The sequence below is a fragment of the Azorhizobium doebereinerae UFLA1-100 genome (assembly GCF_000473085.1).
Lineage (GTDB): Bacteria > Pseudomonadota > Alphaproteobacteria > Rhizobiales > Xanthobacteraceae > Azorhizobium > Azorhizobium doebereinerae.
This window is the reverse complement of record NZ_AXBA01000001.1, coordinates 515,677-573,347: the sequence shown is the minus strand read 5'-3', so window position 1 is coordinate 573,347 and position 57,671 is coordinate 515,677. Positions and strand designations below refer to the sequence as shown.

Genomic DNA, 57,671 nt, shown 5'->3' with positions numbered 1-57,671 from the left:
CAGCTGCCGATGCCGGTCTCCGGATCGGGCGAGATGTTGGTGGCGTAGAGCGTGCCGAACGGCATTTCGAAGGCCCGCCCGCCGGCCCAGGGCGCGCCGCCCGGCGCCGTGTGGCAGGCGACGCAGTCCGCCGCCGCCGCCAGATAGCGCCCCTTGGGCGCCAGCGCGGCGATGCGCTCGGCGCTCAGCGGCGTCTTGACCGCCTCGGACACAACCGACCGCTCGAACAGGCCGAGAAGCACCGCCAGCGCGCCCGCGCCGACGAGGACGATGAGAATGGCGAGGGCCAGAAGGGCTTTGCGCAGCATGGCCGCCTATCCCGCCAGCAGGCCGGGCGTGTCCAGGATCACCTGGCGCACCGCCTCGTAATAGCGGACATAGCCGGTACATCGGCAGATATGCGGGGCGAGCGCGGCCTCGATCACGCGCTCCAGATCGTCCCTGCGCACCGGCGTGCGCTTCAGCCGGTCAAGCAGCACGGTCGCAGCGGTCACGAAGCCGGGCGTGCAGTAGCCGCATTGGAAGGCGAAATGCGAGATGAAGGCCTGCTGCACCGGCGACAGGGCCGTGACGGTGCCCTGTCCATCGCGGCTGGCCCAGCCTTCGACCGTATGCACTGAACGGCCGGCGAAGAAGTGGGCCCCGGTGATGCAGGTGCGCATTTCCATCAGCGCGCCGCCGGGTTGGTCCATGGCGATGGTGCAGGCATGGCAGATGCCCTGGCCGCAGCCCATGCGCGAGCCGGTCAGGTTGAGATATTCGTGCAGGAAATCGAGCATCATCATGTCTTCGGGCACGTCGATGGGGCCGACGGCCTCGCCGTTCACGATGAGCGAAAGCGGCTTGGTCTTGAGGGTCACGCCAGCGCCTCCAGGATTTTGTCAGCGGTCACCGGCGTTTCCCGGAAGCGCGTGCCGATGGCGTGGGTGATGCCGTTGAGGATGGCGGGCACGATGGCAATCATCACCACCTCGGCCATGCCTTTCGGCGGATCGGTCTCGGACAGAGGCGGCAGCACCTCGGCGGTCTGCGTCCACACCGCGACATCCTCCGCATGGGGCAGGAGGTAGCGGTTCCAGTTCCACGTGCCGTTTCCGGGGCCGTCCTCATAGAGCGGCAGGTGCTCCAGCAAGGCGTGGCCGATGCCCATGGCGAGGCCGCCCTGGATCTGTCCGGATACCAGTTCGGGGACGATCTGGTTGCCGCATTCGAGCACGGAATGGTGCGACAGCACGCGCACCTTGCCCGATGCGGTGTCGACCGCGACTTCCGCCAGCGTCGCCATGCCCGAATAATAGGTGACGGCCGCATTGTTGCGCTGGACCGGGGGGTAGGTGACCGCGTTGCGCGCGATGAAATGGAAGCCGCCGTCCGTCATCAGGGCGCGGCGCTCCGGCGGCGCGCCGTCGCCGTAGCGCACCGACAGCGCATCGACGGGGAAGGTGGTCATCCCGACCGTCGGCACATCGAACGTGGCCTGCGCCCATTGCCAGCGATTGAAGGTATGGACGCTGACGCCGGTGACCAGCCCCAGGCGATGCGCCGCCTCGGCGAGCCGTTCGAAACTCAGCGGCTCCAGCCCGGCAGCGGTGAGCCGCCCCTGGACGATGCGCGCATCCTCGAACGCCACCGCGAGCGAGGCGAACTGTCCGCCCCCGCCGCCCTGCGACCAGATGGCGAGGGCCGCCGGCCAGAGCGAGAGGCGCAGCAGCGCACGGGCGGCGGCGCGGGTGGCGTGCCCGACGAAATAGACGCTGTTGGAGGCGCTCATGGGCGACAGGAACGTCGGGGTCCAATGCGGGTTGCGCGCCAGCTCCGTCTCCTCGGCCTGGGGCATGGTGTAGGGCTGGTCGGCGGTCACCAGCGGCATCTCGGGCCAGGAGGTCACACCATAGGCGGTTTCCTGCGGCAGCCGGCCGATCTCGCGCGCCACCATCACCGGATGGGAGGTGGTCATGCCGGTGCCCATGTCGTTGCCGTTCTGGCGCATGGCCAGGCGGCCCTTCGCGTCGAAGGCGAGGGTGGTGATGGCCGCCTCAGCTCCGGTGCCGAAATCCTTCTGCACCTGGGCGAAGCCCACGCCGTAACGCCAGCCGGGATGGGCGCGCTCGTAGGCGAGCTTGCTGGCGGCGCGTTCCCGCCAGAGTGTGTGGGTGCGGATTTTCTCCAGCAGTTCGTCCGCCCGCACGCTGCCGGCGGGCACGGCGCCCTGGGAGTTCTTCATGCCCGAACGCAGGACATTCTTCAGCCGGAGCTCGATGGGGTCCATCCCCAGCAATTCAGCCGCCTCGTCCACCAGCAGCTCGGTCGCGGTCATGCTCTGGAGCGTGCCGTAACCGCGCGTCGAGCCGGCATCCACGGCGCGGGAGGCGTGGACGGCGACGGAGAAGTCGCTTTTCGGCAGGTAATAGATGCTCTGCCCGGCGGCGGCAGCCACCGTACCGACTTCCGGAGAGAAGTTGCGCCGACCGCCGCCGTCGCTGCGATAGGCGCCCGTCAGGATCTCGAACCGGCCGGAGGCCTTGTCCACCACCAGCGTCAGGTCCGATCGGAAGGCGTGCCGCTTGATGCCCATCTGGAACTGCGCGTAGCGGTCGTTGGCGAGGCGCACCGGGCGCCCCTCGCCATAGAGCCCGGCGACGACGGCGAGGAAGGGATAGATGGAGTGGTCCTTGGTGCCGTAGCCCACGGTATAGCCGATGGAGAGATCGAACTGCTTGAGGGCGAAGCGCGACTTGGCCACCATCTCCGGCGTGACGCTGGCGACCTCGTAGGCGGACTGGGTGGCGATGACCGCACGCATGATGCCGCTCGCCGGATCGTACCAGACGTTGCCGTTGTCGGCTTCCATGGCCGAGGCGTCGGTGGATTGGGACATATAGCTGCGCTTCAGCACCAGCCGGTCGGCACCGGCGGCGGCGATCTCCGCCTCGATCTGTCCGGCCGCCCACATGGCCCGCCCGGCAGCGTCGCCGTCCCGCGCCGGGGGCGGCCACTGCACCGTGTCGCCCTTGAAGCCGGCGTAGACCGTCGTGCCTTCGAGCGGGGAATACGGGTCCGGATCATCCGGCGTGTTGCCGCCGATGCGCACGAAACGGCTGGCGCTGTAGTTGGCCGGGGTGTCCGGGCCGGTCTGCGCGCCCCAGCGCACCACATCGTCGGCGAAGCGCAGGCGTCGGCGCGCGGCATCGAAACGGGCGAAGTCGTGATAGATCAACAGTCCGACCGGCTGCCCGAGGAAGCGCGGGGTGCGTCCGCGCGGCACCAGGAACATGTCGCCGTAGAAGTCCGGGCCGGGAACCATGTCGCCGTCGGGCGGCGCAAGGCCGTCACGTACCAGATCGTCTCCCAGCACCAGCCGGTCAGGTTGCAGGTCCTCGCCGAGGCGGCCGAGGTCGAGGCCAGCGAAGGCATGGTCAGCCCGTGTTCCGCGGATCAGGAAGGCGTGGCTCTGGGCCGCCGGCCAGCCGGGCATGTCGCGGGCGCGATAATCGCGGGAGAAGGACTTGTCGCCGGTGACCTTCGCCACCGCATCGATGCGGAAGCGCGGGTGCCCCTCCGGGGTCGCCCAGGCCGGCTGGCTGTCGCGGGCTTCGGTGATGACGTCCGATCGCGCCGGAGCGCCGATGAAGCCGATGCGCACGGCAATGCCGGAAAACACGCCGACCTTCAGGAAACCTCGGCGCGTCAGACCCGAAACCATGCCCACCCCTCCCGCCGGTTCTGATGGTGCCGGCTGCGCTTGCAAGAGGTATCACGCGGCCTTTAAATTGGAAAGCTGGCCGGGGTTTAATTGTATTTGAGAACAGTGATCTTTGGTGGAGAAATACTTTCGTCTGCATATACAGGCGCGTGTCTTTCTGTCTGCGGGGCGGGGATGCCGCGCATTCGCAACAGTCGGTTCATGTGGCGCCCGGTTTCAGTTCTTGAGACCATCGTTCTTTGAGGCATCGTTCCCGTGCACGCCGGCCGGGGCCGCGTCATAGAGCGGGCTTCGGGCGCGGATGGCCGTTGAGAAATCCACGTCCGGCGACAGGGCTGGATCCTGCCGCGCGAGGATCGCCGCGCGCTTGGTCTCGTCAAGCGGCAGCGAGGTCAAAAGGACATCATGCGCATAGAGGTAATCAGGCAGATAGCCGGACAGCAGGATCCGCCAGTCGGCGGGAATCCCCGGCTCCACCAGCCGCGCCAGCTGGAAGATGACCGTGGTGCAGTTGGTGGTGAGGGTCTGGTAGAACTGCGGCTGCCGGGCCAGCGCGTTGCTCGCCTGAAGATAGGATAGGAACAGCTTGCGGGCCTGTTCGGGCGTGACGCGCAACGGGAAGAGCGAGACCTGTTCGCCGCGGACGTCCGTGCGCAGGCGAATGATGTCGGCTTCGTCGGCGGCGATGATCGCCAGCTCGAACTCCTTGAAGAAGCCACCGATTTCCGAGAAGGATTCATTCCGCTCCCGGCGAATCTCCACCGAGAAGACGACGTGCCGGCCGTCTGAAAAGCCGAAGCTGATAAGGGTGTGGGCGATGGCGGGATTGCCCCAGACGGAGCTGACGAGATCGACGGAGGTGAGCGCGTCCAGCGAATAGCGCCGCGTCTCCCAGCGTGGCGAGAATGCCGTCTCGGTCCGCCAGTCGAAGTTGCGCACGTCATGGATCACGACGGTCGCTCCGTCGATGTCGGCGGTTGCCGTGTGGGCAACGTCGGGGGCCCAGTCGCGGTCGTTGGACGGGCGAATGGTGAGCCACCAGGCCGCCGTTGCCGCCAGCATCAGCGCCAGGAGCAGCCATGCGCTCCGCCGGTGTTTCAGGCCGATATAAAGCACGGCGCCGGACAAGACGGCGACTGCTGCGGCGGCCGGCCAGAACACAGACCGCGGGGTCTGAAAATGCAGCGCGGTGATCGTCCAGGCGACCAGCAGCAGCATGGCGCCGCCGAGAAGCGCGAAGCCGGCGCGGGAATTCCGGCGCCCCGTTGCGCCGGCCGACGGCGATCCCTGCTCAGTCACCTGCGATCGCCCTGCCGACAAGGCCGAACGGCGTCGACAGCGTCGTGCCGACCGCGTCGAAGATGAAGGCGCCGGCGCGCCGCAGCTCATGGCCCGCGCCCGGCTGCGCCCCCTCGGCCAGACGCGGGTAGAGCGCGGCAAGGCTGACGAAGCGGTCGTGGTTGAGTGGATCGGAGGCCTTTAGGGTGGAGATGTCCACGATCTGGATGTTCGCCTTGAGCGCGGCTTCCTGGACCCGGGGATCGTCGATGTCGATGGAGCCGACGCGCGGCCGCTCTCCCGCGATCCGCCCGGAGAGCGACAGCGCCACGTCGTCCCGCGCGACCAGCAGGGTCATCGGCGGCGAAAGCGGCCCGATGACCGCCATCTGGGCGCGAAAGACGTCCACGTCGATGTCCGGTGCCGCGAGCACCACGTCCAGGCGGCTGATGACGGCGTTCCGCCCGGTGAGACGGAGCTGGCGCAGCGCCTCCACCACCAGCCAGCCGCCCATGCTGTGGCCGACCACGGTGATCTCGCCCCTGTCCGGCCGGTGCGCCAAGAGGGTCAGCAGGTCCACCAGCGCATCGCGGGAATAGGTCACCGCTTCCTTGTCGGCGACATAGCCGGTGACTTTCGCCTCGGACGGCCAGGCGAACAGGATGGGCACGCCGCCGATGTCGGCATCCGCCGCCAGTTGCGCGAGGCGGTAGAGCGATTCCTGGAAATTGTAATTGTAGCCGTGGACGAAGACGAGGGTACGCGCCGGCCGGTGAGCCGCGCCACGCGCCGCCGTCTTCTGCGCGAAGGTCGCGCGATTGAGGACGCTCTGCTGGATCGTGGCGAAGCTGGTGGCGGGATCGACCGGCCCATTCGGCCATTCAATCTGTCCCGCCTTGTGGGGCGGCGGGATTGAGATTTCGAACGCCGCATAGGCGGTCTCCCGCCCCCGGGCGCTGGTGAAGACGTTGCTGTCCGGTTTTTCCCGCTGCCGGGTGGTCGCCACGTAGACGGTCACGACCTTGGTGCCGAGGATCGTCAGTGGAGTGGTATCCAGCACTTCCGGTCCCGGCCGGGGCGCGCAGGCTGCGACCAGGACAGCCAGGAGCAGCACAGCGGAGAACCGGACGGAGAGAAGATGCATGCGACCCGTCTTCATGCGCCTTCCGGCCCCCGTCTGCGGCTTGGTCCCAGGTGCCGGGGGCATCCGGTCCCGGCCGGATGGTAGCCCACAGGCCTCCCGCCTTGTACCTGAAAAGTCCCACGGCTTCCGGACGGGCGCCCCCGCGTGGGAGATTGGGGGTGGATATGATGATGGCTTGATCCATCGAAACCGGCCAGCAAGAGGACGGACGGCGCGAGGGACGGGCTCAATCCGGCAGATCAATCAGCTCGTCGGGCTTGGCATAAGCGGACAGCGCCTCGCGGCGCAGGATGTCCACCCGGCTGCCCTTGGTCTGGACGCCATGATCCGCGAGGGTCGCGAAGGCGCGGGACAGATTCTCCGCCGTCATGCCGAGGCGGGCGGCCAATGTCCGTTTTTCGCAAGGCAGTTCGAGCGCGCCGGTCCGCCCCTGCTCGTCCTCGACCCTTAATAGCCAGTTCGCGAGGCGCTCGGAGGCGGTGCGCAGCTTGAGGTTCTTCAGGTCCCTGACCGTGCGGCGGTAATCCCGCGCCAGTTCCATGACCACGGCCCGCATGAAGGCGGCATCCGTCTCCATTGCGCCCCGCACTTTCGCGGCGGGGATCATCNGCACCTGCGATTTCTCCAGTGTGCGGGCTGACTGTAAGTAGACCTGATCGTTGAGTACGGCGGCCAGGATGAAGAGCCCGACGGGCCGCACCAGCTCGATGGTGGTTTCCCGACCGCCGGTGGTGGCGAACATCTCCACCATCCCATCCACGACCACATGCAGGAAATCGGCCCGCTCCCGTTCCTGGATCAGCACCACGCCTGGCGGAAACCGCTGGAGATAGGCGACATCCAGGAGCCCGGCGAACGCCTCGTCCGCCATGCTGCGGAACAGGGCGAGTTCCCGCACCGCCGTGGCATCTTCGAGTCTCATTTCCAAGCCTCCCGCGCCGCTACGCATTCTCGTAGTCAGATTGATAATTATCAATCAAAGTATATTAGAAAGTCAAATGCATAGATTATAAAAGTCAATCTATGCCCGATTAAACAGCAATCGTCTGATAAATTGCTTCCTCTATTTAAGAATTCTGATTCAAATCAAGGTTTGCGAAGGGGGGTAACGAGAGCGTGTGCCGGCGCGGAATGATGCGCATACGGCTTGAGAGCGAACATGCCAGCTATCCATGATGTCGACCGAGGCGAGCAGCGCAGAGCGCTCGCCATGAGCACGGTGGCCTTCACCGTGTGCTTTGCGGTCTGGACCATCTTCTCCATCATCGGCATCTCCATCCGCAAGGAATTGGGGCTGAGCGAGACCCAGTTCGGCCTGCTGGTGGGCACGCCCATCCTCACGGGCTCGCTGATCCGCGTGGTGCTCGGCATCTGGACCGACCGATACGGCGGCCGGGTCGTCTTCACCGCCACCATGCTGGCGGCCGCCGTGGCCACCTTCCTTCTCTCCCACGCCACCACCTATACCCAGATGCTGGTGGCGGCGCTGGGCGTGGGTATCGCCGGCGGCTCGTTCGCGGTGGGCGTCGCCTATGTGTCGCGCTGGTATCCGGCGGGCAAGCAGGGCACGGCGCTCGGAATCTTCGGCGCCGGCAACGTGGGTTCGGCGGTCACCAAGTTCCTTGCCCCCTTCGTGCTGGTCGCCTTCGGCTGGCAGATGGTGGCGCAGGTGTGGGCGGCTGCCCTCGTGGTGATGGCGGCCATCTTCTGGTTCACCACCAGCGACGACCCCATCCATGCCGAGCGGCGCCGCACCGGCGAGCATCCCAAGAGCGCATGGCTCGAGCTCGAGCCGTTGAAGAACGTGCAGGTCTGGCGCTTCGCCATCTATTACTTCTTCGTCTTCGGCGCCTTCGTCGCGCTGGCGCTGTGGCTGCCGCAGTATCTCATCAACGTCTACGGGCTCAACATCAAGACGGCCGGCATGATCGCCGCCTTCTTCTCGGTGCCGGCGAGCCTGTTCCGTGCCTATGGCGGTCATCTCTCCGACGTCTATGGCGCGCGGCGGGTGCTCTACTGGACCTTCCTGGTGGCGATCGGCGCCACCTTCGTCCTGTCCTATCCGCCCACCGACTATGTGGTGCACGGGGTTAACGGCCCCATCGCCTTCCACCTGGAGATGGGGCTCGTCGGCTTCACCGTCACGGTGTTCGTGCTCGGCTTCTTCATGGCGCTGGGCAAGGCGGCGGTCTACAAGCACATCCCGGTCTATTATCCGGACCATGTGGGCTCCGTGGGCGGCCTCGTGGGCATGATCGGCGGCCTCGGCGGCTTCATCCTGCCCATCCTGTTCGGCGTGCTGCTCGACCTGACCGGCCTCTGGACCAGCTGCTTCATGGCGCTGTTCCTGCTGGTGTCCGGCGCCCTCGTGTGGATGCACATCGCGGTCCGGCAGATGGAGCGCGAGGCCGGCGGCGAGACGCTCGCCCGCCTGCCTGAGCTTCCCGAGATGCAGGGCATGCCCGAGCCGGTGGCCACGCCCAAAGCGTCGGGCGCCGTCCTCACCGACTGGCGGCCGGAAGATCCGGAGTTCTGGGCGAAGACCGGGCGTGCCATCGCCCGACGCAACCTGTGGCTCTCCATTCCGGCGCTGCTGCTCTCCTTCGCCATCTGGCAGGTGTGGTCGGTGGTGGTGGCCAAGCTGCCGCTGGTTGGCTTCACCTACACCACGGACCAGCTGTTCTGGCTCGCCGCGCTGCCCGGCATCTCAGGGGCGACGCTGCGCATCTTCTACTCCTTCATGGTGCCCATCTTCGGTGGGAGGCTGTGGACGACGCTGACCACCTGGTCGCTGGTCATCCCGGCGCTCGGCATCGGCTATGCGGTGCAGAACCCGGACACGCCCTATGTGGTGCTGCTGATCCTCGCCCTGCTGTGCGGCTTCGGCGGCGGCAACTTCTCCTCCTCCATGGCCAACATCTCCTTCTTCTTCCCCAAGGCGGAGAAGGGCAACGCGCTGGCCCTCAACGCCGGCCTCGGCAACCTCGGGGTGAGCGTGGTGCAGTTCGTGGTGCCGCTCGTCATCACCGCCGGCGTGTTCGGCTGGCTGGGCGGTGATCCGGCCATGGTGAAGGGGCAAGGCGGAGCCGCGCCGCTGTGGCTGCAGAACGCGGGCTTCGTGTTCGTGCCCTTCATCGTCCTGTCCGCCTTCGCCTCCTGGTTCGGCATGAACGACATCGCCGACGCCAAGGCCTCGTTCGCGGAGCAGGCGGTGATCTTCCGCCGCGCCCACAACTGGATCATGTGCTGGCTCTACACCGGCACGTTCGGCTCCTTCATCGGCTATTCCGCGGGCTTCCCGCTGCTGGCGAAGGCGCTGTTCCCGGATGTGAACGCGCTGCAGTTCGCCTTCCTCGGCCCGCTGGTCGGCGCCCTCTCGCGCTCCGGTTCCGGCTGGCTCGCGGACAAGTACGGCGGCGCCCGCGTCACCATGGTGGCCTTCGTGCTGATGATGGTCGGCGTGTCGGGTGTGCTGTGGTTCATCGGCATCAAGGACCAGTCGGGCGCCTTCTGGGGCTTCTTCGCCTCCTTCCTGCTGCTGTTCTTCGCCACCGGCGTCGGCAATGCCTCCACCTTCCAGATGATCCCCGCGATCATGACCAAGGAGATGACCCGCCTGATGCCGGACGCCGACGCCGAAGCCCGCCGCAGGCAGGCGGAGAAGGAGAGCGCCGCGATCACCGGCTTCACCGCCGCGATCGCAGCCTTCGGCGCCTTCTTCATCCCGAAGGGCTACGGCACCTCCATCACCCTCACGGGCGGTCCCGAGGCGGCGCTCTGGGCCTTCCTGATCTTCTACGTGAGCTGCCTCGTCCTCACCTGGGCCGTCTACACCCGCAAGGGCGGCCTCCTCCACGACGTCGAGCGCGCCAAGCGCGGCGCCGCCATCCATCCGGCCGCGGCCGAATAATCAAGGGCGAGATAGATGTCTCATTTCCTCGATCGCCTCACCTTCTTCAAGAAGACCGTCGATGAGTTTTCCGACGGGCACGGCATCGTCACCAACGAGGACCGTTCCTGGGAGGACGGCTACCGCAAGCGCTGGCAGCACGACAAGATCGTGCGCTCCACCCATGGCGTGAACTGCACCGGCTCGTGTTCGTGGAAGATCTACGTCAAGGGCGGCATCGTCACCTGGGAGACCCAGCAGACGGACTATCCGCGCACCCGGCCGGACCTGCCCAACCACGAGCCCCGCGGCTGCGCCCGCGGCGCCTCCTACAGCTGGTATCTCTACTCCGGCGCGCGGGTGAAGTACCCGATGATCCGCGGTCGCCTGCTCAAGCTCTGGCGCGCCGCGCGGGCCAAGCTGCCGCCGGTGGCCGCCTGGGCGTCCATCGTCGAGGATGCGGACAAGCGGGCGTCCTACATGGGCGTGCGCGGCCATGGCGGACTGGTGCGGGCCACCTGGGACGAGGTCAATGAGCTCATCGCCGCGGCCAATGCCTATACGGTGAAGACCCACGGGCCGGACCGGGTGATCGGCTTCTCGCCGATCCCGGCCATGTCCATGGTTTCCTATGCGGCGGGCTCGCGCTATCTCTCGCTGCTCGGCGGCGTGTGCATGTCGTTCTACGACTGGTATTGCGACCTGCCGCCGGCCTCGCCTCAGACCTGGGGCGAGCAGACCGACGTGCCGGAGAGCGCGGACTGGTACAACGCCGGCTTCATCATCGTCTGGGGCTCCAACGTGCCGCAGACCCGCACGCCGGACGCCCATTTCTACACCGAAGTGCGCTACAAGGGCACGAAGAGCGCGGTGGTGAGCCCGGACTATGCTGAGGCCACCAAGTTCGCCGACATCTGGCTCAATCCCAAGCAGGGCACGGATGCGGCGCTGGCGCTGGCCATGGGCCATGTGATCCTGCGCGAATACCATGTCGACCGGCAGGTGCCCTATTTCGAGGACTATGCCCGCCGCTATTCGGACATGCCCTTCCTGGTGCGCCTGACCGAGAAGGACGGGCGCCTGGTGCCCGAGCGCATGCTGCGCGCCTCCGACCTCGTGGGCGGCCTCGGCGAGGCCAACAATCCCGAATGGAAGACGGTGGCCGTCGACGAGACGAGCGGCGAGCTCGTCGCGCCGCTGGGCTCGGTCGGCTATCGCTGGGGCGAAGGCGCCAAGTGGAACCTGGAGCAGAAGGACGGCTCCGGCCGCGACGTGCGCCTGCGCCTGACCCTGAAGGGCACGGACGCCGACGTGGCGCCCGTCGACTTCCCCTATTTCGGCGGGCGGGCGACGGAGCACTTCGTCTCCACCACGCACGGCGAGATCCTCACCCGCAACGTGCCCGTGCGCACGCTCACCGGCGCGGACGGCCAGCCGATGCGGGTCGCCACCGTGTTCGACCTGATGCTGGCCAACTACGGCCTCGACCGGGGCTTCGGCGGCGGCAACGTGGCCACCAGCTTCGATGACGACGTGCCCTTCACCCCCGCCTGGGCGGAGAAGGTCACCGGGGTGAAGCGGGACGCCATCATCACCGTGGCGCGCGAGTTCGCCACCAATGCGGAGAAGACCAACGGCCGCTCCATGGTGATCCTGGGTGCTGGCCTGAACCACTGGTACCATATGGACATGGCCTACCGGGGGATTATCAACCTCCTGGTGTTCTGCGGCGCAGTCGGGCAGTCCGGCGGCGGCTGGTCGCATTATGTGGGCCAGGAGAAGCTCAGGCCGCAGACCGGCTGGCAGCCGCTGGCCTTCGGCCTCGACTGGAGCCGCCCGCCGCGGCACATGAACTCCACGTCCTTCTTCTATGCCCACACCGACCAGTGGCGCTACGAGACGCTGACCGCGGCGGAAATCCTCTCGCCCACCGCGCCGGAGGGCGACTGGGGCAGCAGCTTCATCGACTACAACGTCAAGGCCGAGCGCATGGGCTGGCTGCCCTCCGCGCCCCAGCTCAAGCAGAACCCGCTGGCCCTCGCCGCGCAGGCGAAGGCGGCCGGGCTCGAGGCCAAGGACTTTGTGGCCCAGGGCCTGAAGTCCGGCGCGCTGGAGATGTCCTGCCGCGATCCCGACGACCCGGCCAACTGGCCGCGCAACATGTTCGTCTGGCGCTCGAACCTGCTCGGCTCGTCGGGCAAGGGGCATGAGTATTTCCTCAAGCACCTGCTCGGCACCACGCACGGGGTGATGGGCAAGGACCTTGGCAACGAGGGCGCGGTGCGCAACCGCGAGGTCGCCTGGCACGACGAGGCGCCGAAGGGCAAGCTCGACCTGCTGGTGACCCTGGACTTCCGCATGTCCACCACCTGCGTCTACTCGGACATCGTGCTGCCCACGGCCACCTGGTACGAGAAGAACGACCTCAACACCTCGGACATGCACCCCTTCATCCATCCGCTCTCCGCGGCGGTGGCCCCGGCTTGGGAGGCACGCACCGACTGGGACATCTACAAGGGGCTGGCCAAGACCTTCTCGGAAGTGGCCGGCGAGGTGCTGGGCGTGGAGGAGGATGTCGTCCTGCTTCCCATCCAGCACGACACGCCCGCCGAAATGGCGCAGGCGCTGGACGTCAAGGACTGGGCCCAGGGCGACGTGGAGCCCATTCCGGGCAAGACCATGCCGTCCGTCACCGTGGTGACGCGCGACTATCCTCACCTCTACGACCGCTTCACCGCCCTCGGCCCGCTGCTCGACAAGCTCGGCAACGGCGGCAAGGGCATCTCGTGGAACACCGGGCATGAGGTGGCGGCGCTCGGTGCGCTGAACGGCGTGCGCGAGAGCGGCGCGGCCGCAGGCCAGCCGAAGATCGAGACCGACATCGACGCCGCCGAGGTCATCCTCATGCTGGCGCCGGAGACCAACGGCGAGGTGGCGGTCAAGGCCTGGGAGGCGCTCTCCAAGGCCACTGGCCGCGAGCACGCCCACCTGGCGCTGCCCAAGGAGGACGAGAAGATCCGCTACCGGGACATCCAGGCCCAGCCGCGCAAGATCATCTCCTCCCCCACCTGGTCCGGCATCGAGAGCGAGAAGGTCTGCTACAACGCAGGCTATACCAATGTGCACGAGCTCATTCCCTGGCGCACGCTCACCGGGCGTCAGCAGCTCTACCAGGATCATCTCTGGATGCGGGCCTTCGGCGAGGGCTTCGTGACTTGGAAGCCGCCGGTGGACCTGAAGACCATTGCCGGCGCCAAGGGCGTGAAGCCCAACGGCAACAAGGAGATCGTGCTCAACTTCCTGACCCCGCACCAGAAGTGGGGCATCCACTCCACCTATACCGACAACCTGCTGATGCTGACGCTCAACAGAGGCGGCCCGGTGGTGTGGATCTCGGAGACCGACGCCAAGGCGGCCGGCATCGTCGATAACGACTGGGTGGAAGTGTTCAACATCAACGGCGCGCTGACCGCCCGCGCCGTGGTCTCCCAGCGCATCCAGGAGGGCATGATGCTGATGTATCACGCCCAGGAAAAGATCGTGAACACGCCGGGGTCCGAGATGACCGGCAACCGCGGCGGTATCCATAATTCGGTGACGCGGGTCGTCCCCAAGCCCACCCACATGATCGGCGGCTACGCCCAGCAGGCCTACGGCTTCAACTATTACGGCACCGTGGGCGCCAACCGCGACGAGTTCATCGTCGTCCGCAAGATGGCCGAGGTCGACTGGCTCGAAGGCCCGCTCGCGCCCGATCAGACCCAGACCAACGCGCCGATGGAGGCTGCAGAATGAAGATCCGTGCCCAGATCGCCATGGTGCTGAACCTCGATAAGTGCATCGGGTGTCACACCTGCTCCGTCACGTGCAAGAACGTGTGGACCAATCGCGAAGGCGTCGAATACGCCTGGTTCAACAATGTCGAGACCAAGCCCGGTGTCGGCTACCCGCGCGAGTGGGAGAACCAGGCCAAGTGGAACGGTGGCTGGCAGCGCAAGAAGAACGGCCGCATCGAGCCCAAGATGGGCGCGAAGTGGCGTATCCTCGCCAATATCTTCGCCAATCCGGACCTGCCGGAGATCGACGATTATTACGAGCCGTTCACCTTCGACTATGAGCACCTGCACACAGCGAAGGAGAGCAAGGCGTTCCCCACCGCCCGCCCGCGCTCGGCCATCTCCGGCGAGCGCATGGAGAAGATCAACTGGGGTCCGAACTGGGAGGAAATCCTCGGCGGCGAGTTCGAGAAGCGTTCGAAGGACGTGAATTTCGAGGCCGTGCAGAAGGAAATGTACGGCCAGTTCGAGAACACCTTCATGATGTACCTGCCGCGCCTGTGCGAGCACTGCCTCAATCCGGCGTGCGCGGCGGTGTGCCCCTCCGGCGCCATCTACAAGCGCGAGGAGGACGGCATCGTCCTGATCGACCAGGACAAGTGCCGCGGCTGGCGCATGTGCGTGTCGGGCTGCCCCTACAAGAAGATCTATTACAACTGGTCTTCGGGAAAGTCCGAGAAGTGCATCTTCTGCTATCCGCGCATCGAGGCGGGACAGCCGACCGTGTGCTCGGAGACCTGCGTCGGCCGCATTCGCTATCTCGGCGTGGTGCTCTACGACGCTGACGGCATCGAAGCCGCGGCCAGCATGCCGGACGAGAAGGACCTCTACGAGGCGCAGCTCAAGCTGTTTCTCGATCCCAAGGATCCGGCGGTGATCGCCCAGGCGCGGGCGGACGGTGTGCCGGAGGCGTGGCTCGACGCAGCCCGCCATTCCCCGGTGTGGAAGATGGCGATGGAGTGGAAGATCGCCTTCCCGCTCCATCCCGAATACCGCACGCTGCCGATGGTCTGGTACGTGCCGCCGCTCTCGCCGATCCAGTCGGCGGCCGCCGCCGGCAAGATGGGCGTCAATGGCGACATGCCGGATGTGCGCTCGCTGCGCATCCCGCTGCGCTACCTCGCCAATCTGCTCACCGCCGGCAATGAGGAGCCGGTGGCCCTGGCGCTCGAACGCATGCTCGCCATGCGCGGCTACATGCGCGCCAAGACCGTGGACGGGCGTCTCGACGAGCGCATCGCCGCCGAGGTCGGTCTCAGCGGAGCGGCCATCGAGGAGATGTACCAGGTGATGGCGATCGCCAATTACGAGGATCGCTTCGTCATCCCCACCGCGCACCGCGAATGGAGCGAGGACGCCTACGACCTGCGCGGCTCGTGCGGCTTCTCCTTCGGCAACGGCTGCTCGGGCGGCTCGTCCGAGACCAACCTGTTCGGCACCCGCCAGACACCCAAGGCGCGCAATCCGATGGAGGTGGCGTGATGGCCGATGCTGTGGAACATCTCACCTTTAAGGCGCTGTCCGCGCTGCTGAGCTATCCGGACGCGCGGCTGGTCGCCGCGGTGCCGGAGATCGAGGCCGCGCTGGCCGCCGACGGGCTGCTGGACCGGCGTGCCTGCGATGCGCTCGGCCCGCTGTTCGACGGGTTGCGGACCCGCGACCTCTACGATCTGCAGGCGGATTACGTCGAGCTGTTCGACCGCTCGCGCAAGCTCTCGCTGCACCTGTTCGAGCATGTGCACGGCGAGAGCCGGGATCGCGGCCAGGCGATGGTGGATCTCGCCGCGCTCTACGAGGCGGGCGGGCTGCTGCTCGCCGCCAACGAACTGCCGGACTATCTGCCGCTGTTCCTGGAATATCTCGCCACCCGGCCGCTCGGGGAGGCGAGGGGGCTGCTGGCCGACACCGACCACATCCTGGCGACGCTCGAGGAGCGGCTCGCCGGCCGCGACACGCCTTACCGCGCCGTGATCGCGGCGGTGCGCATCGCCGGCGGCGCGGCTGCCGCCGACGTTGGGACCCCGGACCTCGATGACGGCGAAACCGCCGCGGACGACCTGCGCGCGCTCGATGCCGCCTGGGAGGAGAGCGCCGTGGTGTTCGGGCCGGGCGAGGCCCTGGGCGGATGCTCCGTCGACCGGCTGCGCACGCAAATACGGGCCGGCGCGCGCGACGCGCGCACCGCCACTGCTTGAGGGAGACGAACCATGTCCTCTGCCATCAATTCAGCGCTCTTCGGCTGGTATCCCTACCTCTGCCTCACGGTCTTCCTGCTGGGCAGTCTGGTGCGGTTCGACCGCGAGCAATACACGTGGAAGACCGGCTCGTCGCAGTTGCTGCGCCGCCGCCAGCTGCGCCTCGGCTCGAACCTGTTCCACGTGGGCATCCTCATCATCTTCGTCGGCCATGCCGCCGGCCTGCTGACGCCCATCTGGGTGTTCGACATGCTGGGCATCAGCCATTCCTTCAAGCAGGGCCTCGCCATCACCGTGGGCGGCCTTGCGGGCGTGGCCTGCTTCATCGGCATCTCGCTGCTGGCTCACCGCCGGCTGTTCGACCCGCGCATCCGCGCCACGTCGAGCTTCGGCGACACTGCCATCCTGCTGCTGCTGTGGCTGCAACTCACCCTCGGCCTCTCCACCATCTTCGTCTCGCTCGGCCATATGGACGGGCATGAGATGGTGAAGTTCATGAACTGGGCCCAGGGCATCCTCACCCTCCAGCCCGCCGCGGCGGCCTATGTGGCCGACGTGAATCCCATCTTCAAGGCGCACCTGCTGCTGGGCATGACCATCTTCCTGGTCTTCCCCTTCACCCGCCTCGTGCATGTGTGGAGCGCGCCGGTCTGGTATCTCGGCCGGCCCGGCTATCAGGTGGTGCGCACGCGGTTCGCCCACGGGGCGCGGCAGGGGATGGGCCACGCCCAGCAACGTCCGGCGTCCGCACCCGCGGTTCGTCCGGCGCCTGCCCTGACCGTTCGCCGGCCTGCGGAGTGAGTGCCATGGTGACCTTTGTCGTCGATCACAATGCCAAGCACGCCGGACAGGACGCGGCCCACCCGCACGAGCACGCGCCGCTGGTGCGTGACACCACGCCCTCGAAGGAGCGCGTGACCATGCCCGCCGTCAGCGTCAACGGCGTGTCCATCTCCCGCAAGGCAATTGCCGCCGAGGTGCAGAACACCCCGGCGCGGACGCCGGCCGAGGGGTGGCGCGCCGCCGCCCGGGCGCTGGTGGTGCGCGAACTGCTGTTGCAGGAGGCCCGGCGGCTGGAGATCCCGGTCGACCAGCAGCTGGACACGGACGGGCGCCGCGAGACCGAGGAGGACGCGCTGATGCGCGCCTTGCTCGAACAGGAGGTGCGCACGCCCGTCGCCGACGAGGAGGCCCTGCGGCGCTTCTATGCCAACAATCTCCGGCGCTTCGTCTCACCCGCTTTGTGGGAGGCGGATCATATCCTGTGCGCCGCCCGCCGCGACGACGTGGCGGCCTTTGCCGCCGCGCGGGAAAAGGCGGCGCATCTCGCCGCCGAACTCGCCGTCGCGCCGGACCGCTTCGATGCGCTCGCGCGGGCCCATTCGGACTGCCCGTCGGCGGCGGTCGGCGGTAGCCTCGGCCAGATCGGGCCGGGCGACACCACGCCCGAATTCCAGGCGGGGCTGGCCGGCCTCGCGGCCGGCGAGATCTCGGCCCCGGTGGAGACGCGCTACGGCGTCCACCTGATCCGCGTTCACCGTCGCATCGAGGGGCGGCAACTGCCGTTCGAGGCGGTGCGGGAACGGATCGCCGCCTATCTGGAAGATCACGTGGCCCGCTCGGCCTATGCCCAGTACGTCTCGCTGCTGGTCGGCCGGGCGGACATCAAGGGCGTGGCGCTCGACGGCGCCGACAGCCCGCTCGTGCAATAGGGGAATGGCATGCTCGGCGCGCTCATCGCCGCGCTCGACGACCCTGAGGTCTCGGCGCGTCTCCTCTCCGCTCTCGATGCGCCGGGTCTCTCCACCCGGCTGAATGCCGCTTCCGCAGCCGACGGCCGCACCCCGCCGGAGATGATGGCCGCGCTGGTGTGGAATTTCCTGGATACGGCCACCGACGATCATTTCGTCCAGCTCATCGGCATCATGAACCGTGCCGAGGATCCCGGCCTTGCCGCGGTGCGGGCCATCCTGGCCGCCGCGCTGCCGGAGGAGGCGGCATGAGCGGCTGCGGTCTCATCGACACGTTCGGGCGGCGGATCACCTATCTCCGGCTTTCGGTCACCGACCGCTGCGACCTGCGTTGCGTCTATTGCATGTCCGACGACATGACCTTTCTGCCGCGCAGCGAACTGCTCACGCTGGAGGAACTGGACCGCCTCGCCTCGGCCTTCGTGGCCCGGGGCGTATCGAAGATCCGCCTCACCGGCGGCGAACCACTGGTGCGCAAGGGCGTGCTCGACCTCGTCGCCGGCCTCTCCCGTCATCTCGCCGGCGGCCGGCTCAGGGACCTGACCCTGACCACCAACGGCAGCCTGCTGGCGCGCGATGCCGAGGCGCTGGCCCGCGCCGGAGTGAAGCGGGTCAACGTCTCGCTGGATACGCTGGATGCGGCGCGCTTTCGCGCCATCACCCGCCGCGGTACGCTGGGGGTGGTGATGGAAGGCCTGCTGGCGGCGGAGGCGGCGGGCCTCAAGGTGAAGATCAACGCCGTGGCCCTGAAGGGCAGCACGGAGGACGAGATACACGATCTCATCGCCTTCGCTCACGGGCGCGGCATGGACCTGACTCTCATCGAAACCATGCCGCTCGGCGACGTGGGCGAGGACCGCACCGACCGATACCTGCCCCTGTCCGACCTGCGCCGGATCATCGAGCGGCGCTGGACCCTCACCGACACGTCCGAGCGCAGCGGCGGCCCGGCGCGCTATGCACGCGTGGGCGAGACCGGCGGTCGCATCGGCTTCATTACGCCGCTGACGCATAGCTTCTGCGAGACCTGCAACCGGGTGCGCGTCAGCGCCAAGGGCGTGCTCTACACCTGCCTCGGGCAGGAGGAACAGGTGGATTTGCGGGCGCCGCTGCGGGCTTCGGAAGGCGATGACGCGCTGCATGCGGCCATCGATGCCGGCATTCGTGGCAAGCCGCGCGGCCACGATTTCGCCATCGCCCGCAACGGCGCACCCGCACTGGCGCGGCATATGTCCGCGCTCGGAGGCTGAGACATGGTGCGCATCGGGATCCTCACCATCTCCGACCGCGCGAGCCGCGGCGACTATGCCGATCTCGCCGGGCCCGCCATCGAGGAGTGGCTCGCCCATGCCATCGCCTCGCGCTGGGATCCGGTCCGGCGGGTCATTCCCGACGGCGTGGAGAGCGTGCGCGCCGTCCTCTCGCACATGGCGGACGTGGAGCAGCTTGACCTCGTCCTCACCTCCGGCGGCACCGGCCCGGCGCCGCGCGACCTCACGCCGGAGGCGATGCGGATGGTGATGGAGAAGGAACTGCCGGGCTTCGGCGAAGTGATGCGGCAGGCGAGCCTCAGGGACGTGCCCACGGCCATCCTGTCGCGCCAGACCGCCGGCGTGCGCGGCACGACGCTGATCATCAACCTGCCGGGCAAGCCGGCGGCCATCGACACCTGCCTCTCGGCGGTGTTTCCCGCCGTGCCCTATGCCCTCGATCTCATCGGCGCCGGACGGATCGAGACCAATCCCGCCGTGATCCAGGCGTTCCGGCCGGGATGAGGATCGACCATCATGGATGATGTTGCCTTCGCCCGTGCGCTGCATGTGATCGCCGTGGTTCACTGGATCGGCGGCCTGTCCTTCGTGACCTTCGTGCTGCTGCCGCTGGCGCGGGCGCTGACCGGGGTCCAGGGCGCGGCGCTGGTGGAACTGGTGGAACGGCGCTTCGTGGCGCAGGTGCGGCTCTCGGTGCCGCTCGCCGGGGCCACGGGCTTCTGGATGGTCTATCGCATGAACCTGTGGAGCCGCTTCCACGAGCCCGCATATTGGTGGATGGGCACCATGGTCGCGTTGTGGGTGGTGTTCATGCTGCTGCTGTTCGTAATGGAGCCGCTGCTGCACCGCATCGTCGAGCGCCGGGCGCGGCGGCAGCCGCAGGTCACGCTGCTGCGCATGAGCCGTCTCCACGAGGCCCTGCTTGCGGGCGCGGCGATCACCATTCTCGGGGCGGTCGCGGGTGCGCACGGCCTGTTCTTCCCATGAAAGGGCGTGCCGCATGAGACAGGCAGCGGAGGCGCGCCGGCCGTTCGGCGGCGCGGACCTGTGGAGCCGCGGCTTCCGGCCGTTCTTTCTGGCCGCCGGGCTCTGGGCGGCGGCGGCGATCGCCGTCTGGCCGCCGTTCTTCTCCGGCGAGATCACCATTCCGACCGCCTTCCCGCCGCTGGACTGGCACGTCCATGAGATGATCTACGGCTTCGGCGCCGCGGTCATCGCCGGCTTCCTGCTGACGGCGGTCCCCAACTGGACCGGGCGCCCGCCTGTGGCCGGGCGCGCCCTCGTCGCGCTCGCCGCACTGTGGCTTGCGGGACGCGGCGCGGTGTTCCTGTCGGCGAAGATCGGCTGGCTCGCGGCGCTCGTCGTCGACTGCGGGTTTCTGCTCGTCCTGGCCTGCGTGATCGGCCGGGAGGTGGTGGCGGGGCGCAACCGGCGCAATGTGAAGGTGGCTGGCCTCGTGCTGCTGCTGGGGCTGGTGAATGCGGTGTTCCATCTGGAGGTGGCCCTGGAGGGGACGGCGGTGGTGTCCGGCCGCGCCGCCGTTGCCCTGCTGATCTTCCTGATCCTGTTGATCGGCGGCCGCGTGGTGCCGAGCTTCACCCACAACTGGCTGGCCGCGCGGGGCATCGCGCAGCGGCCGGTTCCGTTCAACCGGGCCGACGGCATGGTGATGGCGCTGTCGGGCGCCGCCTTGGCACTTTGGGTGGCATTGCCGCATGACCGGCCGACGGGGGCGCTGCTGCTGGCCGCCGGCGGCGCGAATCTTTGGCGGCTGTCGCGCTGGCAGGGCTGGCGCACCGGCTCGGACGGGCTGGTGCTCGTTCTCCACATCGGTTTCCTGTTGGCCGCGGCCGGCTTTCTGGCCGCCGCCGCCCATGCCTTCGCGCCAGGGGCAATCCCGGTCGCTTTCGGCATCCACGTCTGGGCCATCGGTGCCATCGGCACCATGACGCTCGCCATCATGACCCGGGCGACGCTCGGGCACAGCGGACAGGCCCTGAAAGCCTCCCGCGCCACCTTGGCGAGCTACATGCTCGTCGCCGTCGCGCTCGCCCTACGCCTCGCCATGATCTTCGCGACCGGTTGGACCGTCCCGTTGATGTATCTGGCCGCGTCGGCCTGGGTTGCGGCCTTCGTGGTCTTCGCGATCGGCTACGGACCGTATTTCTTCAATCGCAGGGGCTGAGCCGCGCGGCTCCCCGGAAACGAAAAGGCCGGGCGCGAGCCCGGCCTTCTCTTGCCCTGTGCGGGTCGCTCAGTGGCCTTCCGCCACAGCCGGAACGCCGTGGCCCGCGGGCTCGGCGTGCGCGATGGGCTCCACCGTGCCGTGATGGGTCAGCGGCCGGTTGCCGGCGAGGCGCCGCAGCAGCACGTAGAACACCGGCGTCAGGAAGATGCCGAACACGGTCACCCCGATCATGCCCGCGAACACCGCGACACCCATGGCATGGCGCATTTCCGCGCCGGCGCCGGTGGAGGTGACGAGGGGCACCACGCCCATGATGAAGGCGAGCGAGGTCATCAGGATCGGCCGCAGCCGCAGCCGGCTCGCCTCGATCGCCGCCTCCACCGGCTTGAGGCCGGTGAATTCCAGCTCGCGGGCGAATTCCACGATCAGGATGGCGTTCTTCGCCGACAGGCCCACCAGCACGATCAGGCCGATCTGGGTGAAGACGTTGTTGTCCCCGCCCGAGTACCAGACGCCGGTCATGGCGGCGAGCAGGCCCATGGGCACGATCATGATGATGGCAAGCGGCAGGGTGAGGCTCTCATACTGCGCCGCCAGCACCAGGAAGACGAGGAAGATGGAGAGCGGGAACACCCACACCGCCGAATTGCCGGCGATGATGTCCTGGTAGGTCAGTTCGGTCCACTCGAAGCCGAAGCCCTTGGGCAGGGTCTCGGCCGCGATCCGCTCCACCGCCGCCTGCGCCTCGCCCGAGGAGAAGCCGGGCGCGGCGCCGCCGTTCACGTCGGCGGAGAGGAAGCCGTTGTAGCGCATGGCCCGTTCCGGCCCGGCGGACGCCTTCACCTTCAGCAGGGCCGAGAGCGGGATCATCTCGCCGCTGCTGGAGCGCACCTTGAGCTGGCCGATGTCGTCCGCGCGGGCGCGGTACTTCGCGTCCGCCTGGACACGCACCGTGTAGGTGCGGCCGAAGGTGTTGAAGTCGTTCACATAAGACGAGCCGAGATAGATCTGCAGCGTGTTGAAGACGTCGGTCACGGCGACGCCGAGCTGGCGGGCCTTGACCCGGTCGATGTCGGTGTAGAGCTGGGGCACGTTCACTTGGTAGGAGGAGAACAGGCCGGCCAGCTCCGGCGCCTGGGCGGCCTTGGCCATGAACGCCTTCACGGCCTGGTCGAGGGCGGCATAGCCGAAGCCGGCGCGGTCCTCGATCTGGAGCTTGAAGCCGCCGATCGTGCCCAGCCCCTGCACCGGCGGGGGCGGGAACATGGCGATGATGGCTTCCTTGATGCCCGCATACTTGCCGTTGAGCTGCATGGCGATGGCGCCGCCCGACAGCTCCGGCGTGCGCCGCTCCTCGAACGGCTTCAGGCTCACGAACACGATGCCGGAGTTGGAGGAATTGGTGAAGCCGTTGATCGACAGGCCGGGGAAGGCGATGGCCGATTCGATGCCCGGCGTCTTCATGGCGATGTCGCTCATCTGCTGGATCACCTCTTCCGTGCGGTCGAGGGTGGCGCCGTCGGGCAGTTGGGCGAAGCCCACCAGATACTGCTTGTCCTGCCCCGGCACGAAGCCGCCCGGCACCTGCTTGAACACCCCCACGGTGAGCGCCACCAGGCCGAGATAGACCACGAACATCACCCCCTTGCGGGAGATGACGCCCTTCACCCCACGGCTGTAGGCGCGCGAGGAACGGCCGAAGAAGGCGTTGAAGCGGCGGAAGAACCAGCCCAGGCCGGCATCCATGATCCGGGTCAGGCGGTCCTTCGGCGCGTCATGGCCCTTCAGCAGCAAGGCCGCGAGGGCAGGGGACAGGGTCAACGAGTTGAAGGCCGAGATCACCGTCGAGATGGCGATGGTCAGGGCGAACTGCTTGTAGAACTGGCCGGTGAGGCCGGTGATGAAGGCCAGCGGCACGAACACGGCGATCAGCACCAAGGCGATGGCGATGATCGGGCCGGACACTTCCCGCATGGCGCGGTAGGTAGCCTCGCGCGGGGCGAGCCCGGCCTCGATGTTGCGCTCGACGTTCTCCACCACGACGATGGCGTCGTCCACCACGATGCCGATGGCCAGCACCAGGCCGAACAGCGTCAGCGCATTGATGGAGAAGCCGAAGGCGTACATCACCGCGAACGTGCCGACGATGGAGATCGGCACCGCAAGCAGCGGGATGATCGAGGCGCGCCACGTCTGGAGGAACAGGATCACCACCAGCACCACGAGGGCGACGGCTTCCAGCAGGGTGTGCACCACCGCGTCGATCGAGGCGCGCACGAACTGGGTGGTGTCATAGACGATGGAATAATCCACGCCCTCGGGCATGTTCTCCTTGATCTCCGCCATCACCCTGCGGATGTTGTCGGCGATCTCGATGGCGTTTGAGCCGGGCGCCTGGAACACCGGCACCGCCACAGCCTGCTTGTTGTTCAGCAGCGAGCGCAGCGAATAATCCGCCGCACCGAGTTCGATGCGCGCGATATCCCTGAGCCGGGTGATCTCGCCATTGGCGCCGGTCTTCACGACGATGTCGCCGAATTCCTCCTCGCTCTGCAGGCGGCCCTGGGCGTTCACGGTCAGCTGGAGATCGACGCCGGGGATGCCGGGCGAGGAGCCCACCACGCCGGCGGCGGCCTGGACGTTCTGGGCGTTGATCTCATTGACCACATCGCTGGCGGAGAGGCCGCGCTCGGCCACCTTCTGCGGGTCGAGCCAGACGCGCATGGAATAGTCGCCCGAGCCGAACAGCTGCACGTCGCCCACGCCATTGATGCGGGCGAGGCGGTCCTTCACGTTCAGCACCGCGTAATTGCGCAGGTACGCCATATCGTAGCGCCCGTTGGGCGACAGCAGGTGCACCACCAGCATCAGGTCGGGCGAAGACTTCACCGTGGTGATGCCGAGGCGGCGCACGTCCTCCGGCAGGCGCGGCTCGGCCTGGGAGACGCGGTTCTGCACCAGTTGCTGGGCCTTGTCCGGGTCGGTGCCCAGCTTGAAGGTGACGGTCAGTGTCATCAGGCCGTCGGTGGTGGCCTGGCTCGACATGTAGAGCATGCCTTCCACGCCGTTGATCTGCTCCTCGATGGGCGTCGCCACCGTCTCGGCGATCACCTTGGGGCTGGCGCCGGGATAGTTGGCGCGCACCACGATCTGCGGCGGCACCACCTCGGGATATTCGGAAATCGGCATCACCCTGAGCGCCAGCAGGCCGCCGAGGAAGATGAGGACGGAGAGAACGCCCGCGAAGATCGGGCGGTCGATGAAGAATTTGGACAGGTTCATGGCAGCCTCTCGCCCACCAGCGGGGCTCGGATCGGATCAGCGTTGCGCCACGTCCGCCGTGCCCGAAGCGGGGCGGCTGGAGGCGACGGTCATGGGGACGATTTCGGGGGTCACCAGCGCGCCGGGGCGCACCTTTTGCAGGCCGTTGACGATGATGCGGTCGCCATTGGCGAGGCCGGCGGTGACGATGCGCATGCCGTCCAGTGCCGGGCCGAGGGCCACTTCGCGATAGATCGCCTTGTTGTCGGCGCCGACCACGAAGACGAACTTCTTGTTCTGGTCGGTGCCCACCGCCCGCTCGCTCACCAGCAGGGTCGGGGCGGTCTTGGGCTGGCCCATGCGCAGGCGCACAAACTGGCCGGGGATCAGCTCGCCGTCCGGATTGTCGAACACCGCCCGCACCCGGATCGTGCCGCTCTTGGCGTCGATCTGGTTGTCGATGAGCTGCATGTGGCCCCGGCGGAGCACGGCGTCGTCATTGGCGGTGAGCATGTCCACCGGGATGCGCGCCACCTGCGCCTGGGTGCGGGGGCCGCCGCCGATGGCGCGCAGCGCCTTCAGCACCGACTGCTCGTCGGCGGAGAAGCCGGCGTAGATGGGATCGAGCGAGACCAGCGTGGTCAGCAGCGGCCCGGTGCCGCCGGCGGTGACGAGGTTGCCCGCCGTGATCTCGATCTTGCCGACGCGGCCGGAGACCGGGGCGCGGACCTCCGTATAGTCGAGGTTCAGCTGGGCGGCGCGCAGGGCCGCCTGGGCGGCCTTGAGGTTGGCTTCCGCCGAGCGACTGGCGTTCAGGCGCTCGTCGAGATCGCGCTGGGCCACGGTGCGGTTGTCGAACAGACGCTGGCCGCGCTCAAGGTCGCTCTTGGTCAGCGCGACCTGGGCCTCGGCAGCCGCCATCTGGGCCTGGAGGCGGTCCACCTCGGCGGCATAGGGCGCGGGGTCGATGGTGATGAGGGAATCCCCCGCCTTCACCAGCTCGCCCTCGCGGAAATGCACGTTGAGGATGGCGCCGGCGACGCGCGAGCGCACCTCCACCCGCTCGATGGCCTCCAGGCGGCCAGAGAATTCGTCATAGGGGGCCACGTCCTGGGTTTCGACGATGGCCACCGACACCGGCACGCCGGCGGGGGCGGTCGCGGCGACGGCGTCACCGGCCACGGCCTCGGTGCGGGGCAGGCCGGACGTCACCACATAGGCGCCGCCGACCACAGCAAAGGTCATTGCCGCGCCGAGCAAACGGGCGCGGAGAGATGTGCGAGACATGATGTGGCCTCCTCGGCCGGACGATTTAACGAACTGGAACGGGGGGACCGGCCACGGCTGCCGGGGCGAAGGCCGCGGGGTCCGACATGAACGCAGCGAACAGGGTCTGGACGGTGTGCGTCCACCCGGAATGGCGGCCGCGCGCGCCGGGCGCGGTCTCGGGCTCGGCCAGCGCTTCCGGCCATCCCGTGGGGCCCGGCAGGACATGGACGAAAGCGTCGACGCCGGCCTCCTTGAGCCGGGCGACATAGGCCACGGCCTCGTCGCGCATGGGGTCGTCCGCGCTGGTGATGACCAGCGCCGGGGCGATGCCGGCGAGGCGGGACGCCCCGAGCGGCGCCGCATAGGGGTGAGACGCCTTGTCGGCGGTGCCGAGATAGGTGCGCCAGCCGTCCGCCCAGCGGCAGCCCACCGGCCCCGCATCCGCCGCGCGCAGGGACTGGGTGCCGAGCTGCGGGTCCAGCATGGGCGAGAGCAGGATCTGCCCGGCCAGCGGCGGGCGCTGCTGGTCCCGCGCCACCAGGGCGAGCGCCGCCGCCAGGTTGCCGCCGGCTTCCTCGCCGGCGACGAAGACGCGGGACTTCTTCGCCCCCCAGCGGGTGCGGTTGTCATGCACCCAGTTCAGGGCGCCATAGGCCGCCTGAAGCGTATGCGGAAAGGGCTGCTCGCAGGCGAGCGGATATTCCGCCGACACCACCGTCGCCCCGGCCTGGGCCAGCAGGCAGGCGATGGTCACGCCGCAATCCAGCGTCCCGTCCACGAACGTGCCGCCGTGCAGGTGCAGCGCGATGGGCGCGCCCCGGCGGGCGTTGTCGGCGGGATAGATCCGCACGACCATGCCGGCGGCCGGGCCGTCGGCAATGCGCTCTTCGTGACGGGTGGTGTCCATGGACCGGCGCCTTTCGCAACAGTCCCGCCGTCGCTTGCATGCGACACCGAGCCCCTGCGGCCTTTTGCGATGCGGTAGAATTAAGCTGGATCGATCGGGGAATAAAGCCGCTGGATGTGACTTCATTGTTTCTGTATGGGAACAATGAACGTGTTTTCAATTTTGCGGGGTGGTGCCGCATGGACCAGTTTGCTGCGATGCGATCCTTCATCGGCGTGGTGGAGGCGGGGACCTTCAGCCGCGCCTCGGCGGTGCTGCGGGTGCCCAAGCCGACCCTCACCAAGCAGATCCAGACGCTGGAGGCGCACCTGCGCACCAAGCTGCTGAACCGCACCACGCGGCGCGTGACGGTGACGCCCGACGGGGCGGCCTATTACGAGCGGGCGGTGCGCCTCCTGGCCGACCTCGACGAACTGGACAGCTCCATGGCCCTGTCCCAGGCCAAGCCCCAGGGGCGGCTGCGCGTGGATGTCAGCGCGGCGCTCGCCACCATGGTCCTCATCCCCGCCTTGCCGGATTTTCACGCGCGCTATCCCGACATCCATATCGATCTCGGCGTCACCGACCGCTCCGTGGATCTGGTGGCCGAGAATGTGGACTGCGTGATCCGCGCCGGCCATCTGGCGGACCAGTCGCTGGTGGCCCGCAGGATCGGCGAGATGTACCTGATGTATGCGGCGGCCCCGTCCTATCTCGCCCGCTATGGGGCGCCGTCCCATCCCCGCGACCTGGAGAGCACCCATCCGATCGTCGGCTATTTCAACCCGCGCGTCGGGCGGCTGATGCCGCTGTCCTTCACCGCCAATGGCGAGGAACCGCTGGAGATCACCGGCCGCTACGTCCTCGCCGTCAATGACAGCAACGCCTTCATCACGGCGGCGCTGAACGGGTTCGGCGTGGTGCAGATGCCCACCTTCATGGCCCAGCCGCATCTGGAGAGCGGCGCCCTGGTGCCGGTGCTGGAGGCCTGGCGCGTGGAGCCGAAGCCCCTCTATGTAGTGTTTCCCCCGACGCGGCACCTGAGCAACCGGCTGCGGGTGTTCGTGGACTGGATCTCGGAGATCGTCGCCACCGATTTCGCCGCCCGCCCGCCACGCTAGACGTCCGCAGCCTGCGGGGCCGTCTGCGCGATGAAGGCGGTGGTGTGGGCGATGAAGGCGTCGAGCAGGGCCTTGCCGACCGCCGGAAACCGCCGCTGGGCCGAGTAGACCGCCGCGAACTCGAAATTCACCCGCGGCTCGAAGCGGCGGATGGCGATGCCGCGCCCATTGAATTCATGGGCGGTGAATGGATCGCACACGCTGATCCCGAGCCCGGAGGCGACCAGGCCGCAGACGATGCCGGTGAGGCGCGTTTCCGCCCGCACCACCGGGCGCACATTGTTCATCTCCAGCATGCGGTCGACCCGCATGCGGGACAGGCCGCCCAGCTCCAGCGCGATGAAATCCTGCCCTTCGAGATCGGCGGCGTTGAGTTCGTGCTTCGCCGCCAGCGGATGGTCAGACGGCAGGACCGCGACCATGGCGGCGGTGGGCATGGGGTGGGCGACGACGGCGGCGTGCGCCAGCGGCCCCATGACAAAGCCCAGGTCGCATTCGCCCGACAGGACCTGTTCCAGCACCAGATGCGAGCCGAGGCCGCTCAGCGCCAGATCCATGCGCGGCTTGTCCTTCAGGAAGCCGCCGACGAAGCGGGGCAGGAAGCCGTTCATGAGCGCGGGCATGGAGGCGATGCGCAGTACGCCGGCCCGCCGCTCCTTCACCTCGTGCGCCACCTGGGCGATCCGCTCCAGGCCGACGAAGGAGCGCTCCACCTCGGCGAACAGGGTGAGGCCCTCGTTGGTGGGCACCAGCTTGGTGCCGTGCCGCTCCAGCAGCCGCAGGCCGAGGGCGGCCTGAAGATCGCGCAGCATGCGGCTGACGGCGGGTTGGGTCACGCCCATCAGCGCCGCCGCGTCGGTCACTGTGCCGGCCACCATGATGGCGCGGAACGCCTCGATCTGCCGTGGATTCAGCCAAGCCAAGGGCTCGTGCTCCGAAGGAAATGCCGTTCTCCATAACATATCGTTATGAAGAATGATTCCAAATGCATTTGACGCCCAAGCCGCGCCGTATGACCCTTTTGGAGGCGCGCCCATAAAGACGGCAGAACAGCGCGTCGCTTCCACGAGACGTTTCGTTGCCCATCGTCGCGACAAGGGGATCCCATGATGCGCCTGTCCATCTCATTGCGTGCCGCGTCCCTTGCCCTGCTGGCCTCCGCCTTCGGTCTCGCCGCGCCGGCGATGGCGCAGCAGACCTTCTACGTCGCCGGCTACGGCGGCACCTTCGAGCAGACCATGCGCAAGGAGATCATCCCGGCCTTCGAGAAGGCGCACGGGGTGAAGGTGCAATATGTCGCCGGCAATTCCACCGACACGCTCGCCAAGCTCCAGGCGCAGAAAGGCAATCAGCAGATCGACGTAGCCATTCTCGACGACGGCCCCATGTATCGCGCCATCAACCTCGGCTTCTGCGCGCCGATCCAGGGCCTGCCCACGGCAGACCTGTTCGACACCGCCCGCTACAAGGACGACAAGGCGGTGGGCATCGGCCTCGTCGCCACCGGCCTGATGTACAACACCAAGTATTTCAAGGACAAAGGCTGGGCGCCGCCGACCTCCTGGAACGACCTGAAGGACCCCAAATACAAGGGCCTGCTGGTCATCCCGCCGATCAACAACACCTACGGCCTCTACACGCTGGTGGAGTTCGCCCGCATCAACGGCGGCAGCGAGACTGCCATCGAGCCCGGCTTCAAGGTGATGAAGGGCGACATCAATCCCAACGTGCTCGCCTATGAGCCCTCGCCGGGCAAGATGACCGAGCTGTTCCAGAGCGGGCAGGCGGTGATCGCGGTGTGGGGCTCCGGCCGCGTCGCCTCCTTCGCCAACACCGGCTTCCCGGTGGATTTCGTCTATCCCAAGGAGGGCGCGGTGGCGCTGCTCGCCTCCGCCTGTCCGGTGGCCAAGGGCGGCGACGGCGCGCTGGCGAATGCCTTCGTCAAGGCGATGGTGGCGCCCGAGTTCCAGGCCATCCTGGCCAAGGAATATGGCTACGGCCCGGTGAACAAGACCGCCAAGGTGGATGCCGAGGCATTGCGCATGGCGCCGATCGGCGAGCGCGCGGCCAAGCTCTATGTCGCCGACTGGGACGCCATCAACCCCAAGATCGACGAATGGACCAAGCGCTGGAACCGTGAGGTGGAGCGCTGATGCTCGCGCGTTCCAGCACCAGCGGCATCGCCCCCATGACCGACCCGGCGCCGGCCTTCCTCGCCCTCGACGGCCTGAGCAAGCGCTATGCCGACCATGTGGCGGTGGATGCGCTGACGCTCGGCGTGGCCCAGGGGGAGTTCATCTCCCTCCTCGGTCCCTCCGGCTGCGGCAAGACCACGACGCTGCAGATGATCGCCGGCTTCACCGAGCCGAGCGGCGGGGCGATCCGCCTGGAGGGGCGCGACCTCGTGGCGGTGAAGCCCGCCAGGCGGGGCCTCGGCATCGTGTTCCAGAGCTATGCGCTGTTTCCCCACATGACGGCGGCGGAGAACGTCGCCTTCGGCCTGGAGATGCAGCGCGTGCCCAAGGCGGAGCGGGCGCGCCGGGTCACCGACGCGCTGGCGCTGGTGGGCCTTTCCGCGCTGGCCGAGCGCTATCCCCGCCGCATGTCCGGTGGCCAGCAGCAGCGCGTGGCGCTGGCCCGCGCGCTGGTGATCCAGCCGCGCATCCTGCTGCTGGACGAGCCCTTGTCCAATCTCGACGCCAAGCTGCGCGAGGAGATGCAGATCGAGCTGCGCCAGATCCAGCGCCGCATCGGCACCACCACCATCCTCGTCACCCACGACCAGCACGAGGCCATGGCGCTGTCCGACCGCATCGTGGTGATGAATGCCGGAAAGGTGGAGCAGATCGGCCGCCCGCAGGACGTCTATGAGCGCCCCGCGACCCCGTTCGTCGCCTCGTTCCTGGGCAAGACCAACGTGTTCGAGGCGCTGGTGGAGCGCGGCGCGGACGGCGCCGCTGCGGTGCTCGGCACCGTGCGCTGCCCCTGTCCGCCGCATCTGGCCGGCGCCGGGCACGTGCTCCTGACGGTGCGGCCGGAGAAGATCGCCTTTGCGGATGAGGGCCTGGCCTGCCGCATCGTCTCCCGCGTGTTCCAGGGCACCTATTGGCTGTTCATCGGCGAAACGCCGGCGGGTGTCGCCACCATCGTCTGCCAGAATGACGGCGCCGCGCAGCCGGGCGAGGGGGAGAGCGTCCACCTCACGTGGCGCGCCGACGACGCGGCGCTCCGGCCGCTGTCGGGGGCCGGCGCATGAGCGCGCTGGCCGACACCGCCCCGCGCCGCGCCGGCATGCCCGGCTGGCTGGCGCCGGCGCTGATGCTGCTGCCGGCCATGCTGCTGGTGGTGGGCGTGGTGCTGGTGCCGCTGGCGCTGACCGCGCTGCTGTCGTTCCACAGCTTCTCCAGCTCCACCGGCATTTCGGCCGGCTATGCGCTGGAGAACTGGGCGGAGATCGCCGGCGATCCCTATTATGCCGAGATGTTTCTGCGCACCTTCCGCATCGCCGGGGTGGTGACGCTGGCCTGCTGCCTCATCGGCGCGCCCGAGGCCTATATCATCCATCGCATGCGGGCGCCCTGGAAGGGCATCTTCCTGGTGGTCACGCTGGGGCCGCTGCTGATCTCCGTGGTGGCGCGCACGCTCGGCTGGGCGCTGCTGTTCGGCGGGCGCAACGGCGTGGTGAACAAGGCATTGATGGATCTGGGCATTCTGTCCCAGCCCATCCCCTTCATGTTCACCGAGGGCGGGGTCATGGTGGCGCTCACCCATGTGATGGTGCCGTTCATGGTGCTCTCCGTCTGGGCGGTGCTCCAGCGCCTGGACCCGCGGGCGGAGAATGCCGCCGCCTCGCTCGGCGCCTCGCAATTCACCGTCCTTACCCGCATCGTGCTGCCGCAGGTGATGCCCGGCATCCTGTCCGGCGCCATCATCGTCTTCGCTTTGTCCGCCAGCGCCTTCGCCACCCCGGCGATCATCGGCGGGCGGCGGCTCAAGGTGGCCGCGACCCTGGCCTATGACGAATTCCTCAACACCCTGAACTGGCCGCTGGGCGCCGCGGTCGCGCTGCTGCTGCTGGTCGCCATCGCGGCCATCGTCATCGGCTGCAACGCATTGGTGGAACGGCACTATTCCAAGGTGTTCCAATGAGCCGGAACGGTCCTCTCGCGCTCCTGTTCCACGCGCTGGTCATGCTGTTCATGCTGGCGCCCATCGTCATCGTCTGCGTGGTGGCCTTCACGCCGGAGGGCTTCCTCTCGCTGCCCACCAACGGGCTGTCGCTGCGCTGGTTCAAGGCCATCGCGGGCTATCCGGAATTCGTCTCGGCGTTCCGGGATTCGCTGTGGCTGGCGGCGCTGTCGTCGGTGATCGCGGTGGGGGTATCGGTGCCGGCGGCGCTGGCGGTGGCGCGCCACCGCTTTCCGGGCCGGGAGGCGGTCTCCGCCTTCATCCTGTCGCCGCTGATGATCCCCCATGTGGTGCTGGGCGTCGCCTTCCTGCGCTTCTTCACCCAGATCGGGGTGGGCGGAAGCATGGTCAGCCTGGTGCTCGCCCATGTGGTGATCGTGCTGCCCTTCGCCTTCCGCCTCACGCTCTCCACCGCCACCGGGCTCGACCGCTCCCTGGAGCAGGCGGCGGTCTCGCTCGGCGCCTCGGGGGCCACGCTGTTCCGGCGGGTGACGCTGCCGCTGATCCTGCCGGGCGTGGTGTCCGGCCTGGTGCTCGCTTTCATCAACAGTTTCGACGAGGTGACGATGACGGTGTTCATCGCCGCGCCGGGGGCGACCACGCTGCCGGTGCGCATGTTCCTGTACATCCAGGACAATATCGACCCGCTGGTGACCTCGGTCTCGGCGGTGGTGATCGCGCTGACCGTGGTGGTCATGGCGCTGATCGAGAAGCTGTTCGGCCTGGAGCGGCTGCTGGCGGGCGAGGGGGGCGGGCGGTCATGAGCGCGCCGTCGCAGACATATGACGTCGCCGTCATCGGCGGCGGGCTGGTGGGCGCCTCGATCGCCTACGGCCTCGCCAAGGGCGGGACGCGGGTGGCGGTGCTGGACGAGGGCGACATCGCCTTGCGGGCCTCGCGCGGCAACTTCGCGCTGGTGTGGGTGCAGTCCAAGGGCATGGGCATGCCCGAATATGCCGGCTGGACCGTGCGCGGCGCCGGCCTGTGGCCGCAGCTGGCGGCGATGCTGAAGGCCGATACCGGCCTCGACCTGTGCCTGGAGCAGCCCGGCGGCTTCCATCTGGCGCTGTCCGAGGCGGAGCTGGAGAAGCGCAAGGGCCTGCTCCAGCGGCTGCACAACCAGCCGCGCATGCACAGCTATGACTATGAGATCATGGATCATTCGCGGGTCAAGGCGATGCTGCCGGAGATCGGCCCGCAGGTGGTCGGCGCCAGCTATTGCCCGCTCGACGGGCATGTGAACTCGCTGCGCCTGTTCCGCGCTTTGCACACCGCCATGGAGCGGGCGGGGGTGCGCTACCTGCCCAACCACCCGGCCGAGCAGGTGGCCTATGAGGCCGGGGCGTTCCGCGTCGCCACCCCCAGGGGCGAGGTCCGCGCCGGCAAGGTGGTGCTGGCGGCGGGCAACGGCAACGCCCGGCTCGGCCCCATGGTCGGGCTCGACGTGCCGGTGCGGCCGCAGCGCGGGCAGGTGGTGGTGACCGAGCGCACCCAGCCGTTCCTGCGCTACCCCGTCGTCACCGTGCGTCAGACCGACGAAGGCACTGTGATGCTTGGCGATTCCGTGGAGGAAGCAGGGCCCGACCCGACCGTCGGCCTGCCCATCGTCTCCTCCATCGCCGACCGGGCGGTGCGCATGTTCCCCCGCCTCGGCGGGCTCAACGTGGTGCGCACCTGGGCCGCTCTGCGGGTCATGACCAAGGATGGTTTTCCCATTTATGACCAGTCGGTTAGCTGCCCCGGCGCGTTCGTCGCCACCTGCCACAGCGGGGTGACGCTGGCCGCCACCCATGCGTTCGTCGTGGCCCCGGCGATCGCCGCCGGACGGCTGCCCGCGGAAGAGTTCGAGGTGTTCAGTGCGCGGAGGTTCCATGTTCCGGCGGCTGCCTGAGGCGAGCGGTGCCAGCGTCCACCTGACGGTGGATGGAAATCCAGTGCTGGCAAGGGCCGGCGACACGGTGGCGGCGGCCCTGCTGGCGGCCGGCATCGAGCATTGCCGCACCACCCCGGTGACCGGGGCCCCCCGGGCGCCCTACTGCCTGATGGGGGTCTGCTTCGACTGCCTGGTGGTGGTGGACGGGCAGGGCAACCGGCAGGGCTGCCTCGTCCAGGTGGCCGAAGGGATGCGGGTGGAGACCCAGCGCGGAAAGCGGGAGATAGGTCGATGACCGCGCAATTCCCCACTTCGGACACCGTGTCTTACGACACGAAATCCGACACCAAAGCCCGCGACCTCCCGAAGGCGGTCGATCTCGCGGTGGTCGGCGCGGGACCGGCCGGCCTCGCGGCCGCGACCCTCGCCGCCAGCGCCGGCCTGTCGGTCCTGCTGCTGGACGAGAACGCCGGCCCCGGCGGGCAGGTCTACCGCGCCATCACCACCAGCCCGCTGGGCGAGGGCCGGGTGCTCGGCCCCGACTACTGGTCCGGCGCCGCCTTGGCGCGGGAGATGCTGGCGAGCGGGGCTACCTATGTGCCCGGCGCCACCGTCTGGTCGCTGTCGCGCGAGCTGGAGCTCGGCGTCTCGGTGGGCGGGCAGGCGCACCTCGTGCAGGCCCGCCGCGTCATCCTCGCCACCGGCGCGCTGGAGCGGCCCATGCCCATCCCCGGCTGGACGCTGCCCGGCGTGATGACCGCCGGCGGGGCGCAGACCCTGCTGAAGTCCTCCGGCCTCGTGCCCGAGGGCCGCATCGTCCTGGCCGGCTGCGGCCCGCTCTTGTGGCTGCTGGCGGCGCAATATCTGGAAGCCGGGGTCCGCCTGGAGGCGATCCTCGACACCACGGCGCGGGAGAACTGGCGGGCGGCGTTGCCGGAGGCCTTCGGCTTCCTCACCTCGCCCTATTTCCGCAAGGGCCTCGCCCTGCTGCGCAAGGTGCGCGCCGCCGTGCGCATCATCTCCGGCGTCACCACGCTGGCGGCGGAGGGCGACGAGAGCGTCACCGCCGTGCGCTACGCCACCGCCGGGGGCGAGAGCGGGCGGATCGAACTGGACACCCTGCTGCTGCACCAGGGCGTGGTGCCCAACGTGAACCTCGCCAATGCCGCCGGCATCCCCTTGGTGTGGGATGCCGAGCAGCTGTGCTTCCGGCCGGATGTGGACGCGGCGGGCACCAGCCCGGTCGCCGGCCTCGCCGTGGCCGGCGACGGCGCCGGCATCGGCGGCGCGCTGGGCGCGGCGGAGCGCGGCCGGCTCGCGGCGCTCGCGGCCATCGCGGCGCTGAAGCCGGGTGCCCCGGTGCTGGCGCAGCGGCCGCAGGTTGAAGCGGCGCTCCATAAGGCGCTGCGCGGCCGGGCCTTCCTCGACCGGCTGTACCGGCCCGCCGACGGCTTCCGCCGCCCGGCGCCCGACACCATCGCCTGCCGCTGCGAGGAAGTCACCGCGCGCCAGGTCACCGAGACGGTGGCGCTGGGCTGCGCCGGGCCGAACCAGCTGAAATCCTTCCTGCGCACCGGCATGGGGCCGTGCCAGGGCCGCATGTGCGGGCTCACCATCAGCGAGCTGATGGCTGAGGCGCAGGGCGTGACCCCGGCGGAGATCGGCTATTACCGGCTGCGCGCGCCGGTGAAGCCCATCTCCGTGGCCGAGCTCGCTTCCCTGCCCAAGGACGAGAGCGCGATGAAATCGGTGGAGCGGGGCTGAGATGGCCATCGCACCCGCCCGCCCGGACGTGCTCGTCATCGGCGGCGGGCTGCACGGCTGCTCGACGGCGCTGCACCTCGCCCGGCGGGGGATCAAGGCGCTGGTGATCGAGAAGGACCACGCCGGGCGCCATGCCTCCGGCGTGAATGCGGGCGGCGTGCGCCGGCTGGGCCGCGCCTTCCCGGAGGTGCCGCTGTCGGTGGCCGCCATGGCGCTGTGGCACGCCATCGGCGATCTGGTGGACGACGATTGCGGCTTCGAGAGCCACGGCCAGGTGAAGGTGGCCGAGAGCGCGGCGGACCTCGCGGTGCTCGCCGCGCGGGTGGCCAAGCTCAACGATCTGGGCTTCACCCATGAGGAACTGATCGGCGCGGACGAATTGCGCCGCCTGCTGCCGGCGGTGGCGCCCCATTGCGTGGGCGGCATCGTCTCGCGGGCGGACGGGGCGGCGCTGCCCTACCGCACCGTGCTCGCCTTCCGCAATGCCGCCATCCGCGCCGGCGCCCGCTTTCTGGAAGGCGCGCCCGCCGGGCCGCCGGTGCGGGCGGGCGGGCTGTGGCGGGTGCCGGTGGGCGATCAGGTGCACGAGGCGCCGGTGCTGGTGAACGCGGCGGGCGCCTGGGCCGACCGCATCGCGGCGGCGCTGGGCGAGCCGGTGCCGCTGGAGGTGATCGCCCCCATGCTGATGATCACCGCCCGCATGCCGGCCTTCGTCACCCCGGTGGTGGGCGCCACCGCGCGGCCTTTGTCGTTCAAGCAATTCGCCAACGGCACGGTGCTGATCGGCGGCGGGCACCGGGGCGTGGCGGAGCGCGACCGCAACGCCACGGCGCTGGATTTCGCCAAGCTGGCCTTCAACGCCCGCACGGCGGCGGAGATCTTCCCCATCATGGCCGGGGCGCAGATCATGCGCGCCTGGGCCGGTATCGAGGCGCGCATGCCGGACGATCTGCCGGTGATCGGCCCCAGCATTGCGTCGGAGGCCGCCTACCACGCCTTCGGCTTTTCCGCCCACGGCTTCCAGCTCGGCCCCATCGTCGGCGCCATCCTGGCGGACCTGATCGCCACCGGCACCAGCGCCCTGCCCATCGCGCCTTTCTCTATCGCCCGCTTCGCGCAGGCGGCGGCGAAGGCGGGCTGAGGGGCAGGGGCGTTGCAAAGGGCACCCGGACGCCCGGGCGCGCCCTGAAAGCCCTCTCCCGCAACGCGGGGGAGGGTTGGGTGGGGGCGACGGCCGCAGGCCGGCGGGCTTCCGCCTGCACCACCGGCCGCACCCGGCGGCCCGGTTTCGCGCTGCCGCGCGGCCCCCACCCCCGGCCTCCCCCGCAAGCGGGAGAGGGAGCCGCCCCGCGGACGGACCTTCAGGAAAAAGCGCCTTGACCGCGGCGGCATGGGCGGTGGACCTTCCCCCCGTCCGCCGGTGGCCGGGCGCGTCGGCGCCGGGCGGCGCGGCGCTTGGGGACGATGCGACATGCTCAGCCGTAGGACATTGGTTTCCGCTGCCCTGGCAGCACCGCTGGCGCCCGTGGCCGGAGCCGCGCTGGCGGCGGACCCGGCCGCGACGGATTTGCCGGCGGCGGTGCAGGCGACGTTCGCGCCCATGGGCGACCTGCCCGGCGTGAAGAGCTGCTTCCTCATCGGCGAGGGGCCGAAGGGAAGCTGGCAGGGCGGGCTGGAGCCGGAGCGGCCGATGTTCATCGGCAGCGCCTTCAAGACCTTCGTGCTGGCCCAGGTGCTGCGCGCGGTGGAGGCCGGCACGCTGAACGAGAATGACCCGTGGGCGGTGGATGACGCCGTGCGCAATTCGGGCAGCCAGACGCTGGAGAAATTGACCGGCTCGACCACCGCGCGCTGCGTGCTGGAGGCGATGATCACCCACAGCGACAACACCGCCACCGACATCTCGCTCGCCAAGGCCGGGCCGGACACGGTGCGGGCGCTGATCCGCGAGGCCGGGCTCGGCAGCGTGCGCATCCCGGATTCCACCCGCCGCATGGTCTCCTATATCGCCGGGGCGCCGGTGGGCACGGACATCGGCTGGGCGGGCGTCGAGAAGCTGGCCTCCGGCTGGCTGCCCGGCACGCCGCGCCCGCCGATCAACGATGTCTCCACCATGATGGCCTCCATGGCGGACATGGTGAGCTGGTATCGGCAGGCGCTGACAGGGACATTCTTCCGCAAGCCGCAGACGCTGGTGGAATACAAGCGCATCCTGTCCATGGCCGACGCTCTGGCCGTGGTGGTGCCGGACGGCCTCGCCGCCTATGGCAAGGGCGGCAGCATCCAGTGGCAGGACTTCAACTGCTTCAGCCTGGCCGGGCAGATGGTGGTGGGCGCGGGCCGCGTCACCTTCGGCTTCAATGTGAACTGGACCGGCCCGGAGAGCGGCATTCCGGCGGTGTTCGCGGACTTCGCCAAGTCGGTGGCCGAGACCCTGCGCGCCGCCGCCGCCGGCACGAAGGCGTAGCGGCGGGGGCGTCGCGCGGGGGGGCGTATAAAGGCGGGGCGGGTGTCTTCCGGCGCGGGGGGGCCAGTCCGTTTCCTCCCGCGCGCCCGGCGGCGGGCGTTTCACCCCCCTCCCCAACCCTCCCCCGCAAGGGGGGAGGGGGCCGGTCGTGCGGGTGGAGAGGGCACGTTGGCTGCCGATGCAGGATGGCGTCTTAGATAGGATGAGCGAAGGCTCAACCTGGGGCGCGGAGAACCCTCCCCCCTTGCGGGGGAGGGCAGGGAGGGGGGTGAAGCCGCCGCCGCTTGGCGCGAGCTTTCCGTACAGGCGGAACCGCTGCCGCTTGGCGCGCGGTTCCCGCGCAGGCGAAAGGGGCGATCTCAACGCCGTCCGGGGAAGCGCGCCTTTCCGGCGCCGGCGAACGGGCGCGGCGGCTATTTGACCAGGGCCAGAGCCTCGCGGAAGCGGGGATGGTCCGCGCTGCCCAGCCATTCGAACACGACCATCTCCGTGGTCACGATCTCCGCCCCGTGGCGTTCCATGCGGCGCAGCGCGGCGTCCTTGTTCTCGGCGCGGCGCGCGCCCACGGCGTCGCGGACCAGGAACACCTTGCGGCCGCGCTCCAGCAGCCCGAGCGTGGTTTGCAGCACGCAGACATGGGCCTCGCAGCCCGCCACCACGATGGCGCGGCCCTCCGGCAGGCGCGCTTGGAAGGCCGGCTCCCGGCAGGCGTCGAAGGCCATCTTGTGGACGAGAAGGGCGGGGGGCGGCACCAGTTCCGGCACCGTCGGGCCGATGCCCTTGGCGTTCTGCTCGGTGAACAGCATGGGCACGCCGAGCAGCGCGGCCGCATCGACGAGGCGCCGGGCATTGGCGAGGATGGCGGCGCTCTGGTCGATGGCCGGCATCAGCTTGGCCTGGATATCGATCACCAGCAGCATCGCCGTGCTTGCGTCCATCGTCAGCACGCCGTTCTCCTGATGGCACGGATCATGGGGTCTTTTCCAGGAGCTGAGCGGCAGATCAAGTTTTAGGCCGCGCGGGACACGGGCTTCGCGCGCTCGATCCGCGCCAGTTCGTGCGGCGAGTGCATCACCTCCCACAGGTCGTTGCGGCGCTGCACGTTCAGCCAGAAGTCCGGGCTGTTGCCGAATACCCGTGCCAGGATGAGGGCGGTGGCCGCCGTCACGGTGCGCCGGTTGTTGCAAAGCTCGTTTACATGCTTGCGCTGCACGCCCATGGCTTCGGCGAGCGCGGCCTGCGTCAGGCCGAGCGGCTGCATGAACTCCTCCACCAGGATTTCGCCGACCGTGGCCGGCTTGCGCTTGGTCATCAGCATCTGCCACCTCACCTGTAGCTGTGGTCGTCGAGATAAAGGCCCGAGGCCTCGCCACGACGCCCGTCCCATCGGAAGACCAGCCGCCATTGCTTGTTGACGCGGATCGCATGCAGTCCGTCGAGCGCGCCGCGCAGCTTCTCGAAATGGTTGCTTGGCGGCACCCGCAGATCCTGGTCGGATGTCGCGTCGTCGATCATCTGGAGCCTTCGGAACAGGCGGCCTTCGAGATCGGCCGGAATGTGCCGCGAGCGGACATCGTCCAGGAAAAACGCCCGCAGCCAGTCATCCCGAAAGTCGGCGATCATCCCGCTTTTCCCGCAGCGAGCCTTGATGTGAGAGGCAATGTACCACTCTATGGGTCATATGGGAAGCCGTTCACGTCGACACGCCGTGCCGGGTCCGATTGTGGCCCCAGCTCCACCCCGTAGACCGGCGCGCGCGGCGCGCCGGTCCGCGCCGCCCCCCGCCGCTCAGCTCGCCAGCGGCGCCAGCAGCGGGTTCTGCGCGTCCGGCAAATCGTGCAGGTGGCAGGCGGACCAGTGCTCGCCCGGCGCCACCCGCAGTTCCGGCTCCTCGCTCCTGCAGCGGTCGAACGCATAGGGGCAGCGGGTGTGGAAGCGACAGCCCTTGGGCGGGTTGACCGGGCTCGGCACGTCGCCGGTCAGGATGATGCGGTTGCGCGCCGCCCCGGGATCGGGCAGCGGCACGGCGGAGAGCAGCGCCTTGGTGTAGGGATGGCGCGGCCGCGCGAACAGCGCGCGCTTGGGCGCCACCTCCACCAGTTTGCCCAGATACATCACCGCCACGCGATGGGTCATGTGCTCGACGATGGCAAGGTCATGGCTGATGAACAGCAAGGCGAGGCCCAGCTCGCGCTGGATGTCCTGCAGCAGGTTGACGATCTGCGCCTTCACCGACACGTCCAGCGCCGAGACCGCCTCGTCGCAGACGATCAGCTCCGGCTCGGCGGCGAGCGCTCTCGCGATGCAGATGCGCTGGCGCTGGCCGCCGGAGAATTGGTGCGGGAAGCGGCGCACCGCCTCGCGCGGCAGGCCGACCAGATCCATCAGCCGGCCCACCCGTTCCTCTAGGTCAGCGGCGGAGGCGGCGAGGCCGAAGTTGCGGATCGGCTCGGCCAGGATGTCGCGCACCTTCATGCGCGGGTTCAGACTCGAGAAGGGATCCTGGAACACCACCTGCACCCGGCGGCGGAAGGCGTGTAGCGCATCCTTGGAGGCGTCGTCCATGCGCTGGCCGTCCAGCACCACCTGGCCGGAGGTGATGTCGAACAGGCGCAGCACCGCGCGCCCCACGGTGGACTTGCCGCAGCCGCTCTCGCCCACCAGCGACAGGGTCTCCCCGCGCGCCACTTCGAACGAGACGCCGTCCACCGCATAGACATAGGACGGCTTGCCGCCGAACAGGCCGCCGGCGATGCGGTAATGCTTTTTGAGGTCGTTGACCTCCAGCAGGGGGCGCGTCATGCGGCGGCTGCCTCCTTCAGGGCATAGTGGCAGGCGGCGGCGTGGCGCGGCCCCTTCGGTTCCAGCGCCGGGGCATAGGCGCGGCAGATGTCGGTGGCGATGGCGCAGCGGCCGGCGAACACGCAGCCGACGATCGGCCTGGTCAGGCTCGGCACCTGGCCGGGGATCTCGGCGAGGCGGGAGCTTTCCTGGGTGAGCGAGGAGCCGAGCTTGGGCACCGCGCCGAGCAGGCCCTGGGTATAGGGATGGCGCGGGTTGGCGAAGAGTTCGCGCACCGGGGCCTCCTCCACCTTGCGGCCGGCATACATGACCATGACGCGCTCGGCCACTTCCGCCACCACGCCCAGGTCATGGGTGATGAGCACGATGGCCGCGCCCACGCGCTGCTTGAGGTCGCGCATCAGATCGAGGATCTGCGCCTGGATGGTGACGTCGAGCGCGGTGGTCGGCTCGTCGGCGATCAGCAGCTTGGGATTGCAGGCGAGCGCGATGGCGATCATCACCCTCTGGCGCATGCCGCCGGAGAGCTGGTGGGGATATTCCCGCACCCGGCGGGCGGGGGCGGGGATGCCCACGAGGGTGAGCATCTCCACCGCCTTGTCCTCGGCCGCCTTGGCGTCGAGGCCCTGGTGCAGGCGCAGCGTCTCGCCGATCTGCCGGCCCACGGTCAGCACCGGGTTGAGGCTGGTCATCGGCTCCTGGAAGATCATCGAGATGTCGTTGCCGCGGATGGCGCGCATCTCCTTCTCCGACAGGGCCAGCAGGTCCTTGCCGCCGAAGCGGATGGCGCCGGCGATCTTGCCCGGCGGCTCGGGGATGAGGCGCAGCAGCGACATGGAGGTCACCGACTTGCCGCAGCCGCTTTCGCCGACGATGGCCAGCGTCTCGCCCTCGTTGACGTGGAAGGACACGCCGTCCACCGCGCGGTTGACGCCCACGGGGGTGCGGAAATGCACCTGGAGGTTTTCCACTTCGAGCAGGGCCATGGTCAGTGCCCCTTCGCCTGGCGGGGATCGAGCATGTCGCGCAGCCCGTCGCCCAGGAGGTTCACCGCCAGCACCGTCACGGAGAGGAAGGCGGCGGGAAAGAAGACGATGAACGGCTTTACCTGCCAGAGCGCGCGGCCCTCGGCCATGATGTTGCCCCAGGACGGCACGTTGGGCGGAACGCCGGCGCCGATGAAGGAGAGGATGGCCTCCACGATCATGGCGCTGCCGCAGATATAGGTGGCCTGCACGGTCATGGGGGCGAGGGTGTTGGGCAGGATGTGGCGCAGGATGATCATCGGCGTGCGGGTGCCGGCGGCCACCGCCCCGTCCACATAGGGCTGCTCGCGCAGCGACAGCACCACGCCGCGCACCAGGCGCGAGACGCGCGGGATCTCGGCGATGGTGATGGCGAGGATGACGTTGCCGACGCTGCCGCGGGTGATGGCCATCAGCGACACGGCGAGCAGGATGGGCGGGATGGACATCAGGCTGTCCATCATCCGCATGATGATGCTGTCCGCCCAGCGCACGTAGCCGGCCACCAGCCCGATGGCGAGGCCGCCGATGGAGGCGAGGATGGCCACGGCGAAGCCCACCAGCAGCGAGACACGGGTGCCGTAGAGCACGCGGGAATAGATGTCCCGCCCCAGCATGTCGGTGCCGAACCAGTAGAGCGCGGACGGCGGCCGGGTGCGGCGGGCCGGCGACAGCGCCGAGGGGTCCACCGTGCCGAGATAGGGCGCGAGCCCGGCGACGAGGATGAGCAGCAGCAGCAGGCCGCCGCCGACGGCGATGGTGGGATGGCGCCGCAGGAAGCCGGTGACGCCGGTGCGCGGCTTGATCGCCTTGAGGATGTCCGGCAGGGCCGGGGCGATGGCGAGGCCCTCGGGCGCCGCCGGCCGGTGGTCAGAAGCGAGGCTCAATAGCGGATCCTCGGGTCAAGGAAGGTATAGAGGATGTCGATGACGAGGTTGACCAGCACGTAGACGAAGCTGAACAGCAGCACGACGCCCTGGATCACCGGATAGTCGCGGCGCAGGATGGCATCCACCGTCAGCCGGCCGAGGCCGGGGATGGCGAACACGCTCTCGGTCACCACCGCGCCGCCGATCAGCAGGGCGATGCCGATGCCGATCACCGTGACGATGGGCACGGCGGCGTTCTTGAGCGCGTGCAGGAACAGCACGTCCTTCTGGCCGAGGCCCTTGGCCTTGGCGGTGCGCACATAGTCCTGCGCCAGCACCTCCAGCATGGAGGCGCGGGTGATGCGGGCGATCAGCGCGATATAGACGCAGCCGAGCGACAGCGCCGGCAGCACCAGGTTGCCGAGCCACGGCCCGAGCCCCTGCGTGATGGGCGTGTAGCCCTGCACCGGGAACCAGTCGAGCTGGAGCGCGAACACATAGGCCAGCACGTAGCCGATGACGAACACCGGCACCGAGAAGCCGAGCACGGCGAAGGTCATGATGCCGCGGTCGATCCAGGTGCCGGCCTTCCAGGCCGCCACCACCCCCATGGGCACCGAGACGACGATGGCGAAGATCAGCGTCAGCACCATCAGCGAGAGGGTGGGCTCGATGCGCTGCCCGATCATCTGGGTGACGGGCAGGCCGGTGAAGATGGAGGTGCCGAGGTCGGCATGGAGCGTGCGCCAGCCCCACTCCCCGAACTGGACCAGGAACGGCCGGTCCAGCCCGAGGTTGGCGCGGATGCGGGCGATGTCCTCGGGCGAGGCCTGGTCGCCCGCGATGACGGCCGCGGGATCGCCGGGGGCGATGTAGAGCAGGCTGAACACGAACAGCCCGACCATCGCCATGACGGGGATGGTCGAGAGGGTGCGCCGGAGGATGTAGCCGAGCATGATCCGTCAGGCCGACTTGGACACGCCCCAGAAGAACGGCAGCGGCCCCTGGGTGACGCCGGAGACGGTCTTGCGCCACGCGGTGTAGCTCAGGAAGAAGCCGGTGGGGGCGTAGGTGACGTTCTCCACCGCCGCCTTGTTGAGCCGGCCGATGGCGGCCTTCTCTTCGGCCAGATCCTTGGCGTCGAACCAGGACACTACCTCGGCCTCCACCGCCGGGCTCTCCGGCCAGCCGAACCACGCCTTGTCGCCATTGGCGCGGATCGCCGGATAGGCGGCCGGATTGGTGCAGTCGGCGCCCGCATGCCAGGTGTGGAACATGCTCCAGCCGCCCTGGGTCGGCGGGGTCTTCAGCGCGCGGCGGGCGCCGACCGTGCCCCAGTCGGTGGCGACGAAGTCCACGTTCATGCCGAGCTTCTTCAACAGGTCCACGGTCACGTCGCCCTGGGCCTTGGTGATGGGCTGGTCCTGCGCCACCACGCAGACCACCGGCTCGTTATTGTAGCCGCTTTCCTTCAGCAGCTTCTTGGCCGCCTCCAGATTGCCCTTGCCGCTCTTGAGCACCTCGCCGCCCACTTCGGTATAGAGCGCGGTGCCGGGGGTGAAGAAACCGGGCAGCACCTTCCAGAGCTTCTCGTCGTCGCCGGCCACGGCGCGCATGTAGTCCTCCTGGCTGAGCGCCATGAGCACCGCCTGACGGACCTTGGGATTGTTGAACGGCGGCTGGATGTGGTTCATGCGGAACGAGCCGACGTTGCCGAGCGGGTCGCCGATGTCCACGTTGAGGTTCTTGTTGCCCTTGAGCAGCGGCACGAGGTCGGGCAGCGGCTGCTCCCACCAGTCCACTTCGCCGTTCTGGAGCGCCGCCGCGGCGGTGGCCGGATCGGGCATCACCACCCATTCGATGCGGTCCACCAGCATCTTCTTGCCGCCGGCGAGCCAGGACGGGGCCTCCGAGCGCGGCACGTAGTCGGCGAAGCGCTCGAACACCGCCTTGGCGCCGGGCACCCATTCGCCCTTCAGGAACTTGGTGGGGCCGGAGCCGACATATTCGGTGATCTGCTTGAACGGATCGGTCTGGGCGATGCGCTCGGGCATGATGAAGGCGATGGGGGCGTTGGTCTTGCCCAGCGCCAGCTTCATCTTCGGGAAGGGCTTGGAGAGCACCCAGCGGAAGGTGGTGTCGTCCACCGCCACCAGCTCCTTCTGGCTGGCCTTGATCATGATGCCCATGGGGTCGCGGGCGGACCAGCGGGTGAGGCTGGCCACCACGTCCTTGGCCAGCACCTTCTCGCCGTCATGGAACTTCAGGCCGGGGCGCAGCTTGAAGGTCCAGGTCAGGCCGTCGGCGGAGACCTCCTCGCTCTCCACCATCTGGCGCTGCGGCGTGCCGCTGGCGTCGAGGCCGTAGAGCATGTCCCACACCAGAGCCGAGGCGTTGCGCACCACATATTGCGTGCCCCAGATGGGGTCGAAATTGGCGAGGTTCGCCTGGGGGACGAAGTGCAGCGTCTTGGCGGCGCCCTGGGCCAGCGCGGGCATGGCCAGCCCGCCGCTCATGGCCAGAGACCCGGCACCGGCCACACCCTTGATGAATGTCCTGCGGTCCATGCTATTCCCCTCGGATTGCCTGGTCTTTGACCAGTCTGGTTGGTGTCGCCCGGTTCTTCGGCGTATTGCCCGCCCCCGGTTCGGGGGGCGGGAGGAAAGGGTCAGGGCAGGCGGCCGTCGCCGCCCGCTCCACGCAAGCGCCATGCCATCCAACCGCCCGGAGGGCCGGGCGGCGGGCGGCTCAGACGGCGCGCTTCTTGAAGCGCTGCGAGCGCTTCGGGTGCCACCACTTGCCGGCGATGACGGTGCCTTCGGAGGCGATCTTGCGGTCGCCGATCAGGTGCTCACCCACCGTGTCCACATAGTCGAACCGCCCCTCGCGCACGGAGAGGATGGTGGCGTCGCCCGCGCTGCCCGGCTTCAGCGAGCCCAGCTCCGGCCGCTTCAGCGCCATGGCGGCGTTGACGGTGGAGCGGGCGATGATCTCCGGCAGCGGCATGCCCAGCATGAGGAACTTGGACATGGTGGTGACCTGGTCGAACGCCGGGCCCTCGATGCACAGGGTGTGCACGTCCGAGGAGATGGTGTCCGGCGGGAAGCCGTTGGCCAGCATGGCGCGGGCGGTCTTGAAGGCGAACGAGCCCTTGCCGTGGCCGATGTCGAAGATGACGCCGCGCTTGCGGGCCGCCCACACCACCGGCTTCACCGTGCCCTGCACGGTGGCGGGCGAGTTGGGGAAGGGGCGGAAGCAGTGGGTCAGCACGTCGCCGGGGCGCAGGCGCTCCACCACCTCCTCATAACTCGGCGGCGGGTGGTCGATGTGGGCCATCAGCGGCAGGCCGGTCTCCTCCGCCACCTGGAGCGCGATGTCGAGCGGCGCGATGCCCGAGGTGCCGGAGGCATGGGCGCCCACCCGGACCTTGATGCCCACGATCACGTCGCGGTTGGCGTCCGCCACCTTCACTGCGTCGATGGGGTTCATCAGCCGCATCTCCTCGCTCTCGCCCACCATGACGCGCTGGGAGAAGCCGTAGATGCCGGCGTGGGAGACGTGCAGATAGGCCAGGATGCGCACCTGACTCGGCTCGATCACATGCTTGCGGAAGCCGGCGAAATTGCCCGGCCCGGCGCTGCCCGTGTCCACCGCCGTGGTGACGCCGGAGAGCTTGCAGAAGTCTTCCGCGTCGATGCCGAGCGAGGTGCCGCCCCAATAGACATGGGTGTGCAGGTCGATGAGGCCGGGCGAGACGATGTAGCCGGAGACGTCGCGCACGTCGGTGGTGGCGTCCGCCTTCAGAGTCTTGCCGACCTTGGCCACCTTGCCGCCGCTGAAGGCGACGTCGGCGATGCCGTCGAGGTTCTGCGAGGGGTCGATGACATGACCGCCGCGCAGGATGAGATCAAAAGCCATGGGATATGCGTCTCCGGGACGAAGAAAAAGCGGAGGAAGGCCGAATCAGGCGGGCGGGATGGCGCCGGCGCGCTCGGCGATCAGCCGGTACTGCTCGGGCTGGCGGTGCCGGGCGAAATTGAAGGTGGTCTCCTTGTAGGAGGCGCACAGGTCGAGGTCGCAGCGGGCGATCACCAGTTCGTCGTCCTGGGTCAGCGCCTGGGCGACGATCTGCCCGGTGGGGGCGATGATGGCGGAGGCGCCGATCATCTCGCAGCCTTCCTCCACGCCGCATTTGGCGGCGCCCACCACCCAGGTGCCGTTCTGGTAGGCGCCGGCCTGCATGGCGAGGTGGTTGTGGAACTCCGACAGCCGGTCATGGTCGGGGGCGGGGGGATTGTGGCGCGGCGTGTTGTAGCCGACGAGCACCATCTCCACGCCCTGAAGGCCCATGACGCGATAGGTCTCGGGCCAGCGGCGGTCGTTGCAGATGGCCATGCCGAGCACGCCGCCCATGGCGCGGGCCACCGGCCAGTTGAGGTTGCCGATCTCGAAATAGCGCTTCTCCAGATGCTGGAAGGCGCGCCAGGGCTCATGCTCGGCATGGCCGGGCAAGTGGATCTTGCGATATTTCAGGGCGATGGCGCCGGTCTTGTCCACCAGGATCGAGGTGTTGAAGCGGCGCAGCCGGCCGTCTTCCTCCACCAGTTCGGCGAAGCCCAGGTAGAAGCCGATCTTCAGCCGCCGGGCGAGGTCGAACAGCGGCTGGGTTTCCGCCGAGGGCATCTGCCGCTCGAAGAAGCCGTCGATCTCCGTCTGGTCTGCCATGAACCAGCGCGGGAAGAAGGTGGTGAGCGCCAGCTCGGGGAACACCACGAGATCGCAGCCGTGGGTGCCGGCCTGCCGCAGCAGGGCGCACATGCGGGCGACGGCGGACGCGCGGTCGTCGGCGCGCTGGATCGGGCCGAGCTGGGCCGCGGCGACCGTCAGGAACCGGGACACGGGCCGGTTCCGAGCAACGTGGATACGCGCACCTGGATATGTCCTCCCGCCGGACGGCGCCCCGCTGGACCCGCCCCGGCCATTCAGCAAATTGCGTGCCATGCGCTGGGATGTGTTCCGGTGGTATTCCAGTTGGATTGCTTGCGTGCCCGCTCCATGGGCATGGTTCCGGACTGCACGCGGAACAGGCAGATTGACCAAGATCGATGCGAACGGCCGACGGCGGCCCGCGCGGCAGGGGGGCGCGGCCCAGGCGGGATGGCGCGGACAGGGAGACGCGGCAGGGCGGCGGCCCCCGGGGCGGGCGAGATTTCTGCTGAACGCGGGCGGCGGACGGCCTACATGCAGGCGGAACGGGGCGCCCCCGCCCCGCCGCCAGACCGGGACACTGCCGAACCATGACCACCGCCGACGCCCTCGCCGCGCTGCCGACGCCGAGCCTCATCCTGGACGAGGCCCGGATGCTGCGGAACATCGCCCGGCTCCGCGCCCATCTCGACGGGCTCGGCGTCGCGCTGCGGCCGCATCTGAAGACGCTCAAATCGGTGGACGCCGCGCGCGCCGTGCTCAAGGGCGGCACCGGCCCGGCCACCGTCTCCACTTTGAAGGAGGCCGAGGTGTTCGCCGCCGCCGGCGTCACCGACATCCTCTACGCGGTAGGCGTCGCCCCGCAGAAGCTGGCGCGCGTCCTGGCGCTCAGGGCCAGGGGCTGCGACCTCGCGGTGGTGCTGGACAGCCTGGAGCAGGCCGAGGCGGTGGCCGCCGCCTCCCGCGCGGCGGGCGATCGCATTCCGGCGCTGATCGAGATCGATTGCGACGGCCACCGCGCCGGGATGAAGGCGGACGATCCGGCGCTGGTGGCCATCGGCCGCGCGCTGGAGGAAGGCGGGGCCGCGTTGCGCGGCGTCGTCACCCATTCCGGCGGCAGCTATGGCGTGGTGGGGGCGCAGGCGCTCGCCGCCTTCGCCGAGCAGGAGCGTGCAGCGGTGGTGGCGGCGGCCGAGGCGCTGCGCGCGGCCGGCCTGCCGTGCCCGGTGGTGAGCGTCGGCTCCACGCCCACGGCGCATTTCGCCCGCGACCTTTCCGGCGTCACCGAGGTGCGCGCCGGGGTGTTCGTGACCTTCGATCTGGTGATGGCGGGCATCGGCGTCTGCACCACGGACGACATCGCCCTGTCGGTGCTGGCGACCGTCATCGGCCACCAGAGGGAGCGCGGCTGGATCCTGGTGGATGCGGGCTGGATGGCGCTGTCGCGGGACCGGGGAACCGCAGGGCAGGCGGTGGACCAGGGCTATGGCGTGGTGTGCGACGCGCAGGGCCGCGTGCTGGACGATCTCATCGTCGTGGCGGCAAACCAGGAGCACGGCATCATCGGCCTGCGCCCGGGCAGCGCGGCGGCCCTGCCGGAGCTGGCGGTGGGCGCGCAGGTGCGCATCCTGCCCAACCATGCCTGCGCCACCGCCACCGAGTTCGACGGCTACGAGGTGCTGCCCGCCGACGGGTCGGCGGGCCTGCGGCACTGGCCCCGCTTCCGGGGCTGGTGATTCGATCCCGGCCGGCCGGCGGCATGGCGCCGCCGGCCGGCGGGTTTAAGGCTCAGACCGTCGCCTTCAGACCGTCGCCTTCTTGGCGCGGCGCACCGGGGCCTTCTTGGCGGCCGGCTGCGGCTCGGGCTTGCGGCCGAGGCCCATGGTGCGGGCGAGCTCGGAGCGGGCGGCGGCATAATTGGGGGCGACCATCGGATAGTCGCGCGGCAGGCCCCACTTCTCGCGATAGGCGTCGGGGGTCATGTTGTAGGCCGTGCGCAGGTGGCGCTTCAGCGACTTGAACTTGCGCCCGTCCTCCAGGCAGATGATGAAGTCCGGCGTCACCGACTTCTTGATCGCCACGGCGGGCTTCAGCTCTTCCACAGGTTCCTCGGCCGGCGTGCCGAGCTTACCCAGGGTGGTGTGGACGCTCTGGATCAGGCTGGCAAGGTCGCTCACCGCAACGGTGTTGTTGCCGACATAGGCGGTCACGATGTCCGCGACGAGATCCAGATGGGTTGAGCTTTTGAGAGCGGACATGACGTCACCTTTTGCTTGAAGCTGATCAGGTGCTTGAAGCCTGTTCTGATGAGCGATGCAACTCTAAACCGCTGATCGCGCCAAAGTGCAGTGCTCGGAAGATGCGATTAACACGTTTCTGCGGGTATCGGCCAGCCATCACGCCCATAGATCTTGCCGTGTGCCGGATGTTCCCGGCAAAGAAGTGTTTGTTGGCACTGCCAATCTATGGTTGAGCCTGCCGCCGCCGCAATTATACGAAACCGCCGGAGGACAGGCCCCGCGGCCCCGCCGGGCAGCCGGGGGCGGCGGGCGGCATCGCCGATCGCGGGCATCATGCGCCATGCCTTGCGCGGCGCCCGGGCGGGAGGTCGTGGCCAAGGCGCGACCGCCTTGCCTTTTCGGGTCACCTCGCGCACCAATGAAGCCCGTTCGCTGGCAAATCTATTGGCTGAATGAGTTCCCCCGCACCGGCTTTGCGCAACACCAATCCCGATCAGCTCGATCTGATGGTGCGGGTCGCCTCGCCCATGGGGTGGCTGGTGCTCGCCGTCTTCCTGTGCGCGGTCTTCGGCGGGCTGGCCTGGGCGGTGTTCGCCACCGCGCCGATCAAGGTGGCCGGCACCGGCGTGCTCCAGGGCAGCGGCGGGGTGATCCTGGTGTCCGCGCCGGGCAGCGCGCCCCTGTCCGCCCTGAAGGTCAAGGTGGGCGACAGCGTCCGCGCCGGCGAGATCGTCGCCACCTTGTCCGATCCGGTGCTGGACGCGCGGGTGGAGACCATCGAGGCCCGCATCGCCCGGCTGGGGGAGGAGCAGGCGAGGCTCGCCGCCTTCCATGCCCGCGAGAAGGAGGTGCGCGCCCGCGCCGATGCCCAGCGGCGGGACGGGCTGGAGCGCACCATCCAGCAGGCCAGGGAGCGCGAGGCCGCGCTCGGCCAGGTGCTGGCCAACCAGCGCGACCTGCTCGGCCGGGGCCTCGCCACCCGCGAGCGCGTCCTCATCACCGAGAATGACCGCGAGCAGGCCCGGCGCGACGCCACCGAGGCGGCGAACGCTTTGAACACCCTGGTGGTGGAGGCGGACGAGCGCGGCATCCGCGCCGAGCGCGAATTGCTGGAGGTGGACACCAAGCTGAACCAGGGCCGGCAGGAGCTGGCCGAGGTGATGGCCGAGCGCTCCGCCCGCACCGAGGTGCGCGCCCCGGCCGCCGGCCGGGTGATCGAATTGTCGGCGGCGCCGGGCGACCGGGTGGCGGCGGGCGGCGCCCTCATGCGGCTGGTGCCGGACGGCCGCAACGTCCCCGGCGCGGGCCTCGTCGGCATCCTCTACGTGCCCACGGCGGACGGCAAGAAGGTGCGGCCCGGCATGGCGGTGCAGGTCATCCCCTCCACCGTGCGGATCGAGCGCGAGGGCTTCATCCAGGGCGAGGTGGTCCGCGTCTCCGAGACCCCGGCCACCCGTGAGGCGGTGCAGCAGACGCTGAAGAACGACGCCTTCGTCACCAGCCTCATGGCCAACGGGCCGCCGTTCGCGGTCGAGGTGGCGCTGAAGCGCGACCCCGCGACCGCCAGCGGCTTCGCCTGGTCGTCCGATCTCGGCGGCACCCGGCCGGTGGAGAGCGGCACGGTCATCAAGGGCAATGTGGTGGTCGAGCGCGTGCGCATCATGACGCTGGTGTTCCCCGCCTTCGACACGCTGCTGCACGCCCTCGGGGTGGCGCCGTGAGCGCAGCGGCCGCCGCCGGGGGCGAGGCCGGGCACGGGGTGCGGCACACGCCCTCCATCTTCCAGATGGAGGCGGTGGAGTGCGGCGCCGCAGCGCTCGCCATGGTGCTGGCGCATCACGGCCGGTGGGTGCCGCTGCCGGAGCTGCGCGAGGCCTGCGGTGTCTCGCGCGACGGCAGCCGCGCCTCCAACCTGGTGCGCGCCGCCCGGGCCTACGGCCTCACCGCCCAGGGCTTCCGCTGCGAGCCGCAGCACCTGGCCGAAGCGGCGATGCCGTGCATCGTCTTCATCAACATGAACCATTACGCGGTGCTGGAAGGCATCCGCGGCCGCAAGGTCTATCTCAACGACCCGGCGGTCGGCCGGCGGGTGCTGACGACGGCGGAGTTCGACGCGGTGTTCTCCGGCATCGTGCTGACCTTCGCGCCCGGCCCCGATTTCCGCCGCGCCGGCGAGCGCCCGAGCACGTGGCGGGACCTGTCGGCTTTGGTCGAGGGCGCCCGCGCGCCGTTCGCGCTGGCCCTGCTGGCGGGGCTCGGCCTGATCCTGCCCGGCCTTGTGGTGCCGGCGGCGACGCAGGTGTTCGTCGATTACTATCTGGTGGAGGGGCAGGCGGACTGGATGCTGCCGCTGCTCGGCGTTCTGCTGGCCACCGCGCTCATCCAATGGGGGCTCACCGCGCTCCAGAACATGCTGCTGGTGCACCTCCAGGCCCGCATCGCCATCCTGGCGGCGGGGCGGATGATCTGGCGCATGCTGCGCCTGCCCATCCGCTTCTTCGGCCAGCGCCACGCCGGCACCATGGCCGGCCGGGTGGACCTCGCCCGCCAGCTCGGGGCGCATGCCGCCGAGCAGACGGTGAAGGCCGGGCTGGCGGCGGTGAGCTGCGTGTTCTTCGCCCTGGTGATGCTGGTCTACAGCCCGATCCTGGCGGGCATCACGCTCGCCGTCACCGCCATTCTCATGGCCGTGTTCGCGCGGGTGCAAGGCCGGCTGGAGGAGCGCGCCCGCAAGGTGGGGATGACCGGCATCAAGGTGCACGGCCGCGCCATCCAGGGCATCGCCATGGTGGAGACGCTGAAGGCCAGCGGCACGGACGATGCCTTCTTCGGCCAGTGGGCCGGCTATCTGGCGCTGCTGGTGCGCGAGCGGCAGGCGGCGGGGCGCATCGAGGCGCTGCTGGGCGCGCTGCCGGACAGCCTGATGCTGGCCAATCGCGGCCTCGTGCTGGCGGTCTCCGCGTGGCTGGTGATGGAGGGCCGCCTCTCGGTGGGCGAGCTGGCCGCCTTCCAGACGCTGATCAATGCCTTCGCCGCGCCGCTGTCCAGCCTCGTGCTCCAGGTCACGGCGCTGAAGCAGGTGCGCGGCACGCTCGATCAATTGGCGGACGTGGCCACCACGCCCATGGCCTGGGAGTTCGACGACGGCCCCGCCGCCGCCCCCGCGCCCGCCAGCGCCACCGGCCGCGTGCGCAAGCTCAGCGGGCGCTCGGCCGTCGAGACGCTGGCCTTCGCCTACAATCCGCAGGGCGAGGCGGTGGTGAAGGGCTTCGACCTCGACCTGATGCCCGGCGCGCGGGTGGCGCTGGTGGGCGCCTCGGGCAGCGGCAAGTCCACCATCGGGCGGCTGGTGGCCGGCCTGTTCGATCCCCTCGGCGGCGAGGTGCGGCTGGACGGGCAGCCCATCCGCGCCGTGCCGCGCGAGGTGCTGCGCAATTCGCTGGCGGTGGTGGATCAGGACATCCTGCTGTTCGATGGCACGGTGCGCGACAACATCACCTTGTGGGACGACTCCATGCCGGAAAGCCGGATCGTGCGCGCCTGCAAGGACGCCATGATCCATGACGACATCGTCGCCCGCGTCGGCGGCTATGGCGGCCGGGTGGAGGAGGGCGGGCGCAACTGGAGCGGCGGCCAGCGCCAGCGCCTGGAGATCGCCCGCGCCCTCGTCGCCGAGCCCAGCCTGCTGGTGCTGGACGAGGCCACCAGCGCCCTCGACCCCGCCGTGGAGAAGGCGCTGATGGACAACATCCGCCGCCGCGGCTGCACCTGCCTCATCATCGCCCACCGCCTCAGCACCATCCGCGACTGCGACGAGATCATCGTCATGCAGGACGGCCGGGTGATCGAGCGCGGGCGGCACGAGGTGCTGATGGCGAGCGCCGGCCCCTATCGCCGGCTGGTGGAATCGTGAGCGCCGCCGGCCGCCCGCAGGAGCCGCCGCCGCCGCCGCCGGGCCTGGCGCTGGACGTGACCGGCAGCCGCCCGCTGCTGCTGGATGATCCCGCGCGCTGCTACCGGGTGCTGGACGGGGAGGTGCAGGTCTTCCTGGCCGAAGTGCTGGAGGACGGGCGCGCCGGCACGCGCCAGCACCTGTTCGCGGCCGGCGCCGGCGACCTGCTGTTCGGCATCGACACCGGCGGCAGCCTGCCGCCGGTGAAATTCCTCGCCGTCGGCACGCCGGATACCCAGGTGGCGGAGCTGCCGCGCGCCCTATGCGTCGCCACGGCGGGCCCGCCGCTGGCCGAGGCGGTGGATCGCTGGCTCACGGAGATGTCCCGCGCCATCTCCCGCCAGATCGTGCCCCGGCCGCGCTTCGACCTCGCCGTGGCCGGCGCCGAGACCCTCACCTTGCCCCGTGGCGGCAAGGTGAGCGCGGCGCACGGCGTCGCCTGGTGCGCGGCGGAGGGCGGGCTCTACCTGGACATGGAACTGACCGACGCCGCGCTGCCGGTGCCGGTGACGCCGGACAGCTGGCTCACCGTGCCGCCGGAGGCGCCGGTAGAGGTGCGCGCCACGGCCGACCTGATCGCCGCCGGCCTGCTGCCCGCCGCGCTGGACCGCTTCCACGCGCTGGCGGTGGAGGTGCTGCCCTTGGCGCTCCGCCTCGCCGCCGTGGACGAGCTGAACCGCCTGCGCACGCGGGCGGCGCAGGACCGCCGTTCCGGCGACCTCGCCTTCGAGACGCTGGGCGCGGTGCTCGGCCCGGGCCGGCGGCGGGAGGGCGCCCCGCCCTCCGGGCAGCCGCTGGTGCTGGCGCTGGCGCATCTGGGCGCCGCGCTGGGGTTCGAGGTGCGCCTGCCGATGCTGCGGGACGACGAGCAGCGCCCGTTCGCGCTCGATGCGCTGGTGCGCGCCAGCCGCTTGCGCATGCGCGCCGTGCGGCTGGAGGCGGGCTGGTGGCGGCGGGATTCCGGCGCTTTCCTGCTGCTGCGCCCCGACCCCCTGGGGCCGGTGGCGGTCACCCCCGCCGGGCGCGGCCGCTACAGCCTCTACGATCCGCAGGCGCGTGCCGCCCGACCCTTGCCGGCGGCCGAGGCGGCGGCGCTGGCGGGGGAGGCGTTCGCGCTCTATCCGCCGCTTCCCGAGCGTCCGCTCACCATGGGCGATCTCGCCGCCGGCATCCTCAAGGCCCGCGCGCGCGACCTGGCGGCCATCGCCGGCGGCACGCTGCTGGCCGGCGTGCTGGCCATGGGCGTGCCACTGGCCATGACCTACCTGCTGGAATCCGTCATCCCCGACAACAGCCTGTTCAAGATCGTGCAGGTGGGCGTGGCGCTGATGGTGCTGGCGGGCATGACCTTCGCGCTGCGCCTCGCCTCCCAGCTGCTCATGCTGCGCATCGAGGGGCTGGAGGGCAGCCGGCTCCAGGCGGCGGTCATGGACCGCATGCTGCGCCTGCCCACCGGCTTCTTCCGCGGCTTCACCACCGGCGACATGGGCACCCGCGTCATGGCCATCGCCCGGCTGGAGAAGGCGCTCACCGCCTCCATGGTCGGCTCGGTGATGACCGGGGTGATGGCGCTGGTCTCCTATGGCGTGATGCTGGCCTATTCCTGGCGGCTCGCGCTGGTGGCCATCGCGCTGACGCTGCTGCTGGGCGCCGTCACCGTCGCGCTCGGCCTGCTGCGGGTGCGCCACGAGGGCGACGCCATCCGCCGCGACGCGCGCATGTCCGGCCTCACGCTGGAACTGGCGGCGGGCATCACCAAGCTGCGGCTGGCGGCGGCAGAGGACCGCGCCTTCTTCCGCTGGGCGCAGCTTTATGCGGCGGCCAGCCGCTCGCAGCTCGACGCCGACCGGGCGGCGAGCCTGCTCGACACGGTGAGCGCCGGCTACCAGGTATTCGCCATGGCGGTGCTGTTCGCGGTGTGCGTGTTCGGCGGCTTCGCCGACACCATCGGCCTCGGCCTGCTGGTGGCCTTCGTCATCGCCTTCACCTCGGCGCTGGAGGGGCTGAAGGGGCTGGCGCAGGCGGCGGTGGAGGTGGTGGCGCTGGCGCCCGTCGCCCAGCATGCCCGGCCCATCCTCCAGGCCCTGCCGGAGGCGGACGCGGACAAGGCGGACCCGGGCGAACTGTCCGGCGCCGTCGAGATTTCGCGCCTGACCTTCCAGTACCAGCCGGACGCGCCGCGCATCTTCTCCGACCTCACCATCGCCATCCGGCCGGGCGAGTTCGTCGCCTTCGTCGGACCGTCCGGCACGGGAAAGTCCACCTTGTTCCGGCTGCTCTTGGGGTTCGAGCGGCCGGACTCCGGCGTCGTGCTCTATGACGGCGTCGATCTCGCCGGGCTCGATATCCAGGCGGTGCGCCGGCAGTGCGGCGTGGTGCTCCAGAACGGCCGGCTGATGCCCGGCACGCTGATGGACAATATCCTCGGCTCGGCCGGACACCTCGGCATCGAGGCGGCGTGGGACGCCGCCCGGCAGGTGGCGCTGGAGGCGGACATCGAGCGCATGCCCATGGGCATGCATACGGTGGTCACCGATGGCGGCTCGGGCCTGTCCGGCGGGCAGGTGCAGCGGGTGCTGCTGGCCCGCGCCTTGGTCAGCCGGCCACGCATCATGATGCTGGACGAAGCCACCAGCGCGCTGGACAACCGCACCCAGGCGGCGGTCACCGAGAGCCTCAATCGCATCGCCGGCACCCGCCTGGTGATCGCCCACCGCCTCTCCACCATCGCGCGGGCGGACCGCATCATCGTGCTCAACAACGGACAGGTGGAGGAGGAGGGCAGCTATGACGCGCTGATGGCGCGCGGCGGCTTTTTCACCGCCTTCGCCCGCCGCCAGCTCACGACCTGATCCACGCCTCAGCGCGGCGCCGGCCAGGGCAGCAGCACGTCGCAGGCGCATTCCGGCGCCAGCCGCCGCACCAGCACGTGGCCGATCCCCGCCCAGCCGCGGAACAGCGCGGCATCCTCCGGCGCGCCGGGCGCGCCGGCGGCCAGCATGCGGGCCCGCCCGGCCGCCCAGTCGGGCAGGCGGGCGGCGAGGGCGGCGTCGATGTCCGTTTGCAGGCCGGGTTCGCCGCGCCCGGCGATCACTGACAGCACCTCCAGGCGGCCGGCCTCGCCGCAGCACAGGTCGTCCACCTCGTTCACCGGCGTGATGCGCGCCGTCTCCAGCGCGATCCGCGCGCTGTCGCCCAGCCCGGCGTCCTCGCCCAGCGCCGCCCCTATCGCCGTGCGGGCAAGGGCGATGCCCGGCGCGCCATGGCACCAGGACGACAGGTGGTGGCCGGACCCGCCGCCGGACGGCCAGTTGCGCGCCTGCGGGTCGAACAGCGTGTCCTCATAGGCGAGCGCCTCCCGCGCGGCGGCGAGGGCCTCGCTTTGCCCGGTGAGGGTGTGGATGTGGACCAGCGCCGCCGCCATGCCGGCGGCGCCGTGCGACAGGCCGGGCAGGCCCGGGCGGCGGCGGTCCGGCCAGTGGCGCAGGCCGGGCGCGGCGGGGCGGGAGGCGGCGAGGATGGCGGCGCCGCAGGCGCTGAGGGCGGCGGCAATGCACGGATCCTCGGGACATTGCCGCGCCAGCGCCGCCAGCCCCAGGGCGAGGCCCGCCGCGCCGTCCATCACATCCGCCGCGCCGGGAGCGGCCGCCAGGGCGGCGTCGGCGGCCTTCGCCAGCGCCAGCGCGTCCTGCGCCAGGGCGGGGTCGTCCAGCAGCCCGGCGCACCAGGCGAAGGCGGCGACCATGCCGCCGAGGCCGCGCCCATAGCCGGGGCCGAACCGCGCCGCCAGGCGCGCGCTCTCGCCGCGCCGGACGGCGGCGCGCAGCGGGTGCAGCGCCTTGCGGCACAGGCCGAGCATATGCTCATCCTCAAGCGCGCGGCCGGCCTCGGCGAGGAACACCGCCGTGCCCGTGGCGCCGTAGCAGAGGCCCGGACCGGCTGGGGCCACCAGGGCCGGGATCTGCTCCCACAGCCGCACCCATGTGGCCCCC

The 57,671-nt window shown here is 69.4% G+C and carries 47 protein-coding genes (2 of these 47 only partly in view); 25 read left to right on the top strand and 22 right to left on the bottom strand.

The window, feature by feature from the left end:
* The 6 genes from YU1_RS0102315 to YU1_RS0102290 all read right to left on the bottom strand — a co-directional run.
* Positions 1 to 308, bottom strand: partial view of a cytochrome c gene (locus YU1_RS0102315; RefSeq protein WP_051356371.1) — the 5' end (the start) only. It extends 988 nt beyond the left edge of the window; only the first 308 of its 1,296 coding nucleotides appear in the window; it begins with the start codon at positions 306 to 308; its stop codon lies beyond the left edge, outside the window.
* Positions 309 to 314: 6 nt separating this feature from the next.
* The gene (locus YU1_RS0102310) at positions 315 to 860 is read right to left on the bottom strand and encodes a (2Fe-2S)-binding protein (protein ID WP_029002705.1); all 546 of its coding nucleotides are present in this window, start codon (positions 858 to 860) and stop codon (positions 315 to 317) included.
* The gene (locus tag YU1_RS0102305) at positions 857 to 3,703 is read right to left on the bottom strand and encodes a xanthine dehydrogenase family protein molybdopterin-binding subunit (protein ID WP_029002704.1); all 2,847 of its coding nucleotides are present in this window, start codon (positions 3,701 to 3,703) and stop codon (positions 857 to 859) included. Before YU1_RS0102305 ends, YU1_RS0102310 begins: the two co-directional genes overlap by 4 nt.
* Positions 3,704 to 3,919: 216 nt before the next feature.
* Positions 3,920 to 5,002: an Lnb N-terminal periplasmic domain-containing protein gene (locus YU1_RS27505; protein WP_245263204.1), complete on the bottom strand. Its 1,083-nt coding sequence runs from the start codon at positions 5,000 to 5,002 to the stop codon at positions 3,920 to 3,922.
* Positions 4,995 to 6,125, bottom strand: a complete 1,131-nt coding sequence (locus YU1_RS0102295) for an alpha/beta hydrolase (RefSeq protein WP_029002703.1) — start codon at positions 6,123 to 6,125, stop codon at positions 4,995 to 4,997. The genes YU1_RS27505 and YU1_RS0102295 overlap by 8 nt, the downstream gene beginning before the upstream one ends.
* A 226-nt stretch (positions 6,126 to 6,351) precedes the next feature.
* Positions 6,352 to 7,047, bottom strand: coding sequence for a cyclic nucleotide-binding domain-containing protein (locus YU1_RS0102290; RefSeq protein WP_029002702.1), 696 nt, complete (start codon positions 7,045 to 7,047; stop codon positions 6,352 to 6,354).
* Between the two features lie 237 nt (positions 7,048 to 7,284).
* Here YU1_RS0102290 and YU1_RS0102285 point away from each other — a divergent pair, with 237 nt between their 5' ends.
* The 11 genes from YU1_RS0102285 to YU1_RS27500 all read left to right on the top strand — a co-directional run bounded on the left by YU1_RS0102285 (position 7,285) and on the right by YU1_RS27500 (position 21,252).
* Positions 7,285 to 10,035 (top strand): nitrate/nitrite transporter, encoded by a 2,751-nt coding sequence (locus YU1_RS0102285; RefSeq protein WP_156921906.1) that lies wholly within the window; start codon positions 7,285 to 7,287, stop codon positions 10,033 to 10,035.
* Positions 10,036 to 10,050: 15 nt separating this feature from the next.
* Positions 10,051 to 13,809, top strand: coding sequence for a nitrate reductase subunit alpha (locus YU1_RS0102280; protein ID WP_029002700.1), 3,759 nt, complete (start codon positions 10,051 to 10,053; stop codon positions 13,807 to 13,809).
* Positions 13,806 to 15,332: a nitrate reductase subunit beta gene (narH, locus tag YU1_RS0102275; protein ID WP_029002699.1), complete on the top strand. Its 1,527-nt coding sequence runs from the start codon at positions 13,806 to 13,808 to the stop codon at positions 15,330 to 15,332. The genes YU1_RS0102280 and narH overlap by 4 nt, the downstream gene beginning before the upstream one ends.
* Positions 15,332 to 16,045, top strand: a complete 714-nt coding sequence (narJ, locus tag YU1_RS0102270) for a nitrate reductase molybdenum cofactor assembly chaperone (RefSeq protein ID WP_029002698.1) — start codon at positions 15,332 to 15,334, stop codon at positions 16,043 to 16,045. Before narH ends, narJ begins: the two co-directional genes overlap by 1 nt.
* Positions 16,046 to 16,057: 12 nt before the next feature.
* On the top strand, positions 16,058 to 16,846 hold the full coding sequence (gene narI, locus YU1_RS0102265; protein ID WP_029002697.1) for a respiratory nitrate reductase subunit gamma: 789 nt from the start codon (positions 16,058 to 16,060) through the stop codon (positions 16,844 to 16,846).
* A gap of 119 nt (positions 16,847 to 16,965) precedes the next feature.
* Positions 16,966 to 17,757 carry a peptidylprolyl isomerase gene (locus tag YU1_RS0102260; protein WP_051356382.1) on the top strand — a complete coding sequence of 264 codons (792 nt, stop codon included), beginning with the start codon at positions 16,966 to 16,968 and terminating at the stop codon, positions 17,755 to 17,757.
* A 9-nt stretch (positions 17,758 to 17,766) separates the two neighbouring features.
* Entirely contained in the window at positions 17,767 to 18,048 is a 282-nt protein-coding gene (locus YU1_RS0102255) for a hypothetical protein (protein WP_029002695.1), read from the top strand.
* On the top strand, positions 18,045 to 19,046 hold the full coding sequence (moaA, locus tag YU1_RS0102250) for a GTP 3',8-cyclase MoaA (RefSeq protein WP_029002694.1): 1,002 nt from the start codon (positions 18,045 to 18,047) through the stop codon (positions 19,044 to 19,046). Before YU1_RS0102255 ends, moaA begins: the two co-directional genes overlap by 4 nt.
* 6 nt (positions 19,047 to 19,052) lie before the next feature.
* The gene (gene mog, locus YU1_RS0102245; RefSeq protein ID WP_029002693.1) at positions 19,053 to 19,571 is read left to right on the top strand and encodes a molybdopterin adenylyltransferase; all 519 of its coding nucleotides are present in this window, start codon (positions 19,053 to 19,055) and stop codon (positions 19,569 to 19,571) included.
* A 12-nt stretch (positions 19,572 to 19,583) separates the two neighbouring features.
* Positions 19,584 to 20,054, top strand: coding sequence for a membrane protein (locus YU1_RS0102240; RefSeq protein WP_029002692.1), 471 nt, complete (start codon positions 19,584 to 19,586; stop codon positions 20,052 to 20,054).
* A complete protein-coding gene (locus YU1_RS27500) occupies positions 20,029 to 21,252 on the top strand; it encodes an NnrS family protein (RefSeq protein ID WP_245263203.1) in 1,224 nt (407 codons plus the stop codon). The genes YU1_RS0102240 and YU1_RS27500 overlap by 26 nt, the downstream gene beginning before the upstream one ends.
* A 69-nt stretch (positions 21,253 to 21,321) precedes the next feature.
* On the opposite strand, the gene YU1_RS0102230 is transcribed toward YU1_RS27500, so the two are convergent.
* Genes YU1_RS0102230 through YU1_RS27490 form a run of 3 tightly spaced genes read right to left on the bottom strand, consistent with a single transcriptional unit; the run spans position 21,322 to position 26,692 of the window.
* Entirely contained in the window at positions 21,322 to 24,537 is a 3,216-nt protein-coding gene (locus YU1_RS0102230) for an efflux RND transporter permease subunit (protein WP_029002691.1), read from the bottom strand.
* Between the two features lie 36 nt (positions 24,538 to 24,573).
* The gene (locus tag YU1_RS27495) at positions 24,574 to 25,803 is read right to left on the bottom strand and encodes an efflux RND transporter periplasmic adaptor subunit (protein ID WP_051356370.1); all 1,230 of its coding nucleotides are present in this window, start codon (positions 25,801 to 25,803) and stop codon (positions 24,574 to 24,576) included.
* 25 nt (positions 25,804 to 25,828) lie between these two features.
* Positions 25,829 to 26,692: an alpha/beta hydrolase gene (locus YU1_RS27490; RefSeq protein ID WP_051356369.1), complete on the bottom strand. Its 864-nt coding sequence runs from the start codon at positions 26,690 to 26,692 to the stop codon at positions 25,829 to 25,831.
* A gap of 179 nt (positions 26,693 to 26,871) precedes the next feature.
* Here YU1_RS27490 and YU1_RS0102215 point away from each other — a divergent pair, with 179 nt between their 5' ends.
* Positions 26,872 to 27,792: a LysR family transcriptional regulator gene (locus tag YU1_RS0102215; RefSeq protein WP_029002690.1), complete on the top strand. Its 921-nt coding sequence runs from the start codon at positions 26,872 to 26,874 to the stop codon at positions 27,790 to 27,792.
* Here the strand turns inward: YU1_RS0102215 and YU1_RS27485 are convergent.
* Complete coding sequence (locus YU1_RS27485; protein WP_051356368.1) at positions 27,789 to 28,715, bottom strand: LysR substrate-binding domain-containing protein; 927 nt, start codon at positions 28,713 to 28,715, stop codon at positions 27,789 to 27,791. The two genes, YU1_RS0102215 and YU1_RS27485, sit on opposite strands and share 4 nt — an antisense overlap.
* Positions 28,716 to 28,898: 183 nt before the next feature.
* On the opposite strand from YU1_RS27485, the gene YU1_RS0102205 reads away from it, so the two are divergent.
* The 9 genes from YU1_RS0102205 (at position 28,899) to YU1_RS0102165 (ending at position 38,084) form a co-directional block, all read left to right on the top strand.
* Entirely contained in the window at positions 28,899 to 29,945 is a 1,047-nt protein-coding gene (locus tag YU1_RS0102205) for an ABC transporter substrate-binding protein (RefSeq protein WP_156921904.1), read from the top strand.
* A complete protein-coding gene (locus YU1_RS0102200) occupies positions 29,945 to 31,048 on the top strand; it encodes an ABC transporter ATP-binding protein (protein WP_245263202.1) in 1,104 nt (367 codons plus the stop codon). The genes YU1_RS0102205 and YU1_RS0102200 overlap by 1 nt, the downstream gene beginning before the upstream one ends.
* On the top strand, positions 31,045 to 31,941 hold the full coding sequence (locus YU1_RS0102195; protein ID WP_029002687.1) for an ABC transporter permease: 897 nt from the start codon (positions 31,045 to 31,047) through the stop codon (positions 31,939 to 31,941). The genes YU1_RS0102200 and YU1_RS0102195 overlap by 4 nt, the downstream gene beginning before the upstream one ends.
* Positions 31,938 to 32,744 carry an ABC transporter permease gene (locus YU1_RS0102190; RefSeq protein WP_029002686.1) on the top strand — a complete coding sequence of 269 codons (807 nt, stop codon included), beginning with the start codon at positions 31,938 to 31,940 and terminating at the stop codon, positions 32,742 to 32,744. The genes YU1_RS0102195 and YU1_RS0102190 overlap by 4 nt, the downstream gene beginning before the upstream one ends.
* Positions 32,741 to 33,871, top strand: a complete 1,131-nt coding sequence (locus tag YU1_RS0102185) for an NAD(P)/FAD-dependent oxidoreductase (RefSeq protein ID WP_029002685.1) — start codon at positions 32,741 to 32,743, stop codon at positions 33,869 to 33,871. Before YU1_RS0102190 ends, YU1_RS0102185 begins: the two co-directional genes overlap by 4 nt.
* Positions 33,852 to 34,148, top strand: a complete 297-nt coding sequence (locus YU1_RS0102180) for a (2Fe-2S)-binding protein (protein WP_029002684.1) — start codon at positions 33,852 to 33,854, stop codon at positions 34,146 to 34,148. The genes YU1_RS0102185 and YU1_RS0102180 overlap by 20 nt, the downstream gene beginning before the upstream one ends.
* The gene (locus YU1_RS0102175) at positions 34,145 to 35,617 is read left to right on the top strand and encodes an FAD/NAD(P)-dependent oxidoreductase (protein ID WP_084539594.1); all 1,473 of its coding nucleotides are present in this window, start codon (positions 34,145 to 34,147) and stop codon (positions 35,615 to 35,617) included. The genes YU1_RS0102180 and YU1_RS0102175 overlap by 4 nt, the downstream gene beginning before the upstream one ends.
* A 1-nt stretch (position 35,618) precedes the next feature.
* Positions 35,619 to 36,758 (top strand): NAD(P)/FAD-dependent oxidoreductase, encoded by a 1,140-nt coding sequence (locus YU1_RS0102170; RefSeq protein WP_029002682.1) that lies wholly within the window; start codon positions 35,619 to 35,621, stop codon positions 36,756 to 36,758.
* Between the two features lie 330 nt (positions 36,759 to 37,088).
* A complete protein-coding gene (locus tag YU1_RS0102165) occupies positions 37,089 to 38,084 on the top strand; it encodes a serine hydrolase (protein WP_084539593.1) in 996 nt (331 codons plus the stop codon).
* A gap of 413 nt (positions 38,085 to 38,497) precedes the next feature.
* On the opposite strand, the gene YU1_RS0102160 is transcribed toward YU1_RS0102165, so the two are convergent.
* The 10 genes from YU1_RS0102160 to YU1_RS0102115 form a co-directional block, all read right to left on the bottom strand.
* On the bottom strand, positions 38,498 to 39,031 hold the full coding sequence (locus YU1_RS0102160) for an isochorismatase family protein (RefSeq protein ID WP_029002680.1): 534 nt from the start codon (positions 39,029 to 39,031) through the stop codon (positions 38,498 to 38,500).
* A 62-nt stretch (positions 39,032 to 39,093) separates the two neighbouring features.
* Positions 39,094 to 39,402, bottom strand: coding sequence for a HigA family addiction module antitoxin (locus YU1_RS0102155; RefSeq protein WP_029002679.1), 309 nt, complete (start codon positions 39,400 to 39,402; stop codon positions 39,094 to 39,096).
* A gap of 8 nt (positions 39,403 to 39,410) precedes the next feature.
* The gene (locus YU1_RS0102150; RefSeq protein WP_029002678.1) at positions 39,411 to 39,707 is read right to left on the bottom strand and encodes a type II toxin-antitoxin system RelE/ParE family toxin; all 297 of its coding nucleotides are present in this window, start codon (positions 39,705 to 39,707) and stop codon (positions 39,411 to 39,413) included.
* 165 nt (positions 39,708 to 39,872) lie between these two features.
* A complete protein-coding gene (locus tag YU1_RS0102145) occupies positions 39,873 to 40,886 on the bottom strand; it encodes an ABC transporter ATP-binding protein (protein ID WP_035713242.1) in 1,014 nt (337 codons plus the stop codon).
* The gene (locus tag YU1_RS0102140; RefSeq protein WP_029002676.1) at positions 40,883 to 41,872 is read right to left on the bottom strand and encodes an ABC transporter ATP-binding protein; all 990 of its coding nucleotides are present in this window, start codon (positions 41,870 to 41,872) and stop codon (positions 40,883 to 40,885) included. Before YU1_RS0102140 ends, YU1_RS0102145 begins: the two co-directional genes overlap by 4 nt.
* A gap of 2 nt (positions 41,873 to 41,874) precedes the next feature.
* Positions 41,875 to 42,798, bottom strand: coding sequence for an ABC transporter permease (locus tag YU1_RS0102135; RefSeq protein WP_029002675.1), 924 nt, complete (start codon positions 42,796 to 42,798; stop codon positions 41,875 to 41,877).
* A complete protein-coding gene (locus tag YU1_RS0102130; protein ID WP_029002674.1) occupies positions 42,795 to 43,736 on the bottom strand; it encodes an ABC transporter permease in 942 nt (313 codons plus the stop codon). Before YU1_RS0102130 ends, YU1_RS0102135 begins: the two co-directional genes overlap by 4 nt.
* A 6-nt stretch (positions 43,737 to 43,742) precedes the next feature.
* Positions 43,743 to 45,347, bottom strand: coding sequence for an ABC transporter substrate-binding protein (locus YU1_RS0102125; protein ID WP_029002673.1), 1,605 nt, complete (start codon positions 45,345 to 45,347; stop codon positions 43,743 to 43,745).
* Between the two features lie 181 nt (positions 45,348 to 45,528).
* Entirely contained in the window at positions 45,529 to 46,698 is a 1,170-nt protein-coding gene (locus YU1_RS0102120) for an amidohydrolase/deacetylase family metallohydrolase (RefSeq protein WP_029002672.1), read from the bottom strand.
* Between the two features lie 45 nt (positions 46,699 to 46,743).
* The gene (locus YU1_RS0102115; RefSeq protein ID WP_029002671.1) at positions 46,744 to 47,679 is read right to left on the bottom strand and encodes an N-carbamoyl-D-amino-acid hydrolase; all 936 of its coding nucleotides are present in this window, start codon (positions 47,677 to 47,679) and stop codon (positions 46,744 to 46,746) included.
* Between the two features lie 398 nt (positions 47,680 to 48,077).
* On the opposite strand from YU1_RS0102115, the gene YU1_RS0102110 reads away from it, so the two are divergent.
* Complete coding sequence (locus YU1_RS0102110) at positions 48,078 to 49,223, top strand: alanine racemase (protein ID WP_029002670.1); 1,146 nt, start codon at positions 48,078 to 48,080, stop codon at positions 49,221 to 49,223.
* Positions 49,224 to 49,289: 66 nt separating this feature from the next.
* Here the strand turns inward: YU1_RS0102110 and YU1_RS0102105 are convergent, their stop codons facing one another.
* Positions 49,290 to 49,745: a Ros/MucR family transcriptional regulator gene (locus YU1_RS0102105; protein ID WP_029002669.1), complete on the bottom strand. Its 456-nt coding sequence runs from the start codon at positions 49,743 to 49,745 to the stop codon at positions 49,290 to 49,292.
* A 434-nt stretch (positions 49,746 to 50,179) separates the two neighbouring features.
* Here YU1_RS0102105 and YU1_RS0102100 point away from each other — a divergent pair, with 434 nt between their 5' ends.
* The 3 genes from YU1_RS0102100 to YU1_RS27480 are packed head-to-tail and all read left to right on the top strand — an operon-like array spanning position 50,180 to position 56,531.
* On the top strand, positions 50,180 to 51,448 hold the full coding sequence (locus YU1_RS0102100; protein WP_084539592.1) for an NHLP bacteriocin system secretion protein: 1,269 nt from the start codon (positions 50,180 to 50,182) through the stop codon (positions 51,446 to 51,448).
* Positions 51,445 to 53,640: an NHLP family bacteriocin export ABC transporter peptidase/permease/ATPase subunit gene (locus tag YU1_RS0102095; RefSeq protein ID WP_029002667.1), complete on the top strand. Its 2,196-nt coding sequence runs from the start codon at positions 51,445 to 51,447 to the stop codon at positions 53,638 to 53,640. Before YU1_RS0102100 ends, YU1_RS0102095 begins: the two co-directional genes overlap by 4 nt.
* Positions 53,637 to 56,531: an NHLP bacteriocin export ABC transporter permease/ATPase subunit gene (locus tag YU1_RS27480; RefSeq protein ID WP_051356367.1), complete on the top strand. Its 2,895-nt coding sequence runs from the start codon at positions 53,637 to 53,639 to the stop codon at positions 56,529 to 56,531. Before YU1_RS0102095 ends, YU1_RS27480 begins: the two co-directional genes overlap by 4 nt.
* A gap of 8 nt (positions 56,532 to 56,539) precedes the next feature.
* On the opposite strand, the gene lanM is transcribed toward YU1_RS27480, so the two are convergent.
* Positions 56,540 to 57,671: the 3' end of a type 2 lanthipeptide synthetase LanM gene (gene lanM, locus YU1_RS0102085; RefSeq protein WP_029002666.1), read on the bottom strand. Its footprint extends 1,691 nt past the window's final position; 1,132 of the gene's 2,823 nt are visible here — the last part of the coding sequence; its start codon lies beyond the right edge, outside the window — the gene reads right to left on this strand; its stop codon occupies positions 56,540 to 56,542.

Excerpts from the sequence above, each read along its gene's own strand:
- YU1_RS0102295 (WP_029002703.1), bottom strand. The coding sequence starts at position 6,125 with ATGCATCTTCTCTCCGTCCGGTTCTCCGCTGTGCTGCTCCTGGCTGTC.
- YU1_RS0102305 (WP_029002704.1), bottom strand. The coding sequence starts at position 3,703 with ATGGTTTCGGGTCTGACGCGCCGAGGTTTCCTGAAGGTCGGCGTGTTT.
- YU1_RS0102100 (WP_084539592.1), top strand. The coding sequence starts at position 50,180 with ATGAGTTCCCCCGCACCGGCTTTGCGCAACACCAATCCCGATCAGCTC.
- YU1_RS0102110 (WP_029002670.1), top strand. The coding sequence starts at position 48,078 with ATGACCACCGCCGACGCCCTCGCCGCGCTGCCGACGCCGAGCCTCATC.
- YU1_RS0102170 (WP_029002682.1), top strand. The coding sequence starts at position 35,619 with ATGGCCATCGCACCCGCCCGCCCGGACGTGCTCGTCATCGGCGGCGGG.
- YU1_RS0102150 (WP_029002678.1), bottom strand. The coding sequence starts at position 39,707 with ATGATCGCCGACTTTCGGGATGACTGGCTGCGGGCGTTTTTCCTGGAC.
- YU1_RS0102155 (WP_029002679.1), bottom strand. The coding sequence starts at position 39,402 with ATGCTGATGACCAAGCGCAAGCCGGCCACGGTCGGCGAAATCCTGGTG.
- YU1_RS27495 (WP_051356370.1), bottom strand. The coding sequence starts at position 25,803 with ATGTCTCGCACATCTCTCCGCGCCCGTTTGCTCGGCGCGGCAATGACC.
- YU1_RS0102230 (WP_029002691.1), bottom strand. The coding sequence starts at position 24,537 with ATGAACCTGTCCAAATTCTTCATCGACCGCCCGATCTTCGCGGGCGTT.
- YU1_RS0102195 (WP_029002687.1), top strand. The coding sequence starts at position 31,045 with ATGAGCGCGCTGGCCGACACCGCCCCGCGCCGCGCCGGCATGCCCGGC.
- YU1_RS0102175 (WP_084539594.1), top strand. The coding sequence starts at position 34,145 with ATGACCGCGCAATTCCCCACTTCGGACACCGTGTCTTACGACACGAAA.
- narJ (WP_029002698.1), top strand. The coding sequence starts at position 15,332 with ATGGCCGATGCTGTGGAACATCTCACCTTTAAGGCGCTGTCCGCGCTG.
- YU1_RS27490 (WP_051356369.1), bottom strand. The coding sequence starts at position 26,692 with ATGGACACCACCCGTCACGAAGAGCGCATTGCCGACGGCCCGGCCGCC.
- YU1_RS0102120 (WP_029002672.1), bottom strand. The coding sequence starts at position 46,698 with ATGGCTTTTGATCTCATCCTGCGCGGCGGTCATGTCATCGACCCCTCG.
- YU1_RS0102260 (WP_051356382.1), top strand. The coding sequence starts at position 16,966 with ATGCCCGCCGTCAGCGTCAACGGCGTGTCCATCTCCCGCAAGGCAATT.
- YU1_RS0102125 (WP_029002673.1), bottom strand. The coding sequence starts at position 45,347 with ATGGACCGCAGGACATTCATCAAGGGTGTGGCCGGTGCCGGGTCTCTG.
- moaA (WP_029002694.1), top strand. The coding sequence starts at position 18,045 with ATGAGCGGCTGCGGTCTCATCGACACGTTCGGGCGGCGGATCACCTAT.
- YU1_RS0102200 (WP_245263202.1), top strand. The coding sequence starts at position 29,945 with ATGCTCGCGCGTTCCAGCACCAGCGGCATCGCCCCCATGACCGACCCG.
- narI (WP_029002697.1), top strand. The coding sequence starts at position 16,058 with ATGTCCTCTGCCATCAATTCAGCGCTCTTCGGCTGGTATCCCTACCTC.
- YU1_RS0102280 (WP_029002700.1), top strand. The coding sequence starts at position 10,051 with ATGTCTCATTTCCTCGATCGCCTCACCTTCTTCAAGAAGACCGTCGAT.
- YU1_RS0102255 (WP_029002695.1), top strand. The coding sequence starts at position 17,767 with ATGCTCGGCGCGCTCATCGCCGCGCTCGACGACCCTGAGGTCTCGGCG.
- YU1_RS0102165 (WP_084539593.1), top strand. The coding sequence starts at position 37,089 with ATGCTCAGCCGTAGGACATTGGTTTCCGCTGCCCTGGCAGCACCGCTG.
- narH (WP_029002699.1), top strand. The coding sequence starts at position 13,806 with ATGAAGATCCGTGCCCAGATCGCCATGGTGCTGAACCTCGATAAGTGC.
- YU1_RS0102190 (WP_029002686.1), top strand. The coding sequence starts at position 31,938 with ATGAGCCGGAACGGTCCTCTCGCGCTCCTGTTCCACGCGCTGGTCATG.
- YU1_RS0102145 (WP_035713242.1), bottom strand. The coding sequence starts at position 40,886 with ATGACGCGCCCCCTGCTGGAGGTCAACGACCTCAAAAAGCATTACCGC.
- YU1_RS0102105 (WP_029002669.1), bottom strand. The coding sequence starts at position 49,745 with ATGTCCGCTCTCAAAAGCTCAACCCATCTGGATCTCGTCGCGGACATC.
- YU1_RS0102185 (WP_029002685.1), top strand. The coding sequence starts at position 32,741 with ATGAGCGCGCCGTCGCAGACATATGACGTCGCCGTCATCGGCGGCGGG.
- YU1_RS0102130 (WP_029002674.1), bottom strand. The coding sequence starts at position 43,736 with ATGCTCGGCTACATCCTCCGGCGCACCCTCTCGACCATCCCCGTCATG.
- YU1_RS0102240 (WP_029002692.1), top strand. The coding sequence starts at position 19,584 with ATGGATGATGTTGCCTTCGCCCGTGCGCTGCATGTGATCGCCGTGGTT.
- YU1_RS0102215 (WP_029002690.1), top strand. The coding sequence starts at position 26,872 with ATGGACCAGTTTGCTGCGATGCGATCCTTCATCGGCGTGGTGGAGGCG.
- YU1_RS0102285 (WP_156921906.1), top strand. The coding sequence starts at position 7,285 with ATGCCAGCTATCCATGATGTCGACCGAGGCGAGCAGCGCAGAGCGCTC.
- YU1_RS0102180 (WP_029002684.1), top strand. The coding sequence starts at position 33,852 with ATGTTCCGGCGGCTGCCTGAGGCGAGCGGTGCCAGCGTCCACCTGACG.
- YU1_RS0102205 (WP_156921904.1), top strand. The coding sequence starts at position 28,899 with ATGATGCGCCTGTCCATCTCATTGCGTGCCGCGTCCCTTGCCCTGCTG.
- YU1_RS0102140 (WP_029002676.1), bottom strand. The coding sequence starts at position 41,872 with ATGGCCCTGCTCGAAGTGGAAAACCTCCAGGTGCATTTCCGCACCCCC.